This is a genomic window from Pseudoxanthomonas sp. 97-1-1, from assembly GCF_057773125.1.
The window spans coordinates 539,415-597,085 of record NZ_JBYMTJ010000003.1 but is presented as its reverse complement, the minus strand read 5'-3'; the positions used below and the strand labels follow the sequence as shown (position 1 = coordinate 597,085).

The window sequence follows — 57,671 nt, the reverse complement described above, 5'->3', positions numbered from 1 at the left end:
CCGACGCCTTGTCGGCAACGAAACCCGGCGCCAGCCACGACAGGCGCGCGGGGTCGAGCGCATTGAGCAGGTGCAACGGCACCTCCAGCGTCACGCCGTCATCGGCTGCACCCGGCTCGAATCTGTAGTGCAGCGGCAGCCGCGCATCGCCGAGGGCGAAATACTTCGGATAGCGATCCTCTTCGCTGCCCTCGCCGGGCAACAGGTCCACAAGTGACCAGTGCAACGCACGGCGCTTGTCCGCCGGCAGCGCCTTCCACCACGCATCCAGACCGGCGGCGGAATGGATGTCGGACGGTACGCGGTCGAGGTACCAGCGGGCCTGCCAGTCCTCGTCGGCCACCAGGCCGGCGCGGCGCAGCTTGGCTTCTTCCTCGCGGGCCTGTTCCAGCGTCTTCAGGTTGTCGGCCACGAACGCCGCACGCGTGTTGATTTCGCCGGTGACCAGGGCCTGGCGCACGAATATGTCGTGCGCTTCGCCGGGCGCGATGCGGCCATAGTGCACGGGTTTTTTCGGCGCCAGCACCAGTCCGAACAGACTGATCTGCTCCGACGCCAGCACCTGCCCCTGCGCGCGCGACCAGTGCGGGTCGAAATGCTTGCGCAGCAGCAGATGCGGCAGTTCGGCGATCACCCAGTCCGGCTCGATCGCGGCCAGGGTCATGCCCCACACTTTCTGCGTGTCCAGCAGGTTGGCCGCCAGCAGCCACGGCGGAGGTCGCTTGGACAGCGCCGAACCGGGAAACGGCAGGAAGCGGCGCTGGCGTGGCGCCTGGAAGTCGCCCTTCTCGGTGCGATGACCGATCTGCGTCGGCAGGCCGGCGATCAGCGTACGGTGCAGGGTCTGGTAGGCGCTGGCGCGCGCGCGTTCGCTGTAGCCGCCAGCGGTCGGCACCTGGTCCTGCTGCGCGCGCGCGGCCACCGGTGCAGGTGCGACATCGGCCTTCCCTTCGCGGGCCAATCGTGCGGCACGATGCAACTGGCCACGTGTGGCCTTCACGGCCGCTGCATCATCGCGCGCGACCGGCGGCGCACGGCTGCCGTCCAGCAACGGCGCCATCGAGGCATCGGCGTCTTCTTCCTTCCAGCCCAGTTCCTCGCACAGCAGGCGCAACTGCCGATGCAGCTCGCGCCACTCGCGCATGCGCAGGAAGCCCAGGAAATGGCGGCCGCACCAGTCGCGCAGCTTCGACTGGGTCAGGTCTTCGTGGGCCTGCCGATAGGCATCCCACAGGCGCAGGACACCGACGAACTCGGAGCGGCCATCGGCAAACTGCGCGTGCGCGGTATCCGCCGCGCCGCGCGCATCGGCCGGACGCTCGCGCGGATCCTGGATCCCCAGGAACGACGCGATCACCAGCATCGGCCGCAGGCAGCCCGCGGCCTGCGCGGCGACCAGCATGCGTGCCAGCTTCACGTCCACCGGCAGCCGCGCCATCTGCTTGCCGATGGTCGTCAAGCGGCGTTCGCCGTCGATGGCACCGAGCTCGGTCAGCTGCTGCCAGCCATCGGCGACGGCGCGTTCGTCGGGGGCTTCCAGAAACGGGAAGTCCTCGATCCGCCCCAGGCCCAGCTGCAGCATGCGCAGGATCACCCCGCCCAGGCTGGAACGGCGGATTTCCGGGTCGGTGAACTCGGCGCGGGACTGGAAATCGGCCTCGGCGTACAGGCGGTAGCAGATGCCTTCGGCAACACGGCCGCAGCGGCCCTTGCGCTGGTTGGCGCTGGCCTGCGAAATGGGCTCGATGTGCAGGCGATCGAGCTTGTTGCGCGGGCTGTAGCGCTTGACGCGGGCGAAGCCCGGATCGACCACGTAGCGGATGCGCGGCACGGTCAGCGAGGTCTCGGCCACGTTGGTCGCCAGCACGATCCGACGGCTCGGTCCCGGGTTGAACACGCGGTCCTGGTCCTGGTTGGACAGCCGCGCGTACAGCGGCAGCACTTCGGTTTGCCGGTACTTGCGCCGCTCCAGCGCCTGATGCGCATCGCGGATCTCGCGTTCGCCGGGCAGGAAGACGAGCACGTCGCCACGTGCATCCAGCCGGGTGATCTCGTCGATGGCGCCGACGATGGCATCGTTGACCGTACGGTCGCCGCCGCGGTCTTCCTCGCCCTCGTGCGCTTCCCCTTCAAGCGGCCGGTAGCGGACTTCCACCGGGTAGGTGCGGCCTTCCACGCTGATCACCGGCGCATCGTCGAAGTGGCGGGCGAAGCGTTCGGTATCGATGGTCGCCGAGGTGACGATGACCTTCAGGTCGCGGCGCTTGCGCAGCAGCTGCTTCAGGTAGCCGAGCAGGAAGTCGATGTTGAGGCTGCGCTCGTGCGCTTCGTCGACGATGATCGTGTCGTAGGCCGACAGCCAGCGGTCGCTGGCGATTTCCGCCAGCAGGATGCCGTCGGTCATGAACTTGATGTGGGTGTCCTCGCCGACCTGGTCGTTGAAGCGCACCTGGAAGCCCACACCCCGGCCGAGCTCAGTCTTCAGCTCTTCCGCCACGCGTCGCGCCACGGCGCGTGCCGCAATGCGGCGCGGCTGCGTGCAACCGATCATGCCGGCCGCGCCACGCCCGGCCGCCAGGCACAGCTTGGGCAGTTGGGTGGTCTTGCCGGACCCGGTCTCGCCGGCGATCACCACCACCTGGTGATTGCGGATCAGCTCGATGATGCGTTCGCCCTCGCGGGCGATCGGCAGCGACGCGTCCAGCGTCACGGCCGGCACGGTGGACTGGCGGCGCTCGCGGGTGGCGATGGAGGCATTCAATGCCTGTTCGAAGGCCTGCCGTGCGCCCGCATCGGCCGGCTTGCCCTGCCAGCGCGACCACAACCCGTGCAGGCGGCCGCGGTCGCGGCTCAGGGCGCGATCAAGCGATCGCCGCGCCTGTTCGAGAACGACGCGGTCGGGGCTGGCAGGGGAAGGGTCGCGGGAAGTCGTCATCTTTACAGCAAGCGCTTGAAACTTTTTGCTCACGCCACATGTTCTAGTGTGTCTATTGTGCCGTCTCAACCCACCCTCAGGAGAATCCGCATGGCCAAGCCGAAGACCAAGCCCGCCAAGACCAAGGCCGCGCCCGTCACCGCTCCCCTCGCATCGGCCCCGTCGGCGCCGAATATCGATATCGGGATCAGCGGCGGCGAACGCAAGAAGATCGCCGACGGCCTGTCGCGTTTCCTGGCCGACAGCTACACGCTTTACCTGAAGACCCACAATTTCCACTGGAACATCACCGGCGCGATGTTCAATTCGCTGCATACGATGTTCGAGACGCAGTACACCGAGCAGTGGACGGCGCTGGACGAGATCGCCGAGCGCATCCGTGCGCTGGGGTTCAACGCCCCGGGTTCGTATCGCGAGTTCGTCAACCTGACCTCGATCCCGGAAGAGCCTGGCCTGACCGACAGCGCCGACTGGCGCGAGATGGTCCGCCAGCTGGTGATCGGCAACGAGGCGGTCTGCCGCACGGCGCGCAAGGTGCTGGACATCGCCGACGACGCCGACGACGCCCCGACCGAGGACCTGCTGACGCAGCGCCTGCAGACCCACGAGAAGTACGCCTGGATGCTGCGTTCGCTGCTGCAGTAACCGGAGCCCGAGTGAAGCGCGAGACGCCCGGCTGGTCCGGGCGTTTTGCTGTCAGCCTCTCCCTGCTGTCAGGCCCCTTTTCCTGTTTTTGAGCCCCTCTCCCCGCGGGAGAGGGATTGGGGTGAGGGCCAACGGAGTCCGTGTCCTTCCCTGCCTCAGGCCGCAACTACATCCGCGAAGGCTTTACGTTTGGTGGCCTTACGGGATGGACTTCTTCTTGGATGCATGGCGCCGCTCGCCGCGGAGGCATTCTTTCTTTGCTTGTGCAAAGAAAGAATCAAAGAAACACACCCCAGGCGGCACGCCCTGCGCTTCGCTCCGGGTTCGCGAGCGGGTCGGGAATTTCCGTAAGGCACATTCCTGTGCCATACGGAAACGCCGCCCATCCAGGGCGGCGCCCTTCGGGTTTTACCCGGCCCACTCGCCGTGCCTCATGGGGGCCCAAAGGCAAGAGCAAAAAACCAAGCCCGCTCACGATGCTTCAGGTGCAGCTCTTGGGGCCCCTGAGGTCCGGCAGTCACGTCGGGTCAACCCCGGAGGGCGGTGCACAGGCCAGCGGCACCATGCTTAGCCTCAGGCAGACCCACCCCGAAAGATGCCCTCCATAGGCTCGTCGAGGGGGAGCGCTCCGGTGAATCGCGGATGCTGTGGCGTCGCCGGCTGTCGACCTTGACTGGCTTCGTTGACCCTCACCCCAACCCTTCTCCCGCGGGGAGAGGGGCTTGATCTCGTCCCGCCCAAACCCGGATGAATTCCTACCCCGCGGCACGCTCGTTTCCGATCGCTCCCGACACCATACAAGCAGGCCGCCGCACCCGCTCGCGGTATCCTGTCCCCATGTCATCCCCCGCACTTGAAACACTGCAGCGCGTTTTCGGTTACAGCGCCTTCCGTGGTCACCAGCAGACCATCGTCGAACATCTTGCCGCCGGCCACGATGCCCTGGTCCTCATGCCGACCGGCGCCGGCAAGTCCCTGTGTTACCAGGTGCCGTCGCTGCTGCGCGAAGGCACCGGCATCGTCATCTCGCCGCTGATCGCGCTGATGCAGGACCAGGTGGACGCCCTGCGCCAACTCGGCGTACGCGCCGCTTTCCTGAACTCATCGCTGGAAGCCGCCGAAGCCGCACAGGTGGAGCAGGCGCTGCTCGGTGGCGAACTGGACCTGCTGTATGTCGCGCCGGAGCGCCTGCTGACCGGCCGCTTCCTGTCGCTGCTGGACCGCAGCCGGATCGCCCTGTTCGCCATCGACGAGGCGCACTGCGTCTCGGCCTGGGGCCACGACTTCCGCCGCGAATACCTGGAACTGGCCCTGCTGCACGAGCGCTGGCCGGACGTACCACGCATCGCCCTGACCGCCACCGCCGACCCGCCCACCCAGCGCGAGATCGCCGAGCGCCTGAACCTGGTCGATGCGCAGCGCTTCGTCAGTTCATTCGACCGCCCCAATATCCGCTACACGGTGGTGCAGAAGGACAACGCCCGGCACCAGCTGCGCGACATGCTGCGCAAGCACAAGGGCGAGGCCGGCATCGTCTACTGCCTGTCGCGCAAGCGGGTCGAGCAGTTTGCCGACTACCTGGCCGAACAAGGCTTCAATGCGCTGCCGTACCACGCCGGGCTGGATGCCGGCGTGCGTGCGCACAACCAGCGCCGCTTCCTGCGCGAGGACGGCATCGTCATGGTGGCGACCATCGCCTTCGGCATGGGCATCGACAAGCCCGACGTGCGCTTCGTCGCGCACGTGGACCTGCCCAAGTCGATGGAGGGCTACTACCAGGAAACCGGCCGCGCCGGCCGCGATGGCGAGGCCGCCGAAGCGTGGCTGTGCTACGGGCTGGGCGACGTGGTGCTGCTGAAGCAGATGATCGAGCAGTCCGAGGCCGGCGAGGAACGCAAGCGACTGGAACGGCGCAAGCTGGACCAGTTGCTGGGCTACTGCGAATCGACCCAGTGCCGCCGGCAGGTGCTGCTGGCGGGCTTCGGTGAAACCTATCCGCACGATTGCGGCAACTGCGACAACTGCCTCAGCCCGGCCGAGACCTGGGACGCCACCGAGGCCGCACAGAAGGCGCTGAGCTGCGTGTACCGCAGCGGCCAACGCTTCGGCGTGAACCATGTGATCGATGTGCTGCGCGGCAGCCAGAGCGAACGCATCCAGCAGTGCGGCCACGAACATCTGACCACCTACGGCATCGGCAAGGACCTGGATGCCACCACGTGGCGCAGCGTGTTCCGCCAGCTGGTGGCCTGCGGGCTGCTGGAAGTGGAGGCCGAGTTCGGCAGCCTGCGCCTGACCGAAGGCAGCCGCGCCGTGCTGAGGGGCGAGCGGCGCCTGCAGTTGCGCAAGGAGCAGCGCGAGCGCCGCGAACGCGAGCGTGGCCCGCGCAGCGGACTGCCGGTGGAGGCCGCGGACCTGCCGCGCTTCCAGCTGCTGCGCGACCTGCGCGCGCAGCTGGCGCGCGAGCAGAATGTGCCGGCCTACGTCATCTTCCACGACAGTACCCTGCGCAACATCGCCGAACTGCAGCCCGCCACCCTGGACGAACTGGGTCGGGTGGGCGGCATCGGTGGGGCCAAGCTGGAGCGCTATGGGCAGCGCGTGCTGGAGGCACTGGCTGCGGCCGGCTGAAGTTCCCGTCCGTCGACCGCCGCCATCAGCCGGCATTCAATCCACGGCTGTTACGTTGCCATGCAGGTCCGCCATCCGGCGCACCACCGCTCCGGGATTCCCCATGAAGACCCTGCCCCTCGCACTGCTGGCCCTGCTGACCACCGTGCCCGCGTGGGCGCAGTCGAGCGCGGAGGCATTGGACCTCAGCCTGCCGCAGGCAGCGGCCTACACCAAGGATCCGCCCGGCACGTGGTACGGCGACACCCGGCCAACGCGACCGAAATCGACGGCACCTGCAACGCCCGTCGACCCCTGCGTCTGGTACGGCGATGACGACGGCGACGGCGTCTCAGGCAGCGTGACCACCGGCATCGGCTACAGCAAGGGGCACGGCCGCAGCACCTACAACGCGGTCAACCTCAACCTGTGCAAGACCACGTACAACGACGAAGGCAAGCCGCGCACGTTCAATTTCAACATCAACGTCGACCGCTATGACGGTCCCGGCGGCTACTACGGGCCCTACGATGCCTATCCCGGCGGGCCGATGATGCGCGGCACGCCGCGCCGCTAACGCGGCAGCAGTTCGAAACTCACCGCCTCGCCAACGGCGCTCGAGGGCGCCACCCACAGGTCGAACAGGCCGGGCTCGGCCACCGGACGATTGTCGACCCCGTGGAATTCCACATCGGCACGGGTCAGGGTGAACTCCACGTCCTGCGATTCGCCCGCTGCCAGCGTGATCTTGCGGAAACGCTTCAATTCGCGCACGGGCCGCACGCGGCTGGCGGTACGGTCGCGCAGGTAGAGCTGCACCACTTCTTCTCCCTCGCACGTGCCGGCATTGGTGATGCGGGTGCGGATGGTCAGCGTGTCGTCCCAGCCGAGCGCTCCGGTGCTGAGCTGCGGTACACCGTAGTCGAAGCGCGTGTACGACAAGCCATGGCCGAACGGATACAGCGCGGCGTGCGTCACCTCGCGCCAGCGCGTCTGGAAGGCGCGGGGCGTGCCCGGCACGTTGGGACGCCCGCTGGCGGGATGGTTGTAGAAGTACGGCTGCTGGCCCGCGTCCTGCGGGAAGCTCACCGGCAGGCGTGCGGACGGGCTGTAGTCGCCGAACACCACGTCGGCCACCGCCGGCCCGGTCTGCGTGCCGAGGAACCACGTGACCAGGATCGCCTGCGCATCGCGTACCGCGCCCTCCAGCGCCAGCGCGCGGCCATTGCGCAGCAGCACCACGACCGGCGTGCCGGTGGCGGCCACCGCCTCCGCCAGCGCCTGCTGCGGGGCAGGCAACACGATCTGCGTGCGCGACTGCGCCTCGCCGGAAAACTCGTGCGGCTCGCCCACGGCCAGCAGCACCACATCGGCACCGCGCGCAGCGGCGACTGCTGCGTCGATGCCACCGTCGAGGGCCTCCTCGATACCGCTGCCCGGCACGATCGTCAGCGCGGATGGATCATCCAGCGCGGCGAGCAGCCCGGTTTCCAGATCGATCATGCGCGCTGCGTCACCGAAGATGTTCCAGCAGCCACCGAGGTTGGCCGTGTCCTGCGCAAACGGACCGATCAGCGCGATGCGCTGGCCGGACTTCTTCAACGGCAACAGGTCGCCGTCGTTCTTCAGCAGCACGATGGAGCGCCGCGCGCAGTCCCGCGCCAGTGCATCGTGCACGGGGATGTGCGACTGGTCGGCTTCGCGTTCCGCATCCAGGCAACGATAGGGATCGTCGAACAGGCCGACGGCGGCCTTCACGTGCAGTACGCGCCGCACCGCCTCGTCCACTTCGGCCATCGTCAGCCGGCCCTGCTCGACCAGCGTGGCGACATGGCCGGCATAGATGCCGCTCTGCAGGCTCATGTCCAGGCCGGCCGACAGCGCCTTCTGCGCCGCGTCGGCTTCGTCGCTGGCGTAGCCGTGCGCGACCAGTTCCAGGTCCGAGGTGTAGTCGGAGACCACGAAGCCCTCGAACTTCCATTCGCCGCGCAGGATATCGGTCAGCAGTTCGCGGTTGGCCGAAGCCGGCACGCCGTTGATGTCGTTGAACGAGCTCATCAGCGTCAGCGCGCCGGCGTCGATGGCGGCCTTGAACGGCGGCAGGTGCACGTCGCGCAGCGTCTGTGGCGCCATGTCGACGAAGTTGTAGTCCAGGCCCGCGGAGATGGCGCCGTAAGCGGCGAAGTGCTTGGGCGTGGTCAGCAGCGAATCGGGGGCGGTCAGGTCGGCGCCCTGGAAGCCGCGCACGCGGGCGGCGGCGAATTCGCACGTCAGGTACACGTCTTCGCCGGAAGTTTCGGCCACGCGGCCCCAGCGCTGGTCACGCGCGATGTCGACCATCGGCGCAAAGGTCCAGTGGATGCCGGCGGCGGTGGCTTCCTTGGCGGTCGCGCGCGCGGTGCGTTCGGCCAGGTCCGGCTCGAAGCTGGCGGCTTCGCCCAGCGGAATCGGGAACACGGTCCGCATGCCGTGGATCACGTCGGCGCCCAGCAGCAGCGGAATACCCAGCCGGCTCTCTTCCACCGCGATGCGCTGCGCCTCGCGGCCTTCCGCCGCGCCCACGCCATTGAACAGCGCGCCCACGCGGCCGCTGCGGATCTGCTCACGCACCTGCTCGGCATCACGGGCAAAGGTTTCCGGATTCACCTCGAAGGCGAACGGCCGCAGCGCATCGGCAAAGGCGCCGAGCTGGCCGATCTTCTCCTCCAGCGTCATGTCGGCGATCAGGCCCTCGATCCTTCGCTGATGCGGCATGTAAGCGATCCTCCCGGGAACGCGGGTGTTACGGGGAAGCCATTATGAAAACGTTTACAGTTACGGTCAAACCCGCCCGGACCCTGGGTGGACGCCCTCGTCGCTACCCCCTCGGATCGCTCAGCCGGCCATCCCGGAATGCCGCAGCAGCGCCTCGATGCGCGGCGCCCTGCCGCGGAACGCCCTGAAGTTCTCGGCGGCACCGCGGCTGCCGCCCCTGGCCAGGACCTCGTGCCGGAATCGTGCGCCGGTCTCCGCGACCTGGCCCGGCGCTTCCTCGAACGCCGCGTAGACATCGGCGCTGAGCACTTCGGCCCATTTGTAGCTGTAGTACCCGGCCCCGTAGCCGCCGGCAAAGATGTGGCTGAACTGGTGCGGGAAGCGGTTCCATTCCGGTGGCACGTTCACCGCCACCTCGCCGCGCACGCGAGCAAGCAGGGCGAGCACGCTGTCGCTCGCTGCGTTGAAACCACTGTGCAGCTGCATGTCGAACAGGCCGAACTCCAGTTGGCGCACGGTCGCCATGCCGCTCTGGTAGTTCTTCGCTTCCACCATCCTGTCGAACAGCGCGCGCGGCAGTGGCTCACCGGTATCCACGTGCGCGGTCATCGCCTGCACACGCTCCCATTCCCAGCAGAAGTTCTCCATGAACTGGCTGGGCAGCTCCACCGCATCCCATTCCACGCCATTGATGCCGGCGACGCCCAGTTCGCCCACCTGCGTGAGCAACTGGTGCAGGCCGTGGCCCATCTCGTGGAACAACGTGGTCACGTCGTTGTGGCTGAAGGTGGCCGGCTTGCCGTCCATGCCCTTGCCGAAGTTGCAGACCAGGTAGACGATCGGCGTCTGCGCGCCACGGGCGGTATCGCGACGGTTGCGGCAGTCATCCATCCACGCGCCCCCCCGCTTGCCCTCGCGGGCATACAGGTCGAGGTAGAACTGGCCCACCAACGCGCCGTCACCATCGGCCAGGCGGTAGAAGCGCACATCGGGATGCCAGGTCGGCGCCTGGTCCTGCTCCACGCGCAGCCCGTACAGATCGCCGATCACGCCGAACAGGCCCGCCAGCACCGCCGGCTCGGTGAAGTACTGCTTCACCTCCTGTGCGGAGAAGCTGTAGCGCGCCTGCTTGAGTTTCTCGCTGGCGTAGGCGATGTCCCAGGCTTCGAGCGTTTCAAGGCCGAGCTGCTCGCGCGCGAAGACGTCCAGCTCCTCGCGGTCGCGCTGCGCATAGGGCCTGGCACGTGCGGCCAGGTCACGCAGGAACTGCAGCACTTCGTCCGGAGTATCGGCCATCTTGGTCGCCAGCGAATACTCGGCGTAGCTCCCGAAACCGAGCAGCGAGGCGAGTTCGGCACGCAGTGCGAGGATGCGGTCGATCAACGCGGAGTTGTCCAGCGCCTCGTTGTCGGCGAGTTCCGATGCACGCACCGCGTTGGCGTGGTACAGCGTCTCGCGCAACGCGCGATCATCCGCATACGCCTGCACCGGCAGGTAGCACGGCATCTGCAGCGTGAACTTCCAGCCCGGCTCATCCTCGGCCTTGGCCGCGGCACGCGCGGCAGAAACGACGTCGGAAGGCAGTCCTCCCAGGTGCTGCTTGTCCTTGATCCAGAACTCGTACTCGTCGGTGGCATCGAGCACGTTCTGCGAGAACTTCGCCGACAGGCCGGCTAGTTCCTCCTTCAATGCGCCGAAGCGCGCCTTCTGCTCGTCCGGCAGTTCGGCGCCGCCGAGGCGGAAGTCACGCAATGCGTTGTCCAGCACCTTGCGGCGTGCTTCGTCGTACCGGACCGCCTCCGGCGCCCCGGCCAGCGCGCGGTACTGCCGGTACAGCGCGAGGTTCTGCGCGAGCCCGCTCCAGAAGCGCGTCACCTTCGGCAATTGTGCGTTGTAGGCGTTGCGGAGTGCGGGGGTATTGACCACCGCCTCCAGATGGGTGACTTGGTTCCAGGCGCGCGCGAGCCGTTCGGTGGCGTCGTCCAGCGGGACGACGAACGTGTCCCATGTCACCGGCGCGACCGCTTCCGCCGTCTTAACCGCGATGTCGGCCTCGGCCAGCAGTTGCTCGATGGCGGGCGCGATGTGTTCGGCGCGGATCGCGTCGAAGCGCGGCAGACCGGAAAAATCGAGCAATGGATTGGTCATGGGAACACCTTCTGCAATGGGAAATCAGTTCGGCCAGTCGGCCATCGCCAGCGTTGGCAGCCCGCGTCCGGCGACGGCGGCCGCGATGGCATCGTCGCTTTCCACGATGGGGATGCCGCGCTCCAGATACCAGTCCCGGTTGTAGTAGCTGTGCGCGTAGCGTTCGCCGCTGTCGCACAGGATGCTGACGATGGAGCCGGTCAGGCCCTCATCGCGCATGCGCGAGGCAGCGGCGAGGATGCCGACGAAATTGGTGCCGGTCGATCCGCCGACACGCCGCCCCAGCACCGCGCTGACGTGGCGCATGGCGCCCAGGCTGAGTGCATCAGGCACCTTCACCATCGCGTCGACGCACGCCGGGATGAAGCTGGGCTCGCAGTGCGGGCGTCCGATGCCTTCGATGCCCGAGCCGCGCTCGCAGGTCAGTCCACCGTCGGGCTGGCCGGCGCAGGCACCGCGATAGTGGTCGAAGAACACCGAATGCTCCGGGTCCGCGCACAGCACGCGGGTGGGATGGCGGCGGTAGCGCACGTAGCGCCCCAGCGTGGCGCTGGTGCCGCCGGTGCCCGGGCTGCACACGATCCATGCCGGGACAGGATGCGGTTCTGCCTCCATCTGCTTGAAGATGGATTCGGCGATGTTGTTGTTCGCGCGCCAGTCGGTGGCCCGTTCGGCATAGGTGAACTGGTCCATGAAATGGCCACCGGTCTCGCGCGCGAGTTGCCGCGACACGGCGTTGATCGCGCCCGCCTCCTCGACCAGATGGCAGCGACCGCCCTGGAACTGGATCGCGGCGACCTTGTCGGGCGAGGTGGTGGCCGGCATCACCGCAATGAAGGGCAGGCCGAGCAGCCGCGCGAAATAGGCCTCGGAGACCGCGGTGGAGCCACTGGAGGCTTCGATCACCGGCGCACCCTCCCGCAGCCAGCCATTCGCCAGCGAGTACAGGAACAGCGAACGCGCCAGCCGGTGCTTCAGGCTGCCGGTCGGATGGCTGGATTCGTCCTTGAGATAGACGTCGATGCCGGGAAAACCAGGCAACGGCAGCGGGATAAGGTGGGTATCGGCGGACCGGTTGAAGTCCGCTTCGATGCGCTGGATCGCCTGCGCCGTCCAGTCACGCGCTGCCGTGGTCACGCCGATTTCCTCGCGGGCGCCGACGCGGATACGGCGCGATGATGACGCGGCGGGATGTGCGTGGTGGGCCGTGAAGGATTCGAACCTTCGACCAAAAGATTAAAAGTCACGCAATTTTAGCCGTCGCAACAAGCACTTAGAGCCCCGAATTTTTCCGGTTGCCCCCCGTGAAACCAGCGCCAAATCGAGGGGACCGGAGTTATTTTTCCGCTGCCGCTTGCCTGCGCAGAAGCAAGTACTTGCTGTAGCGGCTCCCACGCGTTCACGGTTACCGGGCTGCAGCGCCATTCGCTCGGTCAGCGATGTGCTGAGTTAGACGAGGACGCCACTTCGCAACCAAGTCCGCCAAATCAATAAACGCGAGAGGCTGCCCCGCTCCGCCTGGAGCAGCTTGATTAGTCCAATCAATCAGCGGCTTAGCTCGGTCGTACAGTCGGACCACCGTTGAACTAATAGTGTCGTACAGCAGATCTTCGTCCAAGTCACCGGCCTTAATTCCCACAGCCATGAACTCGAAGTAGTTGAGTACGTACTTAAGTGCTTGTATTGCTTCTGCCTGATCGAGCCTCGCTGGATCGGCAGGCTCACCAGAAGCCATGCTTTCCCGATGCATCCTGGCAAGTTCGACGCCAGGGAAAAATTCTGCGTACAGATTTGGAATGGGGTCGCTGCCGGCAGGAAAGTGTCGGGTCATTGCTTCATAGCGCTTCAGGAACTCACCGCTTTTGCGCATCTCCATGATGATTGCGAAAGCATTGTTAGTTCGATGAGCCTTCGTGCTCAGCCTAAAGTGCACTAGCCACCCAAGTGCTGCCGCCCAGATTGCGACGAACACCGGCACCACATTCAAGACTTTGTCGTACTTCTGGGGCTCGCTCCCAAAGAAAGCGAAGAACGCGAAGAAACTCAGAAAAATGCCGAGCAGAACCAATACGAAAGACCAGACGCAGACCGTTAGCAAATGACGATGGCCCGCGTAAGCCGCGTTCAAAAGCGGGCGCGCGAAAAATGCGCATAGCGAACAATAAGCCGCTATAGCAAGCCAAGCTTGTGTGGGACCTGCGGCTCCATGCGCAATAACTGTTCCCGTGATGCCGGCAAGTCCTACCGCTACGGCCAAGGCTACCCAGGACCACCAGCACTTGGTGACCAGGTCTTTAAAAATGAATTCCATTTTCCCTCTCCCCTTAACGCCGAAGGGCCCTAGAAAGGACCCTTCGCTGTTCACTTTACTCTTCGATTCCAATGTTCATGATCGCTCTCCTCCGAGGGTAAATCCTTGCATTACGTTTTCCCCAAATCGCAATACAAACTGCCTGCTCATTGGACCGTTGTACGTACTTACGGTTGCAAATTGGGACACTCGCATTCAGCTAGCGGCAGGATCCGAAAGAACTTAAGAACCCCGGATCCACGCCCGGACGCTAGCAACCTACTGGTGAACCTGTCATTCAGGGATCTATCACTCACTGTCGCAAAAGCATTCAACCAATAAAATTCAACCACTTAGGGATGAATTCACCTTTAGTTGACCCGCTTTATTGCTGCATTGCAACATATATTTGCGAATTCTGGAACCTGATGCCCATGAGGCTCTCTGCTATCCCCTCCTCAGGTGGAGCTTTCGGAGGGGATAGCAGAGAGCCTCATGGCATAAGCATTGTACTTCAGCCTGTCAACAAAAGCTCTTGTTGACCGAGCAGCGCATCGTCGATCTAGGGCGAAAAACTACACCCCCTGCGCGTGCCTGCGCGGGAAGAACATAGAGCCCCGTTTTCCACGGTCGACCACCGTGCCGACTCGGTGCAGGGCAATGAATCATCTGGGCTGACGTAAGCGAAATGCTCTTCCGCACAGAGCGCCGCTCGATCGATGCGGGCGTGTTCCACATGCAAGTGGAACTTCGCATCCGATTTTTCCGGGAATTTTTCCGTGCTCTACCTAAGAGCCCCACAAAATCACGCGTAAGCAATTGATTTCAAATGGTGGGCCGTGAAGGATTCGAACCTTCGACCAAAAGATTAAAAGTCTTCTGCTCTACCGACTGAGCTAACGGCCCGGGAACGCATCCCGGCCTTGCACCGGGATGCGCATTCTAACGCATCGCCCGCGATGGGGCGAAACCCGCCCGGTTCACGCGTAGTGCGTGGGGTCCGCCACGCCGGCATCGGCGAAGCCGGCGGCACGCAGGCGGCACGCATCGCAGTGGCCGCAGGCGCGGCCCTGCCCGTCGGCCTGGTAGCAGGACACGGTCTGCGCGAAGTCGACGCCCAGCCGCATGCCCTCGCGCACGATATCGGCCTTGCTCATGTGCAGCAGCGGCGCCTGGATGCGCAGGCCCGCCCCCTCGACACCCGCCTTGGTGGCCAGGTTGGCGAGCGTCTCGAATGCTTCGATGAACTCCGGGCGACAGTCGGGATAGCCCGAGTAGTCCACCGCATTGACGCCGCAGAAGATGTCGCTGGCGCCCAGCACCTCGGCCCAGCCCAGCGCGACAGACAGCATGATGGTGTTGCGCGCCGGTACGTAGGTCACCGGAATGCCCGGGCCGCCGGCTTCCGGCACGTCGATGTCGTCGGTCAGCGCGGAGCCACCGATGCTGCGCAGGTCCACGTGCACGGTCTTGTGTGCAGCGGCACCGAGCGTGGCGGCGACGCGCGCGGCGGCATCCAGTTCCGAGGTGTGCCGCTGGCCATAGCGCACGCTCAGCGCGTGCACGGCGAAACCCTGCTCGCGGGCGATGGCGACGACGACGGCGGAATCCATGCCACCGGAGAGAAGGACGACGGCGTTTTTCATGGGGTACGCGATTCGTTATGAAGGTTACGGGGCCGGGGATCAGGCTCGCCATCCCAGCGCACGCTGGGATCCATGTTGCCGTTGCGTCCGCTCATTGTCCAAGCGAAGAGCGAATGGACCCCAGCGTGCGCTGGGATGACGGCAACCTCCAGGGATCATCGCCCCGGCTCGTCGTTCCACAGCAGCTTGTGCAACTGCATCTGGAAGCGCACCGGCAGGCGGTCGGCGATGATCCAGTCGGCGAGCTCACGCGGCTCCAGTTCGGACTTGCTGGGCGAGAACAGCACGTCGCAACGCTCGGCCAGGCGGTGCTCGGCGAGCATCCCGCGCGCCCACTCGTAGTCGGCGCGGCCGCAGAGCACGAACTTGACCTGGTCGCGCGCGGTCAGCTGCGGCAGGTTCTCCAGCCGGTTGCGGGCCATTTCCCTGGAGCCGGGTGTCTTCAGGTCCACCACGCGCGAAACGCGCGGATCCACATCGGCGATGTCGATAGCGCCAGAGGTTTCGAGCGAGACGTCATGGCCGGCATCGCAGAGCTTCTTCAGCAGCAGCAGGCAGCGCTTCTGCGAGAGCGGTTCGCCGCCGGTCACGCAGACGTGGCGGACGCCATGGCGGGCGACCTCGGCCACGATGTCGTCGATCTCGCGCCACTGCCCGCCATGAAAGGCGTAGGCCGTGTCGCAATACTGGCAGCGCAGCGGGCAGCCGGTCAGACGGACGAAGACCGTCGGCCAGCCGACCGCATTCGCCTCTCCCTGCAGGGAGAGGAATATCTCGGTGATCTTGAGGCGTTCCAGCGGGGACTGGACGATCTCGCTGGGGCGGGCGGCGTCATTCATGGGGTGCGCATGATACGCCCTGCCGGCCCGGCGGCCCCAGGTGGGGCCGGAGACGGCGTTTCTTCAGCGCAGGCGGCCGAGCTGGATGGCGCGCAGCCGGTCGTCGGCGGTGCGGGCGACATCGGTGCCCGGATACTTGGCGACGACCTCGCCGAGGATGCGCTCGGCTTCAGGCAATTTGCCCAGGCCGTAGTCGCAAAGGCCCATCTTCAGCAATGCACCGGGCGCCTTGTCGTGGGTCGGATACTGCGCCAGCAACGCACGGAACTGGTCCGCAGCCAACGCGTAGTTCTGGGTGACGTAATAGCTCTCGCCCAGCCAGTACAGGGCGTTGGGCGCGTACACGCCGCCGGGGTAGAGCTGGAGGAAGCTGGTGAACAGCTGCGCGGCATCGGCGTACTCGCCCGCTTTCAGGCGGTCGAAGGCGACGTTGTACGCGGTGCGTTCATCGCCGGCAGCGGACATCGCCCCCATGTCGCCATGGACGCTGGGCGGCGGCTCGGCGGTGGCTACGGCGGCGGGCGCCGGCACAGTGGCCGGCGGCGATGCGGGAGCCTGGCTACCGAGGGGCGGGCTGGCAGGCGTGGTACCGACGGGGGCCGGCGCAGTACCGCCCTCGAGGCGGTTGAGGCGACCGTCCAGGTCGAGATACTGGTCGCGGCCGCGCTGCTTGAGCTGCTCGTTCTCGTTCTGCAGCTGTTCCAGCTGCGCACGCAGTTCGCGCAACTCCGCTTCCTGCTGCGTGAGCTTGTTGAGCAGGTCGAGGTTCTGTTGCGGGTTGTTGGCCTTCGCTTCCAGCGCCGCAACGCGGTCAGCCAGGCTGACGCGTTGCGCCTGGGCGGGAGCGGCGGCCACCAGGGCCGCCGCCAGTACCAGCATGTACTTCTTCGCGATCATCGTGGCGATGACGGCTTACTTCGCCGTGTACACGATCTCGACGCGACGGTTCTGCGACCAGCAGGACTCGCTGGAATCGGTGCAGACCGGACGCTCTTCGCCGTAGCTGACCACGGTCAGCTGGGCGGCCGAGCCACCGCTGGCCTGCAGGGCCGAGTTCACAGCGTTGCCGCGGCGCTCGCCGAGGCCCAGGTTGTACTCGCGGCTGCCGCGCTCGTCGGCATGGCCTTCCAGCGAAATGCGCGAGGACGGACGGTCACGCAGGTACTTGGCATGGCAACCCATGATGGCCTGGAACTCCGGCTTCAGGGCGTCCTGGTCGAGGTCGAAGTAGACCACGCGCTGGCGCAGGCAGGCGTCGGTGTCCAGGTCGTTCGGGCCGTAGACGCCCGAGGTGGTCGGCGTGGTCGGGGTGGTCGGCGTCGTCGTGGTGGTGTCGGTCGGCGCTTCCGGCTTGACGGCTTTCTTGCAGCCTGCCAGCACGGCAACGGACATCAGGGACAGCATCAGAACACGGGCGGTGTTGTTCATGGTGATTCCTTCGTCGATAAAACGGGGGGTCAAGGGAACGGACATTGTAGACAGAAACTTAACGCACGGTGCGATAGGGCGACCACGCCGGCTCGCGCACATCGGCGTTCGCCACGACCAGACGCTGGCGTACGCGCGCATCGGCGGAGACCGCGTACAACACGCCCCGCCCGCCTTCGCGCGCGGCGTACAGCACCATGCTGGCGTTGGGGGCGAAGCTGGGCGATTCGTCCAGCGAGCCCGGCGACAGCGACGACCAGCGCGCGCCACCCAGGCTGCTGTCCATCAGCGAGATGCGGTAGTTGTTGCCCGCGCCCTGCACCACCGCGATCTTCTTGCCGTCATACGACACGCTGGCGGTCGCGTTGTAGCTGCCGTCGAAACTCACCCGGCTCGCACTGCCGCCACCGGCGGGCACGCGGTAGATCTGGGGGCGGCCGCCGCGGTCGGAGGTGAAATAGATGCTGCTGCCATCGGGACTCCACACCGGCTCGGTGTCGATGGCCGAGGTGTTGGTCAGCTGGCGCAGCGACCGGCTGCCCAGGTCCATCACGTAGATCTCGGGATTCCCGCTGCGCGACAGGGTGAGTGCCAGCTGGCGGCCATCCGGCGAGAACGAGGGGGCGCCATTGATGCCGCGGAAGCCGGACACCTTCTCGCGCGCACCCGTCGAAATATCCTGGATGTAGATCGCCGAGTTGCCGCTCTCGAAGCTGACGTAGGCCAGCTTGCGGCCGTCGGGACTCCATGACGGCGACAGCAGCGGCTCGGCGGAGCGGACCACGGTCTGCGGATTGAAGCCGTCCGAATCGGCCACCATCAGCGCGTAACGCGTGGCCTTGCCGGTACCGGCGGCGGTGATGTAGGCGATGCGCGTCCAGAACGCGCCACGCACGCCGAGGATCTTCTCGTAGATGGCATCGGCCATCTGGTGGGCGACATCACGCAAGGCGTTCGAGCGGGCCGTCATCGCCAGGCCGAGCATGCGCTCCTGCTTGGCGACATCGAACAGTTCGTACTCCACGCGATATCCACCATCGCCCGCATCCACGACCCGGCCGACCACGATGTAGTCCTGGCGCAGCGCGCGCCATGTCGGGTACTGGATTTCGCCACCGCGCGTCGGGCGCTCGGTGATGCTGGCTTCGGGCAGCGTGCGGAATGCACCCGAACGCTCCAGATCGGCGCGCACCACGGCCGAGACATCCGTCGGCGGCGTGCCCGCACTGCCCTGGTAGGGCATCGGCACCACGGTGATGGGCAGGGCGGAGGCATTGCCGCCGATGATGTCGATCTCGAGCCCTTGCTGCTGGGCGGACGCCAGGGCGGGCACCAGCGTGAACAGGAACAGGGCGAACCAGCGCAGCGGTTTCTTCATGGGCAGCGACTCTGCGGTTGTGCGGGGCGGCAAAGGGATACCAGCCCGCGCGTGAACGTTTTAACAATTGTGAACGGAGGGCAGCGAAACGCCGCGTGAAGTCAGCGGTCGCGGGCCTCGAAATTCAGGGTAAGTGTCCGGGCGAACACGGATTCGAAGCCCTGGTAGGGCAATGGCCGGGCCTTCAGGACCGCACGCTCGATCGAATCCTGCCCGGCGGCGTCCATGGCACAGCCGGGCTGCACCTCGGCACTGACCACGTCACCGCCGGGCAGCTGGCGGATCACCACGCGGCAGCGCGTGCCCACCGGCACCGATTCCGGGCGCGTCCACTGGCGCAACACCGCCTCCTGGATCGCGGCGGCATAGCGGCCACGCAGGTCTTCGTCGGTCCCGCCAGTACCTGCGGGGCCGGTCGCCGGTGCAGGCGTGGAGGCCGCTGCGCCCGCCGCCTGGCGCGCACGCGCATCCGCGAGCTGGCGCAGTTTCTGTTCGGCCAGCTGGGCCTCGCGCGCGGCCTGGGCGCGCTGGCGGCGGATTTCCTCCAACCGCTTCTGGTCCGCCGCCTTCTGCTGTGTTTCGGCGGCCACGCGCTTCTGGCGATCTTCTTCCTGCTGCGCAGCGAGGCGGCGCTGCTGCTCGGCCTGCTCCTGCCGCTTGCGCTCCGTCAGGTCGATCTGCTCCTGGCGCCGCTTGGCTTCCTGCTCCTGGCGGGCCTTCTCCTGCGAGATGGCATCGCGGCGGGCTTCGTCCTGGTCGACCGTATCCGGCACCGGCACGCGCTCCTGGGCCTGCGCCTGACGCTCGACCGGCGCATCCTGCGGGGCCGGTTCGGGGATCGGCTGAGGTGGCGGGATGGTGTCCTCGGGGGCCGGCTCCTGCACGGGTTCGGGCATCGGCTCCGGTTGGAAATCGAGTGCCTGTGCGACCGCACGCTGGTCGGCCGCGGACACATCAAGCGTGGCTTCCATCGCCTGCGAGCCTGCCGCATTCAGGCGATCACGGTCCCAGGTCAGGAACGGCGACACCAGCAACAGCACGAGCAACAGCACATGCAGGCCGATGGCCCATGCCACCGCCCTGCCCAGCCCTTCGTCCTGCACGGGCCGCTGGCGCTGGAGGACTTCAGCGTGCATTGCCACCCGCGTTGGTCATCAGGCTGACATTGCCGACCTTCGCGCGCCGCAGCACATCCATCGCGTCGAGCACCTTCTGGTACGGCGCTGCACCTTCGGCCGCGACCATGATGCGGAGCTCATCGCCCTGCTGCGCGCGGATCGCCGCAACCTTGGCTTCCAGCGCTGCCGCGTCCAGCACTTCCGGCAGCTTGGCTTCGGGCAACTTCAGGCCGTACCGGCCGTCGGGGTAGGCAATGACGATCACCGGTTCGTTGCGCGTCTCCACCGCCTTCGCGTTGGATGACGGCAACTTGACGTCGACGCTCAGCGTGAGCAGCGGCGCGGTCACCATGAAGATGATCAGCAGCACCAGCATCACGTCGATGTAGGGGACGACGTTGATCTCGGATTTCAGCTTGCGCCGCTTGCGATGGAAGATGCTTCCGGCCATGGTGGGCTCCGCTTACTCGGCCGAATTCTGTCGCTGCAGGATGGAGCTGAATTCCTCGGCGAAGCTCTCGTAGCGCACCGACAGCCGCTCGACGCGGGTGGTGAAGCGGTTATAGGCCCACACGGCCGGAATGGCCACGAACAGACCGATGGCCGTGGCGAACAGGGCCTCGGAAATGCCCGGCGCCACCGCGGCGATACCCGCCTGCTCACCGCTGTTGAGCATGTCGTGCATGGTCACCATGATGCCGAACACCGTGCCCACCAGGCCGACGTAGGGCGCGGTCGAGCCGATGTTGGCCAGCAATTCCAGATTGCGTTCGAGCTGGTCGACTTCGCGCGTGTAGGTGACGCGCATCGCACGCTGCGCACCTTCCAATTGCGCGCGCCCGTCGAGGCCGCGCTTGTCGCGCAGGCGGGTGAACTCGCGGAAGCCGGCTTCGAAGATCGCTTCCAGCCCGGTGACCACGCGGTTGCGGTCGGCGGCGCCGGCATACAGCTTGTGCAGCTCCGCGCCGGACCAGAACCGGCCCTCGAATTCGTCGGCGTCGCGGTTGGCGGTCTTGAACACGCGCGCCTTGCGGAAAATGATCACCCAGCTGATCAACGACCCGGCCAGCAGCAGCAATACGATCAACTGGACCGGCAGGCTCGCCTTGAGCATCAGGTTGATGTAGTTGATCCCGCTGTGCACGGTGCCTGCCGTGGCCTCGGCGGCGGCGGCCGCGGTCTCCGGCGGCAATGCCTCCACCACGGTGTCCTGGAAGGCCAGCAGCGTTGCGATCATCCGTTGTTCCTCGAGTCTCGGTTCGTGTTGCGTATCGGGTTAGAGCGGACGGCCCGGTGTCTCGAGCCGGCGGAACTCCTCGTACAACGCCCCAGGCAGCGCGACGGGTCTGAAACCCGAGGCGCTGAGCGCGGCGACTTTCACCTCGGCGGTCAGCAGCACTTCGCCATCCCGCTCGATGGACTGGGCGAAGATCACGCTGGCCCGCTTGCACTGGTGGATGCGCGCGCTCACCTGCAGCAGATCGTCCAACCGGGCGGGGCGCAGGAAATCCAGGCGCATCGCACGGACGGCGAACACCAGGTCGTGGGTCTGGCGCAGTTGTTCCTGGGCGTATCCACGGGCCCGCAACCACTCGGTGCGGGTCCGCTCCAGGAAAGCCACGTACTGCGCGTGGTACACCACGCCACCGGCGTCGGTATCTTCCCAATAGACGCGTGTCGGAAAGATGAACGGAGCCGGATCCCCGGCGATCATCGGCGAATCAGTCGTCAAAGCATGCGCTCCCGCACGTTGTCGTGCATACCATCCTGAAACCAGTGGCCGTCAGAAGAGTTCGCCGGGCGCATCACCCGCATCGGGCACGCGGCCCTTCGGCGTCAACCCCAGGTGCAGATAGGCCTTGCGGGTGGCCATCCGGCCGCGCGCGGTACGGACCAGGAAACCCTGCTGGATCAGGTAGGGTTCGATGACGTCCTCCAGCGTGCCCCGCTCTTCGCTCAGGGCGGCCGCCAGCGACTCCACGCCCACCGGGCCGCCGTCGAAGTTGTCCACGATGGTGCGCAGCATGCGGCGGTCGAGTTCGTCGAAACCCTCCGGGTCCACCTTCAGCATCTGCATGGCGGCGCGCGCGACGTCGACGTCGATGTGGCCATTGGCCTTGACCTGCGCATAGTCGCGCACGCGGCGAAGCAGCCGGTTGGCGATGCGCGGGGTGCCGCGCGCGCGCCGGGCGATCTCCCCTGCCCCTTCCGGCACGCAGTCCATGCCCAGGATGCGCGCCGAACGCTGCACGATGCGGGTGAGCTCGTCGGGCGTGTAGAACTCCAGGCGCTGCACGATCCCGAAGCGGTCGCGCAGCGGCGCGGTCAGCAGGCCGGCACGCGTGGTGGCGCCGATCAGGGTGAAGGGCGGCAGGTCCAGCTTGATCGACCGCGCGGCAGGCCCCTCGCCGATCATGATGTCGATCTGGAAATCCTCCATCGCCGGATACAGCACTTCCTCGACCACGGGCGACAGGCGATGGATCTCGTCGACGAACAGCACATCGTGCGGCTGCAGGTTGGTCAGCAGCGCGGCCAGGTCGCCCGCCTTCTCAATCACCGGGCCGGACGTGGACCGCAGGTTCACGCCCAGTTCGTTGGCGATGACATGGCTCAAGGTGGTCTTGCCCAGCCCCGGCGGCCCGAAGATCAACACATGGTCGAGCGCTTCACCGCGACCTTTCGCCGCCTGGATGTAGATGTCCAGCTGCTCGCGGACCGGCTTCTGGCCCAGATACTCGTCGAGCCGCTTGGGGCGGATGCTGGCCTCGATGGCCTCGTCTTCGCGCGTGGCGGACGAGGTGATGATGCGGTCTGCGGTCATGCGGGGATTATGCGTGAAACCGCCCGCCATGCTTCATCTTTCCCGCGCCGCGCAGGTCAGATTTCGACCTGCGCCCCCAGTTCCACCAACCGGTTGCCGGGAATGCGGAAGAAGCCGGTCGCGGGCGCGGCGTTGCGGTGCATGACCGCGAACAGCTTGTCGCGCCAGACCGGCATGCCGCCGTGGCGCGCGGCCACGATGGTTTCGCGGCTGGCGAAATAGGTGGTCTCCATCGGGTCGAAGTACACGCCACCCTGGTCACAGGAGCCCATCAGCGCCTGCGGCACGTCAGGTGTCTCGGCGAAGCCATAGCTGATCACGACGCGGTAGAAATCGTCGCCGATGGGCTCGATCTTCAGGCGCTTCTTCTTGGGCGCATAAGGCACCGTCAGCGTTTCGACCGTGAGGAACACGTTGCGTTCGTGCAGCACCTTGTTGTGCTTCAGGTTGTGCAGCAATGCGTGCGGCACCACGCCCTTGTCGGCCGTCAGGAAGATCGCCGTGCCGGGCACGCGCACGGGCGGCGCCAGCATCAGGCCCGGCAGGAAGGTATCCAGGCGGATGCCTTCCTTCTGCACTTCGCCATGCAGCAGTTCGCGACCGCGGCGCCAGGTACGCATCATGGTGAACGCGGTGATGCCGATGAACAGCGGTACCCACGCGCCGATTCCGGTCACCAGTTTGGCGCCGTTGGCGAACAGGAAGGCCAGGTCGATCACCAGGAACACGCCGCACAGCGGCAGCACCCATTTGCGGGAATCCGGCCAGCGCGTATAGGCCACGATCGCCAGCAACAGCGTGTCGATCAGCATGGTGCCGGTGACCGACAGACCGTATGCGGTGGCCAGCGCGCCGGAGCTCTGGAAGCTCAGCACCAGCACGATCACCGCCAGGTAGAGCATCATGTTGACCGAGGGCACGTAGATCTGTCCGATCGTGTCCTTCGAGGTGTATTTGATGTGCAGGCGCGGCAGGTAGCCCAGCTGGATGGCCTGGCGCGTCACCGAGAACGCACCGGTGATGACCGCCTGCGAAGCCACCGCTGCCGCCGTGGTCGCCAGCACCAGCATCGGGATCTGCGCCCACCCGGGGATCGACATGTAGAACGGATTGGCCACGGCTTCCGGGTGCTTCAGCAGCACGGCGCCCTGGCCGTAGTAGTTCAGCACCAGCGCCGGCAGCACGAAGGCGAACCAGCCCCAGCGGATGGGACGCTTGCCGAAGTGGCCCATGTCGGCATACAGCGCTTCGCCACCGGTGACGGTCAGCACCACCGCGCCGAGGATCAGCACCGCGTGCCAGTCGTGGGTGACGAAGAAATGCCAGGCCCAGTAGGGATTCAGCGCGGCCAGCACCGAGGGGTTGTGCGCGATGTTGTAGATGCCGAATCCGGCCAGCACGATGAACCAGATGATCATCACCGGTCCGAACGCCTTGCCCACCTTGGCCGTGCCGAAGCGCTGGAACGCGAACAGGCCGGTCAGGATGACCAGGCTGATCGGCACCACCCATTGCTTGAACACCGGCGAGACCACCTCCAGGCCCTCGACCGCGCCCAGCACGGTGATGGGCGGCGTGATCATGCCGTCACCAAAGAACAGCGCCGCGCCGAAGATGCCCAGGATGCCGACCGTGTAGCTGAGCCGCGAGCCCTTGGTGAGGCTGCGCTGGGCCAGCGCGGTCAGTGCCATGATGCCGCCCTCGCCATCGTTGTCGGCGCGCATGATGACGATGACGTACTTCAGCGTGACCACCAGCAGCAGCGACCAGAAGCCGAGCGACAGCAGGCCGCGCACGGTGTCCGCGTCCGGCGTCAGGCCGAAATGGGGATGGAACATCTCCTTGATCGTGTACAGCGGGCTGGTGCCGATGTCGCCGAACACCACGCCGACGGCGCCGGCCACCAGCGCGGCCATGCCGGCTTGCGTATGACCGTGCTGCCCGGTGTTGCCGGCGTCGGTATGGGGAGAGGAAGGGCTGGACATGGCGGCCGGAGGGTAGCGCTCGATGAGTGAAGAGGTGCTCTAAAGCCGCGATCAGCGCAAGGCGGACTGCAGGGCCTTGCGGATGATGGTGGCGGCATCGTCGCCGGCCGCGGTCGCGTCGCGTGCCATGCGGGTCGCTTCCGCCGGCTTGTAACCCAGCTGCTGCAGGGCGATGGTGGCTTCGGACTGCGGATCGGCCGGCAGCGCGCTGATGCCGCCCACGCCGGTACCCATCAGGTCGGCCGCGCGGTCGCGCAGTTCCACCACCATGCGTTCGGCGGTCTTCTTGCCGATGCCGGGGATGCGCGTGAGCGCAGTGATGTCGCCGGCCTGCACCATGCGCGCGAACTCGTCCACGCTGGCGCCCGACAGCACCGCCAGCGCGATCTTCGCGCCCACGCCGCTGACCTTCTGCACGTCGCGGAACAGCCTGCGTTCGCCTTCGCGCAGGAAGCCGTACAGCGACACGCTGTCTTCCTTCTGCGCGTAATGGGTGAACAGCAGCACCTCGCGGCCGACATCGGGCAGATCGTAGAAGGTGCTCATCGGCGCTTCCAGCTCGTAACCGACCCCGCCCACATCGATGACCAGCCAGGGGGGCGACTTGTACGCCAGGATCCCGCGAAGACGTCCGATCATGGAGAAACTCCTGCGTTTCCCTTCTCCCACCGGGAGAAGGTGGCGCGACGCGCCGGATGAGGGCCGAACCGAGTCCATGGCGGCGAACAGCGGAGCGCGGTCTGTCGCATGAGTCCTCGATCATCCGGACTTCCGCTGCCCTCACCCCAACCCCTCTCCCGCCGGGAGAGGGGCTCGCTCAGCGAACGCCGACCGATCATTTCCTGCTCCAGGCCAGTTGCGAACTCACGCCCAGCCGCTTGGCCGTGGCGCGTACGTGCGCGTGGGTGATGGCGACCGCCAGCGCGTCGGCGGCGTCGGCCTGCAACTTGCCCTGCAGGTTCAGCATGATCCCGACCATGTGCTGGATCTGGCCCTTCTCGGCGCTGCCGCGCCCCACGACGGCCAGTTTCACTTCCTTGGCCGCGTATTCGTGCACGGGCAGGTCGCGCAGTACGACCGCGCTGATGGCAGCGCCGCGCGCCTGCCCCAGCTTCAACGCCGAATCGGGATTGCGCGCCATGAACACCTTCTCGATCGCGACTTCATCCGGCTGCCAGGTGGTGATGATGTCGGCCAGGCCGTCCAGCAGGCGGCGCAGCCGCTGCGGGAAATCGTCGGCACCCAGCAGCACCAGCGGCGCATGATAGACGTGCGTGGTCTTGCCCGCCGCATCCACGTCGATGATGCCCACGCCGGTACGCTGAGAACCCGGGTCGATGCCGAGGATGCGGGTCACGGGACGTGATGGCCCGCCATCACCCGTCCCCATGCACGGTGACTACGCATACGCATCCGCGCCCAACTCGGCGTTGGAGTAAACGTCCTGCACATCATCCAGGTCTTCCAGCATGTCCAGCAGCTTCTTCACCTGCATGGCCGTGTCGCCCTGCACGGCGATGTCGTTGTCGGCGCGGAAGGTGATCTCGGCATGGCCAGGCGCCAGTCCGGCGGCCTCCATCGCGTCCTTCACCGACGAGAACGCCTCGGGCGTGGTGACCACGTCGATGGACCCGTCATCGGGATACACCACGATGTCGTCGGCGCCGGCCTCGATGGCGGCTTCGGTGATCTTCTCTTCGTCCGCGCCGGGGGCGTAGCTCAGCACGCCCAGCCGCTTGAACATGAAGGCCACCGAGCCTTCGGTGCCCATGTTGCCGCCGCACTTGCCGAACGCATGGCGGACTTCGGCCACGGTACGCACGCGGTTGTCGGTCAGGCAATCGACGATCACCGCGACGCCTCCCGGGGCATAACCCTCGTAGCGGATCTCCTCGAAGACCACGCCTTCCAGCTCACCGGTCGCCTTCTTGATGGCGCGCTCGATGACGTCCTTGGACATGTTGGCCGACAGGCCCTTGTCCACCGCTGCGCGCAGTCGCGGATTGTTGGCTGGCTCGCCGCCACCGGCGCGGGCCGCCACGCCGATCTCGCGGATGATCTTGGTGAAGATCTTGCCGCGCTTGGCGTCGGTGGCGTTCTTGCGGGCTTCGATGGACGGGCCTCTGCCCATGGTGACTTCCGGAGTGCACTGACAAGGGCGCGGATTATACGCGCCCCCATGCGCACGTCAGTCCTGCCCGTCGAAGCGGCCATCGCGCAGGAAACGGGCCGCCTGGCGCGCGGCATCGGCCGAGAACACCAGCCCCGTATGGCTGGCCGGCACCACGCAATGCGCGGCCAACCCCGGCAGCCGGGTTTCATCCAGCCCGACGGTGCCATCGGATTCGCCGTCGAAGCGGGTGATCAGCCGACCGATGCCCCGCGCCACGTTCCCGGCCACCATCCCCACCGGCACCGTTCCCTGCCAGGGCACGCAACCTGCCTGCAGCAGCGCACCACTGCGGCCGAGCACGGCCGCCGTCCATGCCCGCCGGCCCAGGCTGCGGGCCGCGCCGCTGCCACACAGCGGCGACCCCAGGCAGACCATGCGCTGCACGGGCAGGCGGGGCGCGCGGCGCAGCGCTTCCAGTCCGATCAGCCCGCCCAGGCTATGGCCCACCAGATGGGTGGGCGGGCCGTCCTGCAGGCGGTGGATCAGTGCGGCGATCGCCGGCTCGGGGCCACCCAGGATGCTCGGATAGCCGAACACCTCCACCTCGAAGCCCTCGTGCCGCAGGCGCCGCGCAAGCGGCGTCAACCAGGACTTCGCATTCCAGATGCCGTGCACCAGCAAGACACGTGGCCTTGAACTCGCCTCGACTTTTTCCATGGTTCCAGTCTGGCGTGGCCGCCGCCGGAACACCACCGCATCAGGAGGCGGGCTTCTTCACCGTCACCCGCGTCCCTGCCTGCAGCAGCGCATTGGGCGACAACACGACCTGGTCGCCCACGCTCAGTCCGTCGAGCACTTCGACATCGCCCCCCAGGTCGCGCCCCAGCAGCACGGGCCGGAACTCGAGCACCGAATCCGCACCCACCCGGGCCACGCGCGAGCGCCCGGCCGGACCGGAGATCGCCGACAGCGGCACGAGCACCGCCGGCGCGGCGCGCGGTACCTGCAGGCTGACCTGGCCGACCATGCCCGCCGGAATGCGGTTGTCCGGGTTGGGCAGGCGCAACTCCACCCGCATGCCACCGGCCTCGTCGGAAATGCTCTGCGCGCTGCGCACGATCTCTGCGGCGAAGCGCTCGCCCGGCAGCTCGGGGAAGGTCACTTCCGCCTGCAGGCCCGGCCGCACCTGCAATGCGGCGCCCTGCGGCACGTCCACCAGGATCCGCAGCGGATCGAGTGCGTTGAGTTCGAACAGCGGTGCGGCGGTGGCGGCATCGCCGACCACGCGGTCACCCCGGTCCACGTTGCGCGCGGCGATCACGCCGGCGAACGGTGCGCGCACGCGCTGGAACCCCTGTCGCTCGCGCGCGCTCTCCAGTCGTGCCTGGGCCGCTGCCAGCGCGGCCTGTGCGGCATCGCGGTTGGCGCTGCGGTCGCTGTACAGCTCGCGCGAGATCGCGCCGGATTCAACCAGCGCGGCGGCGCGGTCGTAGTTCACCCGAGCCAACTCCAGCGCCGCGCGCAGGCGCACAACCTCGGCCTGCGCCTCACGCACGGACTGGTCGGCCTCGGGATTGGCGATCACCGCCAGCACCTGTCCTTCCGCGACGTGGTCGCCCAGATCCACGAGGCGTTCGCTGACGAAGCCCGTTGTCCGCGGATAGAGCTGCGCGGTCTCGCCGGCCAGCGCGCGCGCCGGCAGGGTCATCGCGAAGTCCGCCTCGGCGGCGCGCGCCTGTGCCGTCAGCACTTCCGGCACGGCCTGCGCCGCAGGCGCCTCGGCCGCGCTGCGGCTGCAGGCGGACAGCAGCACCAGCGCGACCGGCGCCAGCGCGATGGGGAAATACTGACGCATGGCAAGCATCGGCTTCATATCGCTACTCCTGCATCGGCGCCCTGAGCGCCGGCTTCGATTCGGGATTCGGAACGCCGCAGGCGGCGGCCCAGCACGGCCAGGATGGACGGCACGATGATCAGCGTGGCCGGCGTGCCGAACAGCAGGCCGCCGATCACCGCACGGCCCAGCGGCGCGTTCTGCTCACCGCCCTCGCCCAGGCCCAGCGCCATCGGGATGATGCCGAGCACCATCGCGCTGGCCGTCATCAGCACCGGACGGAGGCGCACGGCGGCGGCTTCGTACGCGGCCTGTTCGGGATCGTGGCCGTCGGCGATCAGGCCGCGGGCGAAGCTGGTGACCAGCACGCTGTTCGCGGTGGACACGCCGATCACCATCATCACGCCCATCAGCGCCGGCACGCTGAGCGGCGTGCCGGTGACCAGCAGGCCGACCGCCGCGCCGGCGATCGCGATGGGCAGACCGGACATCGCCACCAGCGGCTGGATCCACGACTGGAAGTTGACCACCAGCACCAGGAACACCAGCACCGCCGACATCAGCAGGCCCGTGGCCAGTTCGCCATACGCGTTCTGCATCTCGCCGGCCTGGCCGACGATCTCGATGCGGTTGCCCGGCTTCAGGCGCGGCTCCAGGCCGGCGACGATGTCGCCCAAAGCCGCATGCACGGCGCCGAGATCGGTGCCCTGCACGTTCGCCATCACGCTGGCCGTGGGCGCCATCATCGTGCGCCCGACGCTCGCCGGCACGGTGCGCGGCGACACCTGCGCGATGCTGCGCAGGAGCACCGTCTGGCCGTCGTCGCCGATCCGTACCGGCGTGTTGAGCAGCGTCTCCAGCCCGGCCAGGTTCGCCGGCGGCGCCTGCACCTGCACTGTGTACGACGTGGCATTGGCCTGGTCGACCCAGTACACCGGGCTGACCGTGCCGGCCGAGCCCAGCACCGCGAGCACCGCACGGCTGGCGTCCTGCGCGCTGATGCCCAGCTGCGCGGCCCGCGTGCGGTCGATGGCGATGTAGTACTCTGGCAGATCCAGCACCTGGCGCAGCATCACGTCGACCGCGCCCGGCACGTCGCGCAGGCGAGCTTCCAGTTCGCGCGCCAGCACCAGGTTACCGGCGGCGTCGCGACCGTTGACGCGCACTTCCAGCGCACCGACGGCGGAGCCGGCCAGCGTGCGGCTGGTCGCGTCCGGCGGACGCTCGAATACCTTCACGTCGGGATACTTCTGCGCCACGCGCTCGCGGATCTTCGCCAGGTAGTCCGCGCTGGGTCCGTGCGGGCTGCGCAGCTGGAGCATCACTTCGGCCTCGAACGAACCGACCACCGCGCTGTCCACCCACGCAAGGTTGACCGCATCGGGAATGCCGATCTGCTCGTAGACCGTCTGCAGTTCGCTCGCCGGCACGATCTCGCGGATCTCGCGCTGGATGTCGGCCAGCCGCTGTGCGGTCTCTTCCAGTCGCAGGCCGGTGGGCAGGCGGACCTGCAGGCGGATCTGGCCCGCATCCACGTGCGGAAAGTACTCGCGGCCCAGCGACAGCGCCGACACCGCGCCTGCGCCGATCATCAACAGCGCCACCACCAGCAGCACGCCACCATGGTGGCCGAGCTTCACCAGCAGCGCGTGGTGGCGGTCGCGCAGGCCGTCGAGCACGTGCTCCACGCGGTGATTGACCGCGAGCAGGCGGCGCTCGGCCGCCCAGCGCGGCGCCTGCCGGCTGCGGATGTCGGCCGGCAGCAGCAGGTAGCACAGCACCGGGATGAGCGTGCGCGAGAGCAGGAACGAGGCGGCCATGGCGAAGATCACCGCCAGTGCGAGTGGCGTGAACACCCACGCCGACAGGCCCGTCATCAGCAGGATCGGCGTCAGCACGATGCAGATGGAGACCGTGGAAACGAATTCCGGGAACACGACTTCCTTCGCGCTGGCCAGGATTGCGCTGCGCACATCCTTGCCCTCGGCGATGTGGCGGTTGGTGTTCTCCACGTCCACCACGGCATTGTCGACCAGGATGCCGATGGCCAGGGCCAGCCCGCCCAGCGTCATCACGTTGAAGGTGTAGCCCAGCAGGTAGAGCATCGTCACCGAGGCCAGCAGCGCCAGCGGGATCGCCGACAGCACGATCAGGCTGGAGCGCCACGAGCCGATGAACACCAGCACCACCAGCGCCACCAGCACGCCGACCAGCATGGCCTCGTGACGGATCGAGCCGATCGCGTTGTCGACGAACACCGACTGGTCGAAGATCGGTTCGATCCGCATGCCGGGCGGCGCGGAAGCCTCGATCTCGGGCAGGCGCTCGCGCACGGAACGCACGATCTCCACCGCCGAGGCGCCGCCCATCTTGATCAGGGCCACCGACACGGCATTGGCGCCGTCCATGCGCGCGATGTTGGTCTGCAGCGCGCCGCCGTCGCGCACCGAGGCGACATCGCGCACATAGATGACGTTGCCGCCGCGCGTGGCGATCGGCAGGTCGAGGAACCCCGCGGCGTCGGCCGGGCTGGTTTCCAGTGCGATCTGCAGTTCACGCGTGCCTTCGCGGATCGTGCCGGATGGCAAGGTAGGGCTGCCGCGCTCCAGTGCGCCGGTGACCTGTGCGGGCGTCAGCCCATGGGTCTGCAGCGCACGCGGATCCAGGTCCACCATGATCTGCCGCGCAGCACCGCCGTACGGCAGGGTCATGCGGATACCGGGGATGGACTGGATCTGCGAACGCAGCTGCAGGCGTGCGTAGTCGTACAGCTGCGCCTGGCTCAAGGCATCCGACGACAGCACCAGCTGCAGCACCGGCGTGCTGGAGACGTTGTTGCGCACCACCAGCGGCGGCGACGTGCCCGGCGGCATGCGCCGCAGGATCGTCTGCGAGACCGCGGTGATCTGCGCCAGCGCACGTTCCAGGTTCACGCCCGGCTGGAAGTCCACCCGCACGATACCGATGCCGCTCAGGCTTTCCGAGCGGACTTCCTTGATGTCGTCGACGTTGTTGAGGACGGCGATCTCGGAGAACGAGGTGAGCTTGGCCGCCATCTCCGCCGCGGGCAGGCCGCTGTACGTCCAGATGATGTTGACCGACGGAATGCCGACCTCCGGCAGGATGTCGGTGGGCATGCGGCGTGCAGACTGCACGCCGAACAACAGGATCAGGATGGCCAGCACGCCGATGGTGTATCGGCGCGACAGCGCGTATTCGACGATCCACATCGGGATGTTTTCCGTCAGCCTTGGGGGAGGAGATGCCGCCGCATCGCGCAACGCGACGACATGCAGGCACGATAGGCCAGCGCCTGCCCTGGCGGTTAGTGCATTGCTGCGCGAAACTTGCCCGATTCTGCAAACCACGCAGGCGCGACGATGCGCGCCCACGCTTCGTCGCGCTAAAGTCACGCTTCGCCGCATGGACCCCCACGCCATGAACGACAATGCTTTTCCCGACAGCGTCGCGCAACTCCCGCGCCACGCACCGCAAGCGGAACTCGCCGACCGGATTGCCCGATTGGCGACCGACGACGGCGTGCATGCCACGGCCATCCCGTCGCTTTTCCTCATGCGCTTCAGCGAACCGCGGCCGTGCAGTGCCGTGCTGTACGAACCCCGCCTGTGCATCGTGGCGCAGGGCCGCAAGATCGCGATCCTGGCGGGCGAGACCTACCACTACGACCCGCTCCACTACCTGGTGGTGTCGATGACGCTGCCGGCACTGGGCCAGATCATCGAGGCCACGCCGGAGTACCCCTACCTGAGCCTGCGCCTGGACATCGACATGGACCAGCTGGGCGCGCTGATGCTCGAAACACCGGCTTCGCGCACGGCCGAAGCGGTGGACCGCGGCCTGTACTCGGCGCGCGCCAGCGGCGCCCTGCTCGATGCGGTGCTGCGGCTGATGCGGCTGCTGGAGGAACCGGAGGACGTGGGCGCACTCGCTCCGCTGATCCAGCGCGAGATCTATTACCGCGCGCTCACCGGCGACCTCGGCCACCGCCTGCGCGAACTGGTCACCGCCGGCAGCCGTTCGCACCGCATCGCCCGCGCGGTGCAGGCCCTGCGCGACCGCTTCCACGAGCCGCTGAGCATCGATGCGATGGCCGAATCGCTGCACATGAGCGTGTCGTCGCTGCACCACCAGTTCAAGGCGGCGACCTCGATGTCGCCGCTGCAGTTCCAGAAGCACCTGCGCCTGCACGAGGCCCGCCGCCTGATGCTGGGCGAAGGCCTGGAAGCGAACACGGCCGCGCGTCGCGTCGGCTACGAGAGCGCGTCGCAGTTCAGCCGCGAGTACAAGCGCCTGTTCGGCGCGCCGCCGCGTTCGGAAATCGTGCAGCTGCGTGCGCAACCGGCCGCACGCCGGCAGGACGCCTGACGCGGCTCAGGCCGCCGCTCCGGCCTGGCGTTTCCATTCGCGCGGCGACAGGCCGCTGTGCGCCTTGAACGCACGCGACAGCGCGGCCTCGCTGCCATAGCCCACGTCGGACGCAACCACCTTCAACGGCTTGCCGCGCTGGAGCGCCTGCTGCGCCAGGCCCACGCGCCAGCCCTGCAGGTACTGGCCCGGCGTGATGCCCAGCGCCTCGCGGAAATGCGTGGCGAACACGCTGCGCGACATGCCCGCCACGCGCGCCAGCTCATCCAGCGTCCAGTCCTTCGACGGCGCTTCGTGCATGGCGACGATCGCGTTGCGCAGGCGCGGATGGGAGAGGCCGGCCAGCATGCCGCCCTTCACCTCGCCGGTTTCCATCAGCTGGCGCAGTATCTGGATCATCACCACTTCGAACAGCCGGTTGACCAGCGCGGTGCGCCCACAGCGCTGGGTGAAAGCTTCCTCGAACAGCAATGCCAACACGTCCGACGCGCCGAAGATGCCGTCCAGCGGCAGGCACACCACGTCCGGCAGCGCGGCACAGATCGGGTTCTGCGCGCCACCTTCGAACCGCAGGTTGGCGCACGCCATGTCCGCGCCTTTTTCCGCATCGCTGACAAACCGGTGCGACATCGCGCGCGGGTAGAGCAGCAGGCTGGGCTGGTCGATGCCCAGGGACGTGTTGCCGTGGAAGACCTCCAGCGGCCCACGCCGGATCAGGTGCAACTGGCCCACGCCCGCCTCGCCTTCCAGCGTGTTGATGCCGCACAGCGCGCCGGCATGGAACACCTGCGCCGTGACCGAGAAACGTTCCAGCAGGACCGCCAGCCTGTCGACCATGAAGAAACTCCTGATCAAGTTTTCAGGATTCTACATCACCCTTCGTACTGCCTGGCGGCGCAAAGTACACCTCACCGGACGACACCCCGCCGGACCACCCACTCACCAGAAGGAACACCGCCATGTCCATCGAAAAGATCCTCTACACCGCCACCGCCACCGCCACGGGCGGCCGCGAAGGCCAGGCCACCTCGTCCGACGGCGTGCTGGACGTCAAGCTGTCCACCCCGCGCGAACTGGGCGGCGCCGGCGGCGACGGCACCAACCCCGAACAACTCTTCGCGGCCGGCTACTCGGCCTGCTTCCTGGGCGCGCTGAAGTTCGTCGCCGGCAAGCAGAAGGTCACCCTGCCCCCCACGACCACCGTCACCGGCAAGGTCGGCATCGGCCAGATCCCCACCGGTTTCGGCATCCAGGCCGAACTGACCATCGCCGCCCCGGGTGTCGCCCGCGAGCAGCTGCAGGCCCTGGTCGACGCCGCCCACATCGTCTGCCCCTACTCCAACGCCACGCGCGGCAACATCGACGTGACGCTGGTGATCGCCGACTGACCTTCCTTCCTGACCCACCACCCCTCGCAGGAACCGACACCATGAACGCCTTCACCCGCACCCTCGCCGCCACGCTGCTGGCCGTCGCCACCCAGGCCAGCTTCGCCGCGCAGCCCACATCCACCCCCGCCCCGGTCGCTGTCGAACGCACGGCGAGCTACATCACCACCGCCGATGGCGTGCAGCTGTACTACAAGGACTGGGGCCCGAAGAACGGCCCGGTCGTCACCTTCAGCCACGGCTGGCCGCTGTCGTCGGACAGCTGGGAATCGCAGATGATCTTCCTGGCCTCCAAGGGCTACCGCGTGGTTGCGCACGACCGCCGCGGCCACGGCCGCTCCAGCCAGCCGTGGGACGGCAACGACATGGACCACTATGCCGACGACCTGGCCACCGTGATCAACACGCTGGACCTGAAGGACGTCACCGCGGTCGGCTTCTCCACCGGCGGCGGCGAAGTGGCGCGCTACATCGGCCGCCACGGCACCGGCCGGGTCAAGAAGGCCGTGCTGATCAGCGCCGTGCCGCCGCTGATGCTGAAGACCGCCGACAACCCGGGCGGCCTCCCGCTCGAAGTCTTCGACGGCATCCGCAAGGGTGCGCTGGAAAACCGCTCGCAGCTCTACCTCGACATCGCATCCGGCCCGTTCTATGGCTTCAACCGCCCGGGCGCCAAGGTGTCGCAGGGCCTGATCGACAGCTGGTGGGCGCAGGGCATGCAGGCCGGCCACAAGAACACCTACGACTCGATCGCGGCGTTCTCGGCCACCGACTTCCGCGGCGACCTGAAGAAGTTCGACATCCCCACCCTGGTGATCCACGGCGACGACGACCAGATCGTCCCCATCGACGCCTCCGGCAAGGCCTCGGCCAGGCTGATCAAGGGCGCCCAACTGATCGTCTACCCCGGCGCCCCGCACGGCCTCACCGATACCCACAAGGACCGCGTCAACCAGGACCTGCTCGACTTCCTGCAGAAGTAAGAGAAGCCCCGCAAACAGCAACGGCCGCTAACGCGGCCGTTTGCTTTTGATCGTTCCTGTCCCGACGCGCCAGCGAGCCCACCAGACCCGAAGGGCGGCGGACAAGGATGTCCGCCGTTTTCCGCCTCGCCAGGAAGGCGAGTCGGAAAATCCCGATAGCACCCGAGTTATGGGATTGCTTCGTCGAGGAATGGCCTTTCTTTTGGTGACTTTTCTTTGGCCAGACAAAGAAAAGTTACCCGCTGGCCCGAAGGGCAAGCGGAAGCTTTTGCATCAAGCGACTAAGGCCGCATCACGTCTAAGGATGAACTCATCATCCAGCGTCTTCCCCACCGCAAACTTGTACCCACCCACGCGCGAGAACCCCTGCCGCTCATAGAACCGCTGCGCGCCGAAATTCTCCGACCACACCCCGATCCACACCGTCCGCGGCCCATCCTTCATCAACCACCCCTCGACTTCCGCGAACAGCTTCCCGCCCCACCCACCATTCTGGTGCGACGCCAGCACGTACAGCCGCTTCAGCTCGCCATCGCCCGCCTGCACCTCCGGATGCGGCAACCCGCACGGCCCGGCGGCGGCATGGCCCACGGCCACACCGTCGTCTTCCAGCAACCACACCGCGTAGTCCGGGTGAGACAGGATCGTCCGCTGCTTGCCCACCTCGTAGGCATCGGCGAGGAACGCCGCCAGATCCTCGGCGGGATACAGATGGCCGAAGGTCTCAGTGAACGTACGCGACGCCAGGTCCGACAGCACGGCAGCGTCATCGACGGTGGCGCGACGGATCCGCACGCTCAGGCGTCCTCTTCTTCCTCGTCCTCTTCGTCCGCCTCGTCTTCCTCGTCGGCGTCCTCGTCTTCTTCCTCTTCGTACTCTTCTTCGTCTTCTTCTTCGTAATCGTCTTCGCCGAAGTCCTCACCGTCCCAGCGACCCTGGCCGTCCGGCACGAACGTCACCGCCATCGCCGCCGGCGACGTGCCGACGCGCACCAGCCAGCCACCGAACACACGCGCGCGCTCCGTCACCAGCGCCGCATCGGCGCCTTCATTGCCCAGGCGTTCCCATTCCAGCGAAAAAGCAACTTCCGTCATTTCTTGGTTCTCTCGATCAGTCTTTCTTCGGTCGGACCTGGATGTGCACTTCCGCCAGCTGCTCATCCGGGATCGGCGACGGCGCGCCGGTCATCAGGCACTGCGCGGTGGTGGTCTTCGGGAACGGAATGACGTCGCGGATCGACTCCGTACCGGCCATCAGCGCCGCGATGCGGTCGATGCCGAACGCGATGCCGCCGTGCGGCGGCGCGCCGAAGCGCAGCGCGTCCAGCAGGAAGCCGAACTTGGCTTCCGCTTCTTCCGCGCCGATGCCGAGCAGCTCGAACACCGTGCTCTGCATCTCGGGGCGATGGATGCGGATCGAACCGCCGCCGATCTCGTTGCCGTTCAGCACCATGTCGTAGCCGCGCGATACCGCGGTCTTGGCGTTTGCGCGCAGATCGGCGATGTCGTCCACTGCGGGGGCGGTGAAGGGGTGATGCAGGGCGACGTAGCGCTGTGCTTCGTCGTCGTATTCAAACATCGGGAAGTCGGTGACCCACAGCGGCTTCCAGCCGTCCTGGACCAGGCCGAAATCCTTGCCGGCCTTCAGGCGCAGCGCGCCCATGAAGTCGCTGACCTTGTTGTAGCCGCCCGCGCCGAAGAACACGATGTCGCCGTTGCCGGCGCCGACATGCTTCACCAGCGCCGCGAAGGCGTCTTCGGCGAAGAACTTCTGGATCGGCGAGCTGACCGCGCCGGCCTCGTCGATCTTGATGTAGGCCAGGCCCTTGGCGCCGTACTTGGCGGCATGCGCGGCGTACTCGTCGATCTGCTTACGGCTCAGCGACGCCCCGCCGGGGATGCGCAGCGCGGCCACGCGGCCGTCCGGATCGTTGGCCGCACCGGTGAATACGGCGAACTCGCTGGACTTCACCAGCTCGGCCACGTCCACCAGCTCCAGCGCGATGCGCAGGTCGGGCTTGTCCGAACCGTAGCGACGCATCGCCTCGGCCCAGGTCATGCGCGGGAACTGTGCATCCAGCTGTACGTCCATCACTTCGGCGAAGATGTCGCGGATCATGCCTTCCACGGCGTCCTGCACGTCGCGCTCGCGCACGAAGGCGAACTCCATGTCGAGCTGGGTGAACTCCAGCTGGCGGTCGGCGCGCAGCGCCTCGTCGCGGAAGCAGCGCGCGATCTGGTAGTAACGGTCGAAGCCGGCCACCATCAGGATCTGCTTGAACAGCTGCGGCGACTGCGGCAGCGCATAGAACTCGCCCGGGTGCATGCGCGCCGGCACCAGGAAGTCGCGCGCGCCTTCCGGCGTGGCCTTGGTGAGAATCGGCGTTTCGATGTCCTGGAAGCCGCGCGCGTCCAGCCAGCGGCGCAGCGCCTGCACCAGCTTGATGCGGGTGCGCTGCTTGCGCTGCATGTCGGGCGTGCGCAGGTCCAGATAGCGGTACTTCAAGCGGATGTCTTCGCCCGGGTTCTCGTGCGCGTGGAACGGCAGCGGCTCGGCCTTGTTGAGCACGGTGATCCTGGTGGCGATCACTTCCACCTGGCCGGTGCGGATCTTGGTGTTGACGGCTTCGCGCGCACGCACGACACCCTCGACCTGCAGCACGTCCTCGTAGCCCAGCGACGCGGCGACCTTGAACACCTCGGCATTGGACGGGTCCACGGTCACCTGCACGATGCCCTCATGGTCGCGCAGGTCGATGAAGCACACGCCGCCGAGGTTGCGGGCGACGTCGGTCCAGCCGCACAGGGTCACGGTCTGGCCGATCAAGGCCTCGTCGACGAGGCCGCAGAAATGGGTACGCATGGGGGCTCCACAGGTCGTCCGGCAGTGCCGGAAGGTTTCAAAACAGCCACTGGCTGGTCAAGCCGGCTAGTTTACCCCGTCATCCGCCCGCCTACCCTCCCGGCCTTCCCTGCATGGCCTTAACGGCTCCGGCGTATGCTGGCGCCTCCCTCGGAGGGTACCGCCATGAAGAAGCCGTTGTTGCAGTCCGTCCTCGTACTGTTGCTGGCCTTCATGGCCGGCAGCGCGTTCGCCCAGGTCGGCACGCGGGCCTACGCCCCGGAAGACCTGCGCCAGTTGTCCGTCCAGGACCAGACGCGCGTGATCAGCCTGGAATACTCGGAGCAGTCCCGCGGTCGCCGCATCCCGGACGACCAGCTCCGCTTCTACCTCGACCAGGTCAACCGGTCCCGTTGGACCTTCAGCCGCATCAAGCAGGACATCGCCCAGTCGCTCGGCGGCAACAATGGCGGCTGGAATCCGAATCCGCCCGCCAACGGCCAGGTCACCTGCGAGAGCAAGGACAATCGCCGCCGTGAATGCCGGACCGGTTTCCGGCGCAACGCCGTGCTCGCGCAGAACCTCTCGAGCACCCGCTGCGTGGAGGGCCAGAACTGGGGCAGCGGCAATGGCGTGGTCTGGGTGGATCGCGGCTGTCGCGGCCGTTTCACCGAAGGGTCGGGCGGAGGCTGGGGCGGTTCGGGCGGCTCCACCGTGGTCTGCGAAAGCGCCAACAATGCCTACCGCGAATGCCGTACCAGCTTCCGCGGACGCGCGGTGATCCAGCGCAACCTGTCTTCGACCCGCTGCAACGAGAACCAGAACTGGGGCCAGCGCCAGGGCATGATCTGGGTGCGGAGCGGCTGCCGCGCCGAGTTCCGCGACTCGGGCAACGGGTGGGGCGGTGGTGGCAACAACGGCTACACCATCACGTGCAGCAGCGACGACAACCGCCGCAAGACCTGCGCCTACGACCCGCGCCAGGGCCGGCCGATCCTGCAGCAGCAGCTGTCCAACACCAGTTGCCGCGAAGGCTACAGCTGGGGTTACTCCGGCACCCAGGTGTGGGTGGATCGCGGTTGCCGCGGCCGTTTCGGGCCACGCTGACATCCGGTCATTCGCCCCCTTCAAGGACGACAGCAGCAACATCGATTTGGGTCCCGGCTTTCGCTGGAACGACGAAAGTGCACAACACCTCTTCCGTCATCCCAGCGAAAGCTGGGACCCGTTTCGGCTCCCGCCTCTCCCGCCTGACGATGAGGCCGGGCGCCTCATCCGCCCTCGCCACTGCCCCACGGCGCCGGTGGCAGGGCCACCGGCGTGGTGAGGTCGAACTCCACCCGGAACAGGCGGCCATTCGGCCGGCTCAGTTCATAGACGAAGGTCTTCGCGGGCACCAGTTCCATGGCCCAGGTGTTGTTGAGCGAGGCATTCAGGCCTTCGCGCTTGAACATCGCCACCGATTCGGCATCCACGGGAAACGCCTGCCGCTGCGCCGTGCCGGCATCCACCGTGTCTCCACCGTACATCGTCACCGCGTCCGGACTGCCGTCTTCATGGCGATGGTCATGCTTCAAACGCAGGCCGGCCGCCGTACGCGTGACCACCCAGGTGCGCGAGTGGTCGTCGCCGACATGGAACGGCACGCGGATCTCGCGGGCAGGGTCATCGCAGCCACGTACATGCATCACCAGCGCCTTGCCCTCGAACGCGTCCGGCGTGGTCGACGCGGGCTGGTTGGCGGTGATACGGCCCGCATAGGCCTTGCCGCACTGGGTCGCCAGCGCAGCGAGGAAGGCGTCGGCAGGCGTCGATGACGACGCGCCCGTGGATGACGTGGCGCAGCCGGCGACGGACAACGCAGCGAACGCGAGCAGGGTCTTCTTCATGGCATCCCTTCTTTGCAGGAAGGGATGCACCTTACACCGCCGGCCTCAGGTCGAGGACGTCGACGACGGCGTTGCAGGCTTGGCGTCCGTCTTCGCAGGCGCGCTTTCGGTCTTCGCCGGCGATGATTCGGCAGGCTTGGACTCGCTGGACGGCTTGGCGCCTTCGCCACCGTCGGCCAGGTTGCGCTTCTTGTCGCCGTCCTTCTTGAAATCGGTCTCGTACCAGCCACTGCCGGCCAGCCGGAACGACGGTGCGGTGAGCTGACGCTTCACCGCCTGCGTACCGCATGACGGGCAAGTATCGGGGTCGGGATCGGACAGCTTCTGCAGTCGGTCGAAACTGTGGCCGCACTGGGTGCATTCGAAAGCGTAGATGGGCATGAGGCGGGGGATGCGGGCGTAGACCGGACGTATTGTGGGGCCACGACGCAAAGTTTCAACATCGAGCACGCGCGGGGGAATCGTCTGGGCAGATGGCGGCGCGGCTCCCGTGGCTGGAGGTCCGCTGACGCCATAGTAGAAGCGCGGCATGCACGGTCCATCCGCGCACGACAGGTAAGCGGGGCCTGACGAGAGGCGCTCCAGCGGGCCTACCGTGGTACTGGTCCCATCGTGGATGAACGACGTGAAGTAGATTTCGCTGATCCCGTAGTAACGGTCCCCCGTGGACAGCACCGGGCGGAAATAGTTGAACTGGATCGCGCACAACTGCGCGCCTGCCGCTGTCGCTTCGGCGCAGCTGCGGAAATGTCGACTGCTGCGGTCCGGCATGCGTGCGGTCGCGCGCCATTCGAAGAAGGCGTTGCCGGCCACATCCCAGTACATGGAACTGCTGTCGATGATCGTACTGCCGTCGAAGGCCTGGTTAAGGCTGGTGCCGTCGCTGTTCCGCACTGTCTGGTACTTGAACGGTGTCGCGCTGTATCGGGGCGACCACGCTCCCGTCCAAGGCTCCCATCCCCATGTGCCGAGCGCATCTGCCGAGGACAGAGTGTCCACCGTCTGGATTGCAGTCATCGTGATGCCAACGCGAACCTGCCCTGCCGTCACGCCGGTGCTGCTGCGAGCAAGGTAGGCGGCATTGCCGATGGATCTGGAGGGGCCTTGCAGGCGCCAGAATTCGGTACTCGTCTGACTGGACGTGATGCGCAGCACGCCACGTGCGTCCAGCTCCCAGGAAAAAGGCTGCCTTCCCGAAGAAGGCGCGATCTGATGGCTGGCCGGGTCGACATGCCACCCATGGCCCAGCGTCCAACCGTGGCCCGGCATGCCCGCGCCCAGTTCATGCAGCACGTAGTCGCAGTTTTCCAGCCGCTTGTACGACGTCTCCCGCCTACCTTCGCAGAACCAGGGCAGCATGCGCGCCATCGACGTCGATGCGGGCCACCCGTCCTGGCGCGACCATGCATCCAGCGAAGTCGCTGCGAATACATGGTGCTCGACACTCGTGCCGGACACGCCTTGACCCCATTGCTCCCAGCGCGCTTCCCTGACCCACACATCGACCCCATGACCGGCACTCAGCCTGCGTAGTGCAAGAACTTCAGCGATACCGTCGATGACGCCATTGCCGTTGGACCACAGAGACCTGTGGATATCGGCGTTCGGATAAAGCTCGATGTATCCGCCGTCGTAAAGCCTGGCGCGGTAGTTCGGCTGTTTGAGCGGATAGTCTTCGTAGAAATCGAAACTCCCGTCGGATTGCCGCGCCAGCAGGGCAACCGGGTTGGCGCCGAGTCCTGGATCATTCGGGTCCAGGGCGGGGGCGCCGCCATATGGCAGACCTGACACCATCAGCAACCGGTCCGGAAATTCGGACAGGCTGCCAATGGGTGCACTGTCGGGGGTGCTCCACAGGGCACCTTTGGACAGATCCGTCACCCATCCCTGCTGCGACAGCGCGATATAAGCGGTTCGATCCTCCACCAGCGCCAGACCGCTTTCAAAGCCAGCGGGGAGGATGTCGGCTTCGCGCGCGAACCTTGCCAGCACATAAGTCATCGGCTCGAGTTCGACGGTGACTGCCGCCCGCAGGGCTTGGGTCACCTCGGTGTCGTTCGTCGGCAGACGACCGCCCAAGACGAAGCGCGTCCTGACATACAGCGCCGAGCGGAACGGAGAAGGCGCGAGCGCCGAGACTTCGCGGTCCTCGACGATCGCGTCGCTACCTTCGTGCTGCCTGAGATAGGCCACGCTGCCGACAAGCGACTTGAAGTGGGCAGTGCCCGCACGCGCCTCCACCACGACCATCGCGGCAGGATCGGGCACGCCGATGTCTATCACGTAGGTCCGATCCTGCACCTGCGCCGCATAAACATGCTCTCCGACATGCACGAGCACCTGCAGTCCTGCCAGTCCTTCCGGCATGCCGAGCACTCGACCGCTCAGTACGAGGTTGCGCGCGCGCACGAGCGGCTGCGACCCGTTTTCGCGTATTGCCCCCTCCGGCACGCTGGCCTGCGCGCCGGCCGCGGGACGGCCCTCCTGCCACAACCTCCCCTGCACCGCCCACCACGTGGACGCGGCTGCTGCGAACACCACGAACGCGATAGCCCACGCAGCCATCCCTGCCTTCTTCCACTCCATGCCGCCCCCGATCGCACGGGCCCCGGAGTACGTGGCACCCCTGCCGCGTACCGCCCCGTCGCTCGGCCTAGGCTAGCTCATCCCTGCCGTTAGCGGCAGCCCGTCACGCCTCGTCGTACAACGCCGACCAGGCTGCCTCGGCCTTGGCGAGCTGCTGCTGCAGGGCTTCGCGATCACGACCCAGACGGGCGGCGAGATCGGCATCGGCGTAGCTAGCGGGATCGGCGAGCTGCGCGTCCACGTCGGCCAGCCTGGTTTCCAGTTCGGCGACCTTGGCTTCGGCGGCGGCCAGCTTGACCGGATTGACCTTGCGCGAGGGCGTCGGTGCCGGCTTCGGCGGCGGCGCAGGCTCGCTGCGCAGCGGCTTGCTGCCCTGCGCGGAGGCACGCGTGCGCAGCCAGGCGGCGTATTCGTCCAGGTCGCCGTCGAACGGCTCGACCACGCCATCCGCCACGCGCCAGAACGTGTCGCAGACCAGGCCGATCAGGTGGCGGTCGTGCGAGACCATGACGATGGCGCCATCGAAGTCGCTGAGCGCTTCGGCCAGCGCTTCGCGCATTTCCAGGTCGAGGTGGTTGGTGGGTTCGTCGAGCAGCAGCACGTTGGGCTGCTGCCACGCGATCAGCGCCAGGGCCAGGCGCGCGCGCTCACCGCCGGAGAAGCCATCGACCGGTTCGAACGCGCGGTCGCCGGGGAAATTCCACTTGCCGAGGAAGTCGCGGAACGACTGGTTGCTGGCGTCCGGCGACAGATCGCGGAAATGGTCCATCGGCGACTGGCCTTCGTGCAGCGATTCCACCGTGTGCTGCGCGAAGTAGCCGATCCGCAGGTCCGGGTGCGCCATGCGGTCGCCGGCCAGCGCGGGCAACTCGCCCACCAGTGTCTTCACCAGCGTGGTCTTGCCGGCGCCGTTGGGGCCGAGCAGGCCGATGCGCTGCCCCGCTTCCAGGCCGAAGCCGACGTTGTGCAGGATCACCGCATCCGGCCCATAGCCGGCTTCGACATGATTCAGGCGGATCAGGGAGAACGGCAGCTTGGCCGGCTCGGCGAACTCGATGCGGAACTCGCGCTCGGCGCGCACCGCCTCGGTGCCGGCCAGCTTGGCCAGGCGCTTCATGCGGCTCTGCGCCTGCGCGGCCTTCGAGGCCTTGGCCTTGAAGCGGTCGATGAAGCTCTGCAGGTGCGCGCGCTCGGCCTGTTCCTTCTCGTGCGCGATCTGCTGCTGACGCAACTGCTCGGCGCGCTGGCGTTCGAAATCGGTGTAGCCGCCCGTGTAAAGTTTCGCGCCGCCGCCGTGCAGGTGCAGCGTGTGGGTGGCGACGTTGTCGAGGAACTCGCGGTCGTGCGAGATCAGCAGCAGCGTGCCGGGATACTTCAGCAGCCACTGCTCGAGCCACAGCACCGCGTCCATGTCGAGGTGGTTGGTGGGTTCGTCGAGCAGCAGCAGGTCGCTGGGCATCATCAGCGCACGCGCCAGGTTCAGGCGCACGCGCCAGCCGCCGGAGAACGACGACACCGGCCGGTGGTGCGTATCGGCCGGGAAGCCCAGCCCGTGCAGCAGCTTGCCGGCGCGCGCCTCCGCGTCGTAGGCGCCGATCTCCGCCATGCGGGTATGCGCGTTGGCCACCGCCTCCCAATCCTCGCGCGCGGTGGCGTCGGCTTCGGCCTGCAACACGGCGGCCACCTCGGTGTCGCCCCCGAGCACGAACGACAGCGCCGGATCGGGCAGCGACGGGGTTTCCTGCGCCACGCTGGCGATGCGTACCTTGCCGGGCAGGTCGAGGTCGCCCTTGTCGGCTTCCAGTTCGCCCTGCACGGCGGCGAACAGGCTGGACTTGCCCGCGCCATTGCGGCCGACCACGCCCACGCGGTAGCCCGCATGCAGGGTCAGGTCGACGTTGGACAGCAACAGGCGCTCACCGCGGCGCAGCGCGAAATTACGAAGGGAGATCAAGAAACAACCTAAGGGGATTTGGGGGGAAGCGGCCGCGTAGTTTATCGATAGCGCCTCTGTCCACAGTTGTTAAGAAACCATTGACATCCATGTCATGGCCCTGTAACCAGAGTCTGTAGCGCCTAAGTCCATGGTTTCAAAGGAAACTTTGCAAGCCCTGATCCACTTCAAGCATCACTTCGCAGTCCTTCCCGGAGCCCCCATGACCCGCAAGCTGTCGCCCCTGACCTTCGCCATCAGCCTGGCGCTGGTCGCCCCCGCCGTATTCGCCCAGGAATCCGCCCCTGCCGAGGCGCGCACGCTGGACACCCTGATCGTCACCGGCACGCGCGTCTCCGACCGCACCGTCGCCGAATCGCAGTCGCCGATCGACATCATCACGCCGGAGGCCCTGCAGGCCACCGGCACCACCGAACTGGCAACGGCACTGGCACGCGCCCTGCCCTCGCTGAACTTCCCGCGCCCGGCCGTCACCGACGGCACCAGCGGCGTCCGTCCGGCGCAGCTGCGCGGCCTGTCGCCGGACCAGGTGCTGATCCTGGTCAACGGCAAGCGCCGCCACATCTCGGCGCTGGTCAACGTCAACGGCAGCATCGGCCGCGGTTCGTCGGCGGTGGACCTCAACGCCATCCCCGTGTCGGCGATCGAACGCGTGGAAGTGCTGCGCGACGGCGCTTCGGCGCAGTACGGTTCCGATGCCATCGCCGGTGTGGTCAACATCGTGCTGAAGGGCGCGGGCGAAGGCGGCCGCCTCGCGGTGGATGTGGGCGGCTATTCCGCCGGCGACGGGCGCAGCACGCAGCTGTCCGGCGACACCGGGGTGTCCTTCGGCGGCGGTCGCGGCTTCGTGCACGTCGCGGGGCAGCTGACCCAGCAGGACGAAACCAACCGCGCCGGTCCCTACCAGGGCACCGCGCCCAACACCGGCAACAATCCCGCCATCGGCACGGTGGCCTTCGTCTACGGTGATCCGCAGGTGGATGCCGGCGCGGTGTCGGCCAACGCAGGCTTCGACTTCAGCGACAACGTCAGCGCCTACGCCACCGCCATCGCCAGCAACCGCGACATCGTCTCGTTCGCCTTCTACCGCTCGATCGGCCACAACGCGCTGGTGCCGCAGGTGTATCCGGAAGGTTACGTACCGGAGATCAACCAGCTCTCGCAGGACCGCTCGCTGGTGGCGGGCGTCAAGGGCGACACCGAAAGCGGCTGGAAGTGGGACGTCAGCTACAACTACGGCTACAACCATTTGAAGTTCCACACCCAGAACAGCATCAACTACAGCCTGGGCGCGACCAGCCCGCGTCGCTTCTACGACGGCGCGCTGGAGTACACCCAGAACGTGCTGAACGCCGACATCAGCAAGGCGCTTGAGATCGGGCTGGCGTATCCGGCCACGCTGTCGTTCGGCGCGGAGTACCGCGAGGAGAAGTGGAACCAGTCGCCTGGCGAACTGGCCTCCTACACCGGCAGCGGCGCACAGGGTTTCGGTGGCTTCACACCGGCCAACGCGGTGCATTCGGACCGCGACAGCTATGCGGCCTACGTGGGCCTGGAAGCCGACCTGACCGAGAAGTTCTCAGCCGGCATCGCCGGTCGCTACGAGGACTATTCCGACTTCGGAAGCGAGGTGTCGGGCAAGCTGTCGGCGCGCTATGCCTTCACCGATGCGGTGGCGCTGCGCGCGACCGTGGCCAGCGGCTTCCGCGCGCCGGCGCTGGCGCAGCAGTACTACCAGGTGGTGACATCGCAGTACAACGCCACCCTCGACCGCTTCTTCGAATCGGGCACGTTCCCCGCCACCGGCCCTGTCGCGCAGGCGCTGGGAGCCGATGCGCTGACCGCCGAGACCTCGCTGTCGTACGGACTTGGCCTGGTGCTGCAGCCGGTGGACCGCCTGTACGTCACCATCGATGCGTACCAGATCGACATCGATGATCGCATCGTGCTGTCCTCCAACCTGCTGCTCGGCGGCAACGCGGCGGCGCAGGCGCTGCTGGCCAGCCTCGGCGTCAATGGTGTCACCAGTGCGCGCTACTTCACCAACGCGGCCGACACCCGCACGCGCGGTGTCGACGTGATCGCGCAGTACACCGTGCCGCTGGCCAACAGCAGCCTCGCTCTGACCGCCGGCTACAACTACAACAAGACCGAGATCCAGCGCATCGCACCGAATCCACCGGAGCTGACCGCCCTGGGCGCGAACCTGTGGCGCATCGGCCGCGATGAGCAGGGTCGCATCGAGGAAGGCTATCCGCGCGACAAGACCACGCTGACGGCGGCATGGAACCTGGCACGCTGGGACTTCACCTTCGGCGCCACCCGCTACGGCGAGTTCACCACCCGCGTCAGCGAGACCGGCAATCCGGTCAACGACCAGACCTACGGCGCCAAGTGGATCCTGGATGCCTCGACCAGCTACCGCCCGAGCGAGAACTGGACGCTGACGCTGGGCGCGGACAACCTGCTGGACGAGTATCCGGACCGCACCATTTTCCCGAACTCGAACAGTGGCCAGTTCCCCTACAGCAGCCAGTCGCCGGGCGGTTTCAACGGCGCGTACGTGTACGGGCGCATCGCTTACACGTGGTAACACGCTGCGTTGCCTGATGCACCCGGAACGCCCCGCCCCGTGCGGGGCGTTTCCGTTGTGGTGATGACGAAAGGCGCGGAACACGACACGCCCGATGGCCCGTGCCGGTTTGCGGCGGAGCGTCCGCATCGGCGACACTCGACGCTCATGCCGAGGAAAAACGCCCATCGATGCATCATGACACCGACCTGATCAACATCATCGCGGTGGGGCTGGCCCTGGCCTTCGTGCTGGGTGCGATCGCCCACAAGCTGCGCTTGTCGCCACTGGTCGGTTACCTGCTTGCAGGCATCTTCGTCGGTCCGTTCACGCCCGGCTTCGTGGCCGACCAGGAACTGGCCAACCAGCTGTCGGAACTGGGCGTGATGCTGCTGATGTTCGGCGTGGGCCTGCACTTCTCGCTGGAGGATCTGCTGGAGGTCAAGGCGATCGCCATCCCCGGCGCCATCGCGCAGATCGTCGTGGCCACGGCGCTGGGCTGGGCGCTGGCATGGGGCATGGGCTGGACGCCGTTGAACGGCTTCGTGTTCGGGCTGGCACTGTCGGTGGCGAGCACCGTGGTGCTGCTGCGCGCGATGGAGGACCGACGCCTGCTGGATACAAAGCGCGGCCGCATCGCGGTGGGCTGGTTGATCGTGGAAGACATCGCGATGGTGCTGGCGCTGGTGATGCTGCCGGTGCTGGCGGAAACCTTCGGCGACACCGCAGGCGGCGAACCCGCCAGCTTCGGCACCTTCGCAGTGGCCATCGTGTGGACGCTGATCAAGCTGGGCGCCTTCGTCGCCTTCATGCTGGTGGTCGGCCGCCGGGTGATTCCGTGGACGCTGGAGAAGATCGCCGCCACCGGTTCGCGCGAGCTGTTCACGCTGTCGGTGCTGGCGATCGCCCTGGGCGTGGCGTTCGGCTCGGCCACGCTGTTCGGGGTGTCGTTCGCACTGGGCGCGTTCTTCGCCGGCATGCTGCTCAACGAATCCGAGCTGAGCCACAAGGCGGCCAACGACTCGCTGCCGCTGCGGGATGCCTTCGCGGTGCTGTTCTTCGTATCGGTCGGCATGCTGTTCAACCCGGCGATCCTGGTGGCGCATCCGTGGCAGGTGCTGGCCACCTTCGGGATCATCGTGGTGGGCAAGTCGGTGGCGGCGTACTACATCGTCAAAGCGTTCAAGCACCCCACCGGCACCGCGCTGACGATCTCGGTCAGCCTGGCGCAGATCGGCGAGTTCTCCTTCATCCTCGCCGCCCTGGGCGTCTCGCTGAAGATCCTGCCCCCGGAAGGCCGCGACCTGATCCTGGCCGGCTCGCTGCTGTCGATCATCGCCAACCCGTTCCTGTTCTCATGGCTGGACCGCTGGCAGAAGAAGCAGGAGGCGCTGGCACCGGTGCCGGCGGAGCCCGAGATACCGCCCGGACCATCGCTGGACGTCACCGACCACGCCATCATCATCGGCTACGGCCGTGTGGGCAGCGAACTGGCGCGCGTACTGCGCGACCGCGGCGTACCGCTGATCGTCATCGACGACAATGGCGACCACGTGGCACGCGCGCACGATGCCGGCATTCCGGCCATCCGCGGCAGCGCGGCAGCCGACAAGGTGCTGGCCGAAGCGCATCCCGAGCGCGCCAAGATCGCGGTACTGGCGATTCCCCAGCCCCTGGAGGCCGGCGAGACCCTGGCCAAGCTGCGTGCGATCAATCCTTCGCTGACCCTGCTCGCCCGCGCGCACAGCGAGGGCGAAGTGAAGCATCTGCTCGAGCACGGTGCCGACGGTGCCGTGCTGGCCGAACGCGAACTGGCGTTCTCGCTGGCGGAGATGGTGATGTCGACACCGCCCTACCGCCCGCAACGCATCAATGGCTGAGCCGACGGATCAGCTGCGGAAAACGGCGGCCTCTGCGGCAGTTTCCGCCAGCACCTCGGCCAACGGCCGCGGGGCACCGTACAGGTAACCCTGCACGCGCTGCACGCCCAGTTGCCGCAGGCAGTGCTCCGTGGCTTCGTCCTCGACGAACTCGGCCACGGTGATCGCGCCAAAGGCGTTGGCCACGGCAACGGATGCCTGCACGACCGCATGGTCCTTGCCCAACTGGGCTACGTTGCGGACGAACGAGCCATCGATCTTGATGACGTCGACAGGGAGCTCGCGCAGGCGCGCGAAACTCTGCATGCCGGTGCCGAAATCGTCGATGGCGATGTGGCAGCCCAGCGCGCGCAGGTCGGCCAGCAGGTGGCTGGCGGCGGCCGTGTTGGAGATGGCGGCAGTTTCGGTGACTTCGAAACACAACGCGCTCATCGGCAACGGCGAACCTGCCAGCAGGGTGCGCAGTTCCACCTGGAAACTCATCGAGGCCAGGCTCTGGCCGGTCAGGTTGATCGCGATCTCGCGGCAATGCGGCAGCGCGGCGGGCGACTTGCGCAGCAGGCGGAACAACGCGCGCACGACCGCAAGGTCCAGTTCCGCACCCCGGCCAGCCGCTTCCAGCGGCGCCATGAAGCGCGCGGGCGACATGATCTCGCCCCGCTCATCCAGCAAGCGACACAACACCTCCCCCGTCAGCCCACGTGGCTCGCCATGGACATCGGCAAGTTCGCGGATCGGCTGGAAGTACAACACCACGCGCTCGTTGCGCAGGCTCGCCAGGGCCTCGGTGGCGTCGTGCAGTTGCCGGCGATGCGTGCGCCGCAACTGGCTATCGCCGATATCGGTGTAGCGGGGCCTCAGTTCGCCGTGGTGGCGAGCCTCGAAGGCCAGATGCGAAGCGGCGACCACCGCCGCATCGATCACGCTCGCCTGCGTACCGTTGAACGCGGCCACTCCCAGGTAGGGCAGCAAGCGCATCGGCTGCCCGCCCGCATCGATCTCCGCGTGCTCCACGCGCGCCATGACCCGCTCCCACAGATCGGCGTCGCGCGAGAACTTCGGCAGCAGCGCGAACTGGCCGGTGCCGACGTAATACGTCTCCACGATGTCCTCCAGGCGCCGTGCGGTCGCATTCATCGCCTGCGCCTGCGTATCCAGGCCGAAGCCCGCCACCAGCGTGTCGGTCTGGTCCAGCAGCAGGTACCCGAGTTCGGTCCGCGCGAGCGGCCGCGCCACCCGCTCGCGCAACGCCTTCAGGTTGGGCAGGCCGGTGATCTGGTCGCGCAGGGTCTCGCTGGAAAGTCGTTCGGCCAGTTCGAAGCGGTCACGGTTGGTCAGCCACAGGTACATCATCGCCAGCAGCAGGATGTTCAACTCCAGCGTGATGTGCAGCAGGTTGAAGAAGCCCACCGGACTGTTCGCGTATTCGGCCGTGCCCGCCACCATGCCCACCAGCAGCAGCAAGGTCAGCGACAGGGCCGCCATCGCCCACCGCGACGACAACCGCAGCATGCTCCAGCCCAACACCAGCAGCAGCGCGAAGCGGTAGTCCATCAGCACCATGCGCGGCGCGGTGCCGTCCGCCATGTAGGCCTGCCGCACCAGCACCGCCATCCACACGCTGAGCACCAGCCCGGCCGCCAGCGCGACCGGCCACATCCAGTGCGAAGCAGCATCTAGCCTGGGCGCGGGATACCCGCGTTCCCGCCACGCCACCACCAGCGGCAATGTCACCACGGCCACGCCGAACTGCTTGGCGAAGAACATCTGGAACGCCGAACTGATGGCCAGCGCGGATGTCGAAATCGCCGCGATGCTGAAGCCGGCAAGCGCGAGCACCAGCGGATAGAGCAACAGGCCTATCGAAGCGAACCGGACCAGGTCGCGCCGTTGCACGCGCTGGCCGGGCGCACGCGGCCACCGCATCCATCGCGCGCACGCCAGGCTCCAGCCCAGCGTGAAAAGATAGCTGGCCGCACCCCAGGCAAGCACCGGACCCGGTTGCCACTGGTCGAAATAAAGCTGGCGCACGGTCCAACCCACGAACGTCAGCAGGAAACAGCCCGCCACCACGCGGCGGTCCCTTTCCAGCATGGCGATGGCCAGCAGCAGGCCCGCATGCAGGTGGACCAGTGAAGCGTGGGCCAGCTCGCCGAAGAAATCGATGCGGTAGCTGACGGGGATCTGCTGCAACAGCAGGCACAGCCCACCCAGCAGGAGCACTTTCGTGCTTCCACCCATTCCGTGCTCTTCCCTGTGGACACCGTTGGCAACCATCAGTCTGCTGGTCCCCCGACGCGTCGCCATCCTGCCACGGATTCCTGAGGGCAGGCCATCGCCATCGCATTTGCCCAGATTCAGGCTCAACGGGATGGGCGGCGCCGGCCGGCCACCATCAGGAAACGAACATCAGCGCGCGTGGAGGCCGGAATCGGGCAGCAGCCAGTCGAAGATGGGGCGGGGGCGACCCAGATGGTAGCCCTGCCCCCACTGCACCCCCAGTGCGCGCAACTGCAGTACCTGGCTGGCGTTCTCCACATATTCGGCAACCGTCGCCAGGCCGTGAGCCTTGGCGACCGCTACGGCCGCCCGCACGATTTCCAGGTCACCCGGCTCGCTATCCAAGTGGCGGATGAACTGGCCATCGATCTTCAGGCTGTCCACCGGCACCTGTTTCAGGCGCTCGAAGTTCTGCACTCCGCTGCCGAAATCATCCAGCGCCAACCGGCAGCCATGTGCCCGCAGCTCCTGGAAGAGCTTGAGGGCGGAATCCTGGCTCGCGATCACGGCGGTCTCGGTCAGTTCGAAGCACAGCGCGCGATGATTCAACGGCGAGCATCGCAACAGGTCGGCAAAACGCGCGCGGAACGAGGCAGACGCCAGGCTGCGACCGCTCAGGTTGATGCCCAGGCGCGCGATACCGGGCATGGCGTCGGGATGCGCCTTCAGCCAGTCGAACAGGCATTCGACGACGGCGATGTCCAGATCCGCCACATGGCCGCTCTCCTCCAGGTCGGGGATGAATTCGGCCGGCATCAGCAGCCGCCCCTGCGCTGTGCGCAGGCGGCACAACACCTCGCCCTGGAACCCGGACAGCGCGGCGCCTCCATCAATACGGACGATAGGCTGCAGATGCAGTTCGATGCGCCCTGCGTGCACGCACTCCAGGGCCTCCGCGGAGGCCACCAGCCGATGCTGCCTCGCCAACACGGCGCTCCCCTCCCGCGTGGATACGTAGTGCATCGGACTGCATTCCCCCTCGCGACGTGCGCACAGGGCTGCATCGCACGCGTTGGCAAGACATTCGTCCAGCGACTGCGCGCCCAGCCGTTCGGGTCGCACCAGGCCCAGATAGGGGTTCAGTCGCAATTGCGCGTCTTTCCACTGGAACACATGCCCCTGCAGGCGTTTCAGGATGTCGTCCCAGGCGCACGCGTCGCCGCCCGTGCCGGCAAGCTGGCGTGGCAGCAGGACGAAATGCCCACCCCCCAGGTGAAAGGTGCGCGCCAGCGGTGCCATGATCCGCCCCGCTTCGCGCAGCAACAGCGTTTCGGCGCGCCAGCCATAGCTGCCGAGGACACGTTCCACCTGATCAAGCAGCAGGAAGCCCATGACGGGCGGCGTCGCGGGAAGCATTCGCCAGGCTTCCTGCAGGGCGTGGGCATTGGCCAGTCCGCTGCTCGCATCATGCCGTCCCATCTTGCGCACATGGCGATAGCGTTCCATGCGTTCGCGGTTGAGCAGGAACAGCAATGCGAGCACCAGCACCATGAAATTGCACTCGACCATGTGCACCAGCAGGCGCTGCATCTGCATGGCAGACTCGGCCTGCTGGGCCTGGTCCGTCAGCGCATGCAACAACAGCAGGTGGGTCACCGTCAGCAACGGCATCGAATACTCCACGCGCCAGAGCAGCATGGCGATGGCCATCAATGCGCCGATCAACGTGCGGTACTCGTAAACCAGTTCAAGCCATGGCCGGATCACGCCATCGCTCGAGTGCTCAAGCAGCGCCCCCACCACCAGCACCAGACACAGCCATGCCACGATGACGAACCAGCGATGCCCGGGAACCTGTCGCAGGCGCTCATCGCTCCATACCAGCAGAAAGGGCAATGTCAGCATGCCCACGCCGACATGCTTGGCGAGCAGTAGTTGCAGCGACGCGCTCGCCACTACGGGCGGGCCCTGCCCGATCAATGTGTACAGCGCGGCTGCCAGGGTCGCCCAGCCGAAAGGAAACAGCAGCAGGCACACGAGCAGGTAACGCCCGATGCCCGACACCTGCATGCGTCGGCGACGGCCCATGGGGCCGCCGGCCCATCCTGCACATGCCACGGTCCAGCGCCATTGCAGCATCATCGCCGCGGCAACGGCCACGATGTAGAGGGGCGACAGCGGCATCTGCAGCTGCGCACGCCACCACCACTGCACGAAATTGGCCAGGAACGCCATTGCCAGCACCCGCCAGTCGCCCCCCAACAGGGCGATCGCCATCAGCAGGCCGGCATGGGCGTGCAGCAGCGAGGCCTGTCCGCCCTGCCAGCGTTCACCGAAGAAGTGCGCGCCATACCCGACCTCGATGCTCTGCAGCACCAGACAGGCCAGCGATACGAGGCCAGCATCAATCCACCAGGCACGGGGTCGTGTGTCCATCGTGGCGCGCATCCCTTCACGTGATGACGGGATGCACGCATCGACGTGCTACCCCCGCTAGGGAGGCACACTACTCTGGCATTCGTGCATGCGCGATACCGCGCATGCAAGTGTGATTTGAACCGCGCACGATGGCGCGGTCACCCTTCACCGGTCAGACGTCCGCAGTGCGCCGCTCGAACTGCAGGTGCCCGCCGTCGGCGTGCACACGCACCTTGTCGCCTGCTCCGAATTCGCCCGACAGGATCTTGTGGGCCAGCGGATTCTCCAGCTGCGCCTGGATCGCGCGCTTCAGCGGCCTCGCGCCATACACCGGATCGAAGCCCACATTGCCCAGCAGCATCAGCGCCGAGTCGTCGAGTTCCAGCACGATCTGGCGTTCGGCCAGGCGCTTGGCCAGGTAGCGCGTCTGGATGCGGGCGATCTCGCGGATCTGCGCCTTGTCCAGCGGATGGAACACGACGATGTCGTCCAGACGGTTGATGAATTCGGGCCGGAAGTGCGCCTGCACCACACCCATCACCGCCGCCTTCATCTGCGTGTAGCTCTCCGGCGTGTCGCCCGCGCCGCCACCATCGCTCATGTCCTGGATCAGGCTGGAGCCCAGGTTGGAGGTCATCACGATGACCGTGTTGCGGAAGTCCACCGTGCGGCCCTGGCCGTCGGTCAGGCGTCCGTCGTCCAGCACCTGCAGCAGGATGTTGAACACGTCCGGGTGCGCCTTCTCCACCTCGTCCAGCAGGATCACGCTGTACGGGCGGCGACGCACGGCCTCGGTCAGGTAACCGCCTTCTTCGTAGCCCACGTAGCCCGGGGGCGCACCGACCAGGCGGCTGACCGCGTGCTTCTCCATGAACTCGCTCATGTCGATGCGGATCATCGCATCGCTGCTGTCGAACAGGAATTCGGCCAGCGCCTTGCACAGCTCGGTCTTGCCCACGCCGGTCGGACCGAGGAACAGGAACGAGCCACTGGGTCGGTCGGGATCGGAGATGCCGGCGCGCGAACGGCGCACGGCGTCGGACACGACCTTGATCGCCTCCTCCTGCCCGATCACGCGGCCGCGCAGCGACTGCTCCATCTGCAGCAGCTTCTCGCGTTCGCCTTCCAGCATCTTGCTGACCGGGATGCCGGTCCAACGGCTGACGACCTCGGCGATCTCCTCGTCGGTGACCTTGTCCTGCAGCAGACGGAAGCCCTTCTGCTCGGCCTCCTGCGCGGCCGCCAGCTGCTTCTCCAGTTCCGGCAGCTGGCCATATTGCAGCTCGCTCATCCGCGCGTAGTCCTGCTTTCGCTGTGCGGCTTCCAGTTCCAGCTTCACGCGCTCGATCTGTTCCTTGATCTTGGTCGCGCCGGTCAGCGTGGCTTTTTCGGCCTTCCAGATTTCTTCCAGGTCGTTGAACTCGCGCTGCAGCGATTCGATCTCGGTCTCCAGATCGGCCAGGCGCTGCTTCGACTGCGCGTCCTTCTCCTTCTTCAGTGCTTCGCGCTGAATCTTCAGCTGGATCAGCCGGCGCTCCATGCGGTCCATTTCTTCCGGCTTGGAGTCGATCTCCATGCGGATGCGCGATGCCGCTTCGTCCATCAGGTCGATGGCCTTGTCGGGCAGCTGGCGGTCGGCGATGTAGCGGTGCGACAGCGTGGCCGCGGCGACGATGGCGGGGTCGGTGATCTCCACACCATGGTGCACGGCGTACTTCTCCTTCAGCCCGCGCAGGATGGCGATGGTGTCCTCGACGCTGGGTTCGCCGACGAACACTTTCTGGAAGCGGCGCTCCAGCGCGGCGTCCTTCTCCACGTACTTGCGGTATTCGTCCAGCGTGGTCGCGCCGATGCAGTGCAGTTCGCCACGCGCCAGCGCGGGCTTCAGCATGTTGCCGGCGTCCATGGAGCCTTCGGCCTTGCCGGCGCCGACCATGGTGTGCAGTTCGTCGATGAAGAGGATGATCTGGCCTTCGTTCTTGGCCAGGTCGTTGAGCACGGCCTTCAGGCGCTCCTCGAATTCACCGCGGAACTTCGCGCCTGCGATCAGGGCGCCCATGTCCAGGCTCAGCACGCGCCTGCCCTTCAGGCCTTCCGGCACCTCGCCGTTGACGATGCGTTGCGCCAGGCCTTCGACGATGGCGGTCTTGCCCACGCCGGGCTCGCCGATCAGCACGGGATTGTTCTTGGTGCGGCGCTGCAGGACCTGGATGGTGCGGCGGATTTCCTCGTCGCGGCCGATCACCGGATCCAGCTTGCCGATCTCCGCGCGCTCGGTGAGGTCGATGGTGTACTTCTCCAGCGCCTGGCGCTGGTCTTCGGCATTCTCGGATTGCACTTTCTCACCCCCGCGCAGACGATCGATGGCGGCACGCAGCTTCTGCTTGTCGGCGCCGCTGGCCTTCAGTTCCTGCCCGGCGGCCCCGCTGTCGTCCAGCGCAGCCAGCAGGAACCACTCGCTGGCGATGTAGGTATCGCCACTGTCCTGCGCCAGCTTGTCGGTGACGTTGAGCAGCCGCGACAGGTCGTTGCCGATGGACAGGTTGCCGGCCTGGCCGGTCACCTTGGGCAGCTTGTCGAGCGCTTCGCCCAGCCGCTCGCGCAGCAGGGGCACGTTGACGCCGGCCTGCGACAGCAACGGACGCGTGCTGCCGCCCTGCTGTTCCAGCAACGCGGTGAGCACGTGCACCGGTTCGATCATGGTGTGGTCGCGGCCCACGGCCAGCGATTGCGCGTCGGCCAGCGCCTGCTGGAAACGCGAGGTCAGTTTGTCCATCCGCATCGGGAGAACCTCAAGGAAAGTAGGGGCCGGCGAACGCCAGCCGATGCTACCCAGATGAGGTTAAGCAGCGGTGTTTCAAGGCCGACTGAGACCCGGATTCACCGTAGGGTGGGCCCTGGCCCACCTTCTTGCACGTGCCGAATGGCGGGCCAGGGCCCGCCCTACGCTTTCTTCTGCAAGGACAGCAGGCCCAGCAGCACGGCCAGCGCGGCGTAGGCCCCTGCGAACTGCCACAGGATCGTCGCGCGCAGTCCTTCCACGTCCCACGGCAGATAGATGCCACCGCGCGGGTCGACCGAATGGATGATGCCGAACAGCGTCAGCACCGCGCCGACCAGCAGCGCGACGACGGCGCGGCCGTTGCGCCCGTCGATCATCGCCACCAGCGCGGTGGTCCAGATCATCGCGGTGATGATGAAGCCGTTGCCCAGTGTCACGATGGTGGCCAGGTCGGGCAGGCCGTGGCCATCGACGCCTTCGTACAGGCCAGCGAAATGGTCGGGAGCGATCCACGCCGGATTGCCGAACTTGATCGTCAGCAGGTAGGCCACCGACGGCAGGAAGCCCAGCGCCACTGCAATGGCGTGCTTGCGCGGCGTTTCGGTGAAGGCCTGCACGGTGATGTCGAGGCCCACGTAGACGATGATCGGCGCCAGAACGGCGACCGGCAGCCACTGCACCAGCCCCGACACGTAGCCCAGCACGCCGCCCAGGCCGATGAAGAGCCCGGTCAGCAGCGTGTAGCCCTTGCGCGCGCCCATGTGCTTGTACGCAGGCTGGCCGATGTAGGGCGTGGTCTGCGCCACGCCCCCGCAAAAGCCCGCGACCAGGGTGGACACCGCCTCGGCCAGCAGTACGTCGCGTGTGCGGTAGTCGTCGCCGGCGGCGCGCGCGCTTTCGCTGACGTTGATGCCGCCGACCACCATCAGCAGGCCGAACGGCAGCAGCAGCGGCAGGTAGGGCACCGTGTAGGCCAGGCCGTCCAGCCAGCCCAGCGTGGGCAACGGCAGCGTCACCGCCAGCGGCACGGCGTCCGGCACCTTGAAGCCCGGCGCGCCAAGGCCAGCGAGACCCAGCGCGTAGTACAGCGTGGTGCCGACGATGAAGGCCAGCAGCACGCCCGGGATCTTCACCGGCAACTTGCCCTTGGCCACCAGCACATACAGCAGCAGGCCGAAGGTGACGAAGCCGACGATGGGCTGACGCAGCGTTTCGATCAGCGGCA

42 protein-coding genes and 1 tRNA gene (2 of these 43 cut by a window edge) are annotated in these 57,671 nt (G+C 66.8%); 9 read left to right on the top strand and 34 right to left on the bottom strand.

The features are described 5' to 3' along the window. On the bottom strand, positions 1 to 2,935 hold the 5' portion of the coding sequence (gene hrpA, locus AC3DET_RS14575) for an ATP-dependent RNA helicase HrpA (protein ID WP_488392076.1). The gene continues 1,190 nt to the left of window position 1, outside the view; the window shows 2,935 of its 4,125 coding nt (coding positions 1-2,935); the start codon lies at positions 2,933 to 2,935; its stop codon lies beyond the left edge, outside the window. Positions 2,936 to 3,025: 90 nt separating this feature from the next. On the opposite strand from hrpA, the gene AC3DET_RS14570 reads away from it, so the two are divergent. The 3 genes from AC3DET_RS14570 to AC3DET_RS14560 all read left to right on the top strand — a co-directional run bounded on the left by AC3DET_RS14570 (position 3,026) and on the right by AC3DET_RS14560 (position 6,767). Then, positions 3,026 to 3,580: a Dps family protein gene (locus tag AC3DET_RS14570; protein ID WP_337731406.1), complete on the top strand. Its 555-nt coding sequence runs from the start codon at positions 3,026 to 3,028 to the stop codon at positions 3,578 to 3,580. Between the two features lie 837 nt (positions 3,581 to 4,417). After that, positions 4,418 to 6,211: a DNA helicase RecQ gene (gene recQ, locus AC3DET_RS14565; protein ID WP_488392075.1), complete on the top strand. Its 1,794-nt coding sequence runs from the start codon at positions 4,418 to 4,420 to the stop codon at positions 6,209 to 6,211. Positions 6,212 to 6,314: 103 nt separating this feature from the next. Further along, positions 6,315 to 6,767 carry a hypothetical protein gene (locus AC3DET_RS14560; RefSeq protein WP_337731408.1) on the top strand — a complete coding sequence of 151 codons (453 nt, stop codon included), beginning with the start codon at positions 6,315 to 6,317 and terminating at the stop codon, positions 6,765 to 6,767. Here AC3DET_RS14560 and AC3DET_RS14555 read toward each other — a convergent pair. The 22 genes from AC3DET_RS14555 to AC3DET_RS14450 all read right to left on the bottom strand — a co-directional run bounded on the left by AC3DET_RS14555 (position 6,764) and on the right by AC3DET_RS14450 (position 31,777). Beyond that, entirely contained in the window at positions 6,764 to 8,944 is a 2,181-nt protein-coding gene (locus AC3DET_RS14555; RefSeq protein WP_488392074.1) for a glycoside hydrolase family 3 N-terminal domain-containing protein, read from the bottom strand. The two genes, AC3DET_RS14560 and AC3DET_RS14555, sit on opposite strands and share 4 nt — an antisense overlap. A 120-nt stretch (positions 8,945 to 9,064) precedes the next feature. Further along, a complete protein-coding gene (locus AC3DET_RS14550; protein ID WP_488392073.1) occupies positions 9,065 to 11,092 on the bottom strand; it encodes a M3 family metallopeptidase in 2,028 nt (675 codons plus the stop codon). Positions 11,093 to 11,116: 24 nt separating this feature from the next. Further along, complete coding sequence (locus tag AC3DET_RS14545) at positions 11,117 to 12,229, bottom strand: PLP-dependent cysteine synthase family protein (RefSeq protein WP_488392072.1); 1,113 nt, start codon at positions 12,227 to 12,229, stop codon at positions 11,117 to 11,119. 268 nt (positions 12,230 to 12,497) lie between these two features. Then, positions 12,498 to 13,403 carry a DUF4760 domain-containing protein gene (locus AC3DET_RS14540; protein ID WP_488392071.1) on the bottom strand — a complete coding sequence of 302 codons (906 nt, stop codon included), beginning with the start codon at positions 13,401 to 13,403 and terminating at the stop codon, positions 12,498 to 12,500. Between the two features lie 809 nt (positions 13,404 to 14,212). Beyond that, positions 14,213 to 14,288: transfer RNA gene (locus tag AC3DET_RS14535), tRNA-Lys, on the bottom strand. A 74-nt stretch (positions 14,289 to 14,362) separates the two neighbouring features. Beyond that, entirely contained in the window at positions 14,363 to 15,028 is a 666-nt protein-coding gene (gene queC, locus AC3DET_RS14530) for a 7-cyano-7-deazaguanine synthase QueC (protein ID WP_337731469.1), read from the bottom strand. A 155-nt stretch (positions 15,029 to 15,183) separates the two neighbouring features. Next, positions 15,184 to 15,867, bottom strand: a complete 684-nt coding sequence (gene queE, locus AC3DET_RS14525) for a 7-carboxy-7-deazaguanine synthase QueE (protein ID WP_488392070.1) — start codon at positions 15,865 to 15,867, stop codon at positions 15,184 to 15,186. A gap of 63 nt (positions 15,868 to 15,930) precedes the next feature. After that, positions 15,931 to 16,764, bottom strand: a complete 834-nt coding sequence (ybgF, locus tag AC3DET_RS14520; RefSeq protein WP_337731471.1) for a tol-pal system protein YbgF — start codon at positions 16,762 to 16,764, stop codon at positions 15,931 to 15,933. Positions 16,765 to 16,779: 15 nt separating this feature from the next. Then, on the bottom strand, positions 16,780 to 17,295 hold the full coding sequence (gene pal / locus AC3DET_RS14515) for a peptidoglycan-associated lipoprotein Pal (protein ID WP_192201974.1): 516 nt from the start codon (positions 17,293 to 17,295) through the stop codon (positions 16,780 to 16,782). 58 nt (positions 17,296 to 17,353) lie between these two features. Further along, positions 17,354 to 18,673, bottom strand: coding sequence for a Tol-Pal system beta propeller repeat protein TolB (gene tolB / locus AC3DET_RS14510; RefSeq protein WP_337731472.1), 1,320 nt, complete (start codon positions 18,671 to 18,673; stop codon positions 17,354 to 17,356). A gap of 101 nt (positions 18,674 to 18,774) precedes the next feature. Next, entirely contained in the window at positions 18,775 to 19,809 is a 1,035-nt protein-coding gene (gene tolA, locus AC3DET_RS14505; RefSeq protein WP_337731473.1) for a cell envelope integrity protein TolA, read from the bottom strand. Further along, on the bottom strand, positions 19,799 to 20,242 hold the full coding sequence (locus AC3DET_RS14500; RefSeq protein WP_337731474.1) for an ExbD/TolR family protein: 444 nt from the start codon (positions 20,240 to 20,242) through the stop codon (positions 19,799 to 19,801). Before AC3DET_RS14500 ends, tolA begins: the two co-directional genes overlap by 11 nt. 12 nt (positions 20,243 to 20,254) lie before the next feature. Beyond that, positions 20,255 to 21,028, bottom strand: coding sequence for a protein TolQ (gene tolQ / locus AC3DET_RS14495; RefSeq protein WP_337731475.1), 774 nt, complete (start codon positions 21,026 to 21,028; stop codon positions 20,255 to 20,257). Positions 21,029 to 21,067: 39 nt separating this feature from the next. Continuing rightward, on the bottom strand, positions 21,068 to 21,505 hold the full coding sequence (gene ybgC, locus AC3DET_RS14490) for a tol-pal system-associated acyl-CoA thioesterase (RefSeq protein ID WP_337731913.1): 438 nt from the start codon (positions 21,503 to 21,505) through the stop codon (positions 21,068 to 21,070). 69 nt (positions 21,506 to 21,574) lie between these two features. Beyond that, positions 21,575 to 22,615, bottom strand: a complete 1,041-nt coding sequence (gene ruvB, locus AC3DET_RS14485) for a Holliday junction branch migration DNA helicase RuvB (RefSeq protein WP_488392069.1) — start codon at positions 22,613 to 22,615, stop codon at positions 21,575 to 21,577. A 56-nt stretch (positions 22,616 to 22,671) separates the two neighbouring features. Next, positions 22,672 to 24,600 carry a potassium transporter Kup gene (locus AC3DET_RS14480; protein WP_446538109.1) on the bottom strand — a complete coding sequence of 643 codons (1,929 nt, stop codon included), beginning with the start codon at positions 24,598 to 24,600 and terminating at the stop codon, positions 22,672 to 22,674. A 51-nt stretch (positions 24,601 to 24,651) separates the two neighbouring features. After that, positions 24,652 to 25,239 (bottom strand): Holliday junction branch migration protein RuvA, encoded by a 588-nt coding sequence (gene ruvA, locus AC3DET_RS14475; RefSeq protein ID WP_192201981.1) that lies wholly within the window; start codon positions 25,237 to 25,239, stop codon positions 24,652 to 24,654. A gap of 196 nt (positions 25,240 to 25,435) precedes the next feature. Further along, the gene (gene ruvC / locus AC3DET_RS14470) at positions 25,436 to 25,957 is read right to left on the bottom strand and encodes a crossover junction endodeoxyribonuclease RuvC (RefSeq protein ID WP_488392068.1); all 522 of its coding nucleotides are present in this window, start codon (positions 25,955 to 25,957) and stop codon (positions 25,436 to 25,438) included. A gap of 42 nt (positions 25,958 to 25,999) precedes the next feature. Then, entirely contained in the window at positions 26,000 to 26,731 is a 732-nt protein-coding gene (locus AC3DET_RS14465) for a YebC/PmpR family DNA-binding transcriptional regulator (RefSeq protein ID WP_488392067.1), read from the bottom strand. 57 nt (positions 26,732 to 26,788) lie between these two features. Beyond that, positions 26,789 to 27,430: an esterase/lipase family protein gene (locus AC3DET_RS14460; RefSeq protein ID WP_488392066.1), complete on the bottom strand. Its 642-nt coding sequence runs from the start codon at positions 27,428 to 27,430 to the stop codon at positions 26,789 to 26,791. 40 nt (positions 27,431 to 27,470) lie between these two features. Beyond that, positions 27,471 to 28,586, bottom strand: a complete 1,116-nt coding sequence (locus AC3DET_RS14455) for an efflux RND transporter periplasmic adaptor subunit (RefSeq protein WP_488392065.1) — start codon at positions 28,584 to 28,586, stop codon at positions 27,471 to 27,473. Continuing rightward, positions 28,583 to 31,777, bottom strand: coding sequence for an efflux RND transporter permease subunit (locus AC3DET_RS14450; RefSeq protein WP_488392064.1), 3,195 nt, complete (start codon positions 31,775 to 31,777; stop codon positions 28,583 to 28,585). Before AC3DET_RS14450 ends, AC3DET_RS14455 begins: the two co-directional genes overlap by 4 nt. 208 nt (positions 31,778 to 31,985) lie before the next feature. Here AC3DET_RS14450 and AC3DET_RS14445 point away from each other — a divergent pair, with 208 nt between their 5' ends. Continuing rightward, complete coding sequence (locus tag AC3DET_RS14445) at positions 31,986 to 32,933, top strand: AraC family transcriptional regulator (RefSeq protein ID WP_488392063.1); 948 nt, start codon at positions 31,986 to 31,988, stop codon at positions 32,931 to 32,933. A 6-nt stretch (positions 32,934 to 32,939) separates the two neighbouring features. On the opposite strand, the gene AC3DET_RS14440 is transcribed toward AC3DET_RS14445, so the two are convergent. Continuing rightward, positions 32,940 to 33,770, bottom strand: a complete 831-nt coding sequence (locus AC3DET_RS14440; RefSeq protein WP_337731483.1) for an AraC family transcriptional regulator — start codon at positions 33,768 to 33,770, stop codon at positions 32,940 to 32,942. Positions 33,771 to 33,892: 122 nt separating this feature from the next. On the opposite strand from AC3DET_RS14440, the gene AC3DET_RS14435 reads away from it, so the two are divergent. Together AC3DET_RS14435 and AC3DET_RS14430 are read left to right on the top strand one after the other, a co-directional pair. Beyond that, positions 33,893 to 34,321, top strand: coding sequence for an organic hydroperoxide resistance protein (locus tag AC3DET_RS14435; RefSeq protein WP_488392062.1), 429 nt, complete (start codon positions 33,893 to 33,895; stop codon positions 34,319 to 34,321). A 41-nt stretch (positions 34,322 to 34,362) separates the two neighbouring features. Beyond that, positions 34,363 to 35,304: an alpha/beta fold hydrolase gene (locus tag AC3DET_RS14430; protein ID WP_488392061.1), complete on the top strand. Its 942-nt coding sequence runs from the start codon at positions 34,363 to 34,365 to the stop codon at positions 35,302 to 35,304. Positions 35,305 to 35,577: 273 nt separating this feature from the next. Here AC3DET_RS14430 and AC3DET_RS14425 read toward each other — a convergent pair whose 3' ends face one another. From AC3DET_RS14425 to aspS, 3 genes are read right to left on the bottom strand one after another with little or no spacing between them, the layout of a single operon-like run. Beyond that, entirely contained in the window at positions 35,578 to 36,105 is a 528-nt protein-coding gene (locus AC3DET_RS14425; protein WP_488392160.1) for a GNAT family N-acetyltransferase, read from the bottom strand. Continuing rightward, positions 36,102 to 36,398: a DNA primase gene (locus AC3DET_RS14420; protein WP_488392060.1), complete on the bottom strand. Its 297-nt coding sequence runs from the start codon at positions 36,396 to 36,398 to the stop codon at positions 36,102 to 36,104. Before AC3DET_RS14420 ends, AC3DET_RS14425 begins: the two co-directional genes overlap by 4 nt. Positions 36,399 to 36,414: 16 nt before the next feature. Beyond that, positions 36,415 to 38,166 (bottom strand): aspartate--tRNA ligase, encoded by a 1,752-nt coding sequence (gene aspS / locus AC3DET_RS14415; protein ID WP_488392059.1) that lies wholly within the window; start codon positions 38,164 to 38,166, stop codon positions 36,415 to 36,417. A 165-nt stretch (positions 38,167 to 38,331) separates the two neighbouring features. Between aspS and AC3DET_RS14410 the strand changes: the two genes are divergently transcribed. Continuing rightward, a complete protein-coding gene (locus tag AC3DET_RS14410; RefSeq protein WP_488392058.1) occupies positions 38,332 to 39,252 on the top strand; it encodes a DUF3011 domain-containing protein in 921 nt (306 codons plus the stop codon). Positions 39,253 to 39,416: 164 nt separating this feature from the next. Here the strand turns inward: AC3DET_RS14410 and AC3DET_RS14405 are convergent, their stop codons facing one another. From AC3DET_RS14405 to AC3DET_RS14395, 3 genes are all read right to left on the bottom strand, one after another. Next, on the bottom strand, positions 39,417 to 40,034 hold the full coding sequence (locus AC3DET_RS14405) for a hypothetical protein (RefSeq protein ID WP_488392057.1): 618 nt from the start codon (positions 40,032 to 40,034) through the stop codon (positions 39,417 to 39,419). A 45-nt stretch (positions 40,035 to 40,079) separates the two neighbouring features. Then, on the bottom strand, positions 40,080 to 42,620 hold the full coding sequence (locus AC3DET_RS14400; protein ID WP_488392056.1) for an FmdB family zinc ribbon protein: 2,541 nt from the start codon (positions 42,618 to 42,620) through the stop codon (positions 40,080 to 40,082). 103 nt (positions 42,621 to 42,723) lie between these two features. Next, a complete protein-coding gene (locus AC3DET_RS14395) occupies positions 42,724 to 44,574 on the bottom strand; it encodes an ABC-F family ATP-binding cassette domain-containing protein (protein WP_488392055.1) in 1,851 nt (616 codons plus the stop codon). Between the two features lie 202 nt (positions 44,575 to 44,776). Here AC3DET_RS14395 and AC3DET_RS14390 point away from each other — a divergent pair, with 202 nt between their 5' ends. Both AC3DET_RS14390 and ybaL read left to right on the top strand, forming a co-directional pair. Further along, positions 44,777 to 47,167, top strand: coding sequence for a TonB-dependent receptor plug domain-containing protein (locus tag AC3DET_RS14390; protein ID WP_337731491.1), 2,391 nt, complete (start codon positions 44,777 to 44,779; stop codon positions 47,165 to 47,167). A 170-nt stretch (positions 47,168 to 47,337) separates the two neighbouring features. Next, the gene (gene ybaL, locus AC3DET_RS14385; protein ID WP_337731492.1) at positions 47,338 to 49,026 is read left to right on the top strand and encodes a YbaL family putative K(+) efflux transporter; all 1,689 of its coding nucleotides are present in this window, start codon (positions 47,338 to 47,340) and stop codon (positions 49,024 to 49,026) included. A gap of 9 nt (positions 49,027 to 49,035) precedes the next feature. On the opposite strand, the gene AC3DET_RS14380 is transcribed toward ybaL, so the two are convergent. The 4 genes from AC3DET_RS14380 to AC3DET_RS14365 form a co-directional block, all read right to left on the bottom strand. Further along, complete coding sequence (locus AC3DET_RS14380) at positions 49,036 to 51,267, bottom strand: EAL domain-containing protein (RefSeq protein WP_446538124.1); 2,232 nt, start codon at positions 51,265 to 51,267, stop codon at positions 49,036 to 49,038. 168 nt (positions 51,268 to 51,435) lie between these two features. Then, the gene (locus tag AC3DET_RS14375) at positions 51,436 to 53,682 is read right to left on the bottom strand and encodes an EAL domain-containing protein (RefSeq protein WP_488392054.1); all 2,247 of its coding nucleotides are present in this window, start codon (positions 53,680 to 53,682) and stop codon (positions 51,436 to 51,438) included. Positions 53,683 to 53,836: 154 nt separating this feature from the next. Continuing rightward, positions 53,837 to 56,446 carry an ATP-dependent chaperone ClpB gene (gene clpB, locus AC3DET_RS14370; protein ID WP_488392053.1) on the bottom strand — a complete coding sequence of 870 codons (2,610 nt, stop codon included), beginning with the start codon at positions 56,444 to 56,446 and terminating at the stop codon, positions 53,837 to 53,839. A gap of 161 nt (positions 56,447 to 56,607) precedes the next feature. Then, positions 56,608 to 57,671, bottom strand: the 3' portion of a protein-coding gene (locus AC3DET_RS14365) for a SulP family inorganic anion transporter (RefSeq protein WP_488392052.1). Its footprint extends 520 nt past the window's final position; 1,064 of the gene's 1,584 nt are visible here — the last part of the coding sequence; its start codon lies off the right edge, out of view; it ends in the stop codon at positions 56,608 to 56,610.

Bases quoted from the DNA above. Each gene is read 5' to 3' on its own strand.
- AC3DET_RS14570 (WP_337731406.1), top strand. From the start codon at position 3,026: ATGGCCAAGCCGAAGACCAAGCCCGCCAAGACCAAGGCCGCGCCCGTC.
- recQ (WP_488392075.1), top strand. From the start codon at position 4,418: ATGTCATCCCCCGCACTTGAAACACTGCAGCGCGTTTTCGGTTACAGC.
- AC3DET_RS14560 (WP_337731408.1), top strand. From the start codon at position 6,315: ATGAAGACCCTGCCCCTCGCACTGCTGGCCCTGCTGACCACCGTGCCC.
- AC3DET_RS14555 (WP_488392074.1), bottom strand. From the start codon at position 8,944: ATGCCGCATCAGCGAAGGATCGAGGGCCTGATCGCCGACATGACGCTG.
- AC3DET_RS14550 (WP_488392073.1), bottom strand. From the start codon at position 11,092: ATGACCAATCCATTGCTCGATTTTTCCGGTCTGCCGCGCTTCGACGCG.
- AC3DET_RS14540 (WP_488392071.1), bottom strand. From the start codon at position 13,403: ATGGAATTCATTTTTAAAGACCTGGTCACCAAGTGCTGGTGGTCCTGG.
- queC (WP_337731469.1), bottom strand. From the start codon at position 15,028: ATGAAAAACGCCGTCGTCCTTCTCTCCGGTGGCATGGATTCCGCCGTC.
- queE (WP_488392070.1), bottom strand. From the start codon at position 15,867: ATGAATGACGCCGCCCGCCCCAGCGAGATCGTCCAGTCCCCGCTGGAA.
- ybgF (WP_337731471.1), bottom strand. From the start codon at position 16,764: ATGATCGCGAAGAAGTACATGCTGGTACTGGCGGCGGCCCTGGTGGCC.
- pal (WP_192201974.1), bottom strand. From the start codon at position 17,295: ATGAACAACACCGCCCGTGTTCTGATGCTGTCCCTGATGTCCGTTGCC.
- tolB (WP_337731472.1), bottom strand. From the start codon at position 18,673: ATGAAGAAACCGCTGCGCTGGTTCGCCCTGTTCCTGTTCACGCTGGTG.
- tolA (WP_337731473.1), bottom strand. From the start codon at position 19,809: ATGCACGCTGAAGTCCTCCAGCGCCAGCGGCCCGTGCAGGACGAAGGG.
- AC3DET_RS14500 (WP_337731474.1), bottom strand. From the start codon at position 20,242: ATGGCCGGAAGCATCTTCCATCGCAAGCGGCGCAAGCTGAAATCCGAG.
- tolQ (WP_337731475.1), bottom strand. From the start codon at position 21,028: ATGATCGCAACGCTGCTGGCCTTCCAGGACACCGTGGTGGAGGCATTG.
- ybgC (WP_337731913.1), bottom strand. From the start codon at position 21,505: ATGATCGCCGGGGATCCGGCTCCGTTCATCTTTCCGACACGCGTCTAT.
- ruvB (WP_488392069.1), bottom strand. From the start codon at position 22,615: ATGACCGCAGACCGCATCATCACCTCGTCCGCCACGCGCGAAGACGAG.
- AC3DET_RS14480 (WP_446538109.1), bottom strand. From the start codon at position 24,600: ATGTCCAGCCCTTCCTCTCCCCATACCGACGCCGGCAACACCGGGCAG.
- ruvA (WP_192201981.1), bottom strand. From the start codon at position 25,239: ATGATCGGACGTCTTCGCGGGATCCTGGCGTACAAGTCGCCCCCCTGG.
- AC3DET_RS14465 (WP_488392067.1), bottom strand. From the start codon at position 26,731: ATGGGCAGAGGCCCGTCCATCGAAGCCCGCAAGAACGCCACCGACGCC.
- AC3DET_RS14460 (WP_488392066.1), bottom strand. From the start codon at position 27,430: ATGGAAAAAGTCGAGGCGAGTTCAAGGCCACGTGTCTTGCTGGTGCAC.
- AC3DET_RS14455 (WP_488392065.1), bottom strand. From the start codon at position 28,586: ATGAAGCCGATGCTTGCCATGCGTCAGTATTTCCCCATCGCGCTGGCG.
- AC3DET_RS14450 (WP_488392064.1), bottom strand. From the start codon at position 31,777: ATGTGGATCGTCGAATACGCGCTGTCGCGCCGATACACCATCGGCGTG.
- AC3DET_RS14445 (WP_488392063.1), top strand. From the start codon at position 31,986: ATGAACGACAATGCTTTTCCCGACAGCGTCGCGCAACTCCCGCGCCAC.
- AC3DET_RS14440 (WP_337731483.1), bottom strand. From the start codon at position 33,770: ATGGTCGACAGGCTGGCGGTCCTGCTGGAACGTTTCTCGGTCACGGCG.
- AC3DET_RS14435 (WP_488392062.1), top strand. From the start codon at position 33,893: ATGTCCATCGAAAAGATCCTCTACACCGCCACCGCCACCGCCACGGGC.
- AC3DET_RS14430 (WP_488392061.1), top strand. From the start codon at position 34,363: ATGAACGCCTTCACCCGCACCCTCGCCGCCACGCTGCTGGCCGTCGCC.
- AC3DET_RS14420 (WP_488392060.1), bottom strand. From the start codon at position 36,398: ATGACGGAAGTTGCTTTTTCGCTGGAATGGGAACGCCTGGGCAATGAA.
- aspS (WP_488392059.1), bottom strand. From the start codon at position 38,166: ATGCGTACCCATTTCTGCGGCCTCGTCGACGAGGCCTTGATCGGCCAG.
- AC3DET_RS14410 (WP_488392058.1), top strand. From the start codon at position 38,332: ATGAAGAAGCCGTTGTTGCAGTCCGTCCTCGTACTGTTGCTGGCCTTC.
- AC3DET_RS14405 (WP_488392057.1), bottom strand. From the start codon at position 40,034: ATGAAGAAGACCCTGCTCGCGTTCGCTGCGTTGTCCGTCGCCGGCTGC.
- AC3DET_RS14400 (WP_488392056.1), bottom strand. From the start codon at position 42,620: ATGGAGTGGAAGAAGGCAGGGATGGCTGCGTGGGCTATCGCGTTCGTG.
- AC3DET_RS14390 (WP_337731491.1), top strand. From the start codon at position 44,777: ATGACCCGCAAGCTGTCGCCCCTGACCTTCGCCATCAGCCTGGCGCTG.
- ybaL (WP_337731492.1), top strand. From the start codon at position 47,338: ATGCATCATGACACCGACCTGATCAACATCATCGCGGTGGGGCTGGCC.
- AC3DET_RS14380 (WP_446538124.1), bottom strand. From the start codon at position 51,267: ATGGGTGGAAGCACGAAAGTGCTCCTGCTGGGTGGGCTGTGCCTGCTG.
- AC3DET_RS14375 (WP_488392054.1), bottom strand. From the start codon at position 53,682: ATGGACACACGACCCCGTGCCTGGTGGATTGATGCTGGCCTCGTATCG.
- clpB (WP_488392053.1), bottom strand. From the start codon at position 56,446: ATGCGGATGGACAAACTGACCTCGCGTTTCCAGCAGGCGCTGGCCGAC.